Here is a 57302-nt window from a genome sequence, read left to right as displayed (position 1 = left end):
CTCCCGGTCGCCTTCACCTCCCTCAAGGAGGAAGGCGGCGTCAAGCCCGTCGCCGACTGGGTACGCGAACACCTCACCGACTGGGCCACGGGCTCCGCATGACCTCCGCACCCGCACTCGCCGTGCCGGCGGGCCGCAGCACGGCCGGCGTCGGCGTACGAGCCACGGCCCGCATCACGGCCGCAGGCAGGGGCGGCGGCACCGTCCTGCCCGTTCTCGACGGCGACGGCCCCTTCGAACTCCGGCGTCTGCGCTCACGGGGCACCGAAGCGCGGGTGTGCGTCGTCGGGGCCATGAGCGCTCCCCTCGGCGGCGACCGCCTGCGCATCGAGGCCACCGCCCAGCAGGGCGCCGCCCTCCACGTCACGTCGGCGGCCGCGACCCTCGCCCTCAGAGGCCCCACCACCGCACCCGCCACCTATGACGTGCACCTGGCCGTGGCGGACCACGCGGAACTCCGCTGGCTGCCCAAACCCCTGATCAGCGCCGCCGGCAGCAATCTGCGGCAGACCTGGACGATCGACCTGGCCCCCACCGCACGGCTCGTCCTGCGAGAAGAGCTGGTACTCGGGCGCACGGGCGAACCACCCGGCCGCGTGACCACCAGGCTCACCGTCCGTCGCGGCGGACACGTGCTCCTCGACCAGGAAGCGGACTACGGACCGGGAGCCGCCGGCTGGGACGGCCCCGCCGTCCTCGCCCATCACCGGGCGACCGGCCAGATCCTCGTCGTCGACCCCGAGTTCGACGCGGAACCACCCGCCGTCCGGGCCCTCGCCGACACCCCGCAGGACGGACTGGCGGTCCTCACCCCCCTCGCGGGCCCCGCCGCACTCGTCACCGCCATCGCCCCCGACGGCCTGCGCCTGCGCCGCCTCCTCGACGCGGCCCACACCACCCGCTCGTCCCGCCCGTCCCGCTGAATCGGCCAGCATCGCCGGCCCCGTCCACGCCCACCGGTGGCAGTCGACGGGGTCGATCGGCCCCCACCCCTGGACGGCTGCCACTCGTCGGCCTCGGACACTCAGTACAGCAGGTCCAGTTCGGCGCGGACCGTCTTGCCCGGCGGCTGGCGGTCGAGTACCGCCCAGCGGTCGGCCAGGGCGTCCACGATCAGCAGCCCGCGCCCGCTGTCGGAGCCGTCCTCCGGCGCGGTGAGTTCACCCGGGCCGGGCGGCCTGCACTCACCCCGGGTGTCGGACACCTCGATCCGCAGGAGACCGGGCGTTTCCGGGTCGCCGGGCAGGTGCGAAAGGCGCAGTTCGAAGTTGCGGCCGGGGACACGGCCGTGGGTCGCCGCGTTGGCCGTCAGCTCGCCGATGATCAGGGCCGCCGACTCCGAGGCGTCACTGAGATACGGGATGCCCCAGGTGTGCAGCTTGTGCAGCCCGACGCGGCGGGCGAGCCGGGCGCCGCGCGGATCCGCACCGAATTGACGGTTGAACACACGTACGGTTATGGCGGGTTGGGTCTTCGTTGGCGCTTCCATGCCCCCAGACTCCGGGCCCCGGACCCTCCTGTACCAGGTCAGCTACTCGTACGCTGAGTCAGCGTACGGGTGCGAAGGGTAGACGGTACGGGTCACATTCCGTGAGCATGGACGGGTCGCGAACCAGGACAGGCGCATGGGGAGGTGGCCGTACATGACGCACGGCACAGATGGCATCGACAGCACCACGTACGGGACTTTCGGCAACGGCGGCGGCCGCAGCGGCACCGAGCCCGAATCGCAGTACAGCCTCAAGGTGTTCGGAGAAGTGGTCAAGGCCTGCCGCAGGCGGGCCGGGCTGACGCAGGAACAGTTCGCCCCGCTCGTCGGGTACTCGATCGAAACCGTCGCCTCCATCGAGCAGGGACGGCGCTTCCCGCCACCGGACGTCGTGGAGCGCGCCGAAGGGGTGCTGGACGCGTTCGGGGTGATCCGGGGCGCGGCAAAGCATCTGACGCGTCGGAAGGGGCTGGCGAGCTGGTTCCGGCAGTGGGCGCAGCTGGAGCTGGGGGCGCTGAGTCTGTACACGTACGAGTGCCGGTTGATTCCGGGGCTGTTGCAGACACCCGCGTACGCGCGGACGCTGTTCACCGACCAGTTGCCGCCGCTCGGTGACGAGCAGATCGAGGCCCAGCTCGCGGCTCGGCTGGAGCGTCAGCAACTGCTGCGGAACCGGCCCAACACCTCCTTCAGTTTCATCCTCGAAGAGCATCTGTTCCTGCGGGACTTGGGCGGCGAAGAGGTCACCAGGGAGCTGCTCGACCATATCCTCGACCTGTCCGAGCTGCGCAATGTGGACATCCAGATCATGCCGCTGGTACGGCATCACCACGCGGGGCTGCACGGGCCGATGCAACTGCTGGAAACGCAGGATCACCAGTGGTTCGGCTACCTGGAAGGGCAGGAGCACGGACAGTTCGTCTCCGACCTCAAAGTGCTCAGCGCACTCCAGATGCGGTGTGCCAGTATGCGTTCACAGGCTCTCTCGTTGGACGACTCCAAGAGCCTGATGCGGCGGATGCGAGGAGCGAGATGAGCACCACACCCCTGGCCTGGTTCAAGAGCAGCTATAGCAGCGGCTCCGGCGACTCCTGCGTCGAGGTCGCCCTGGAGTGGCACAAGTCGAGCTACAGCGGCGGCTCGGGCGACGACTGCGTCGAGGTCGCCGCCTGCCCCTCCACCGTCCACGTCCGCGACTCCAAGATCGAGGAGAGCCCGCAGCTCGCCGTCGCCCCGGCCGCCTGGACCCCCTTCCTCGCGTACGCCGCCCGGGGCTGAGCGAGCACCCGGGACCCCTTCAGCCATTCTGATGCGCGCGGGCGGACCGCTCACCCATCGCGCGGGACCTCGGCGGAGCGCACATCGTGCTGGACCACCGTCCCGAGATCGACCGGGGGCGCGTCCACGAAGCCGAGGCGGTGGAAGGCGTCATGCGCTTGTCGCATGAGATGTGGGCGTCCCTGCCGGCGCTCATGGAGGCGATCGCCACGTCTCTTGAAACCTGCCGGCCGCTCAACGGCAACATGCCGGTGGTGGACGAGGAGCAGAGGCTGAACTGGGACTGAATGCCGTTGCGCAATGACCGGGCCCTGTATCGATCATGACGCACCAGGCATTGCGTCGGCCTTCCGTTCGGCGGCTGTTGTGGGCGTACCCGCCCTGCCCGGGTCCGTCCACGGCCTGACCGCCGCAGAAACCTACTGGCTCAGCAGACCCGAAGCCGCCCGGCACCGGAAAACGATGGAGCGCCCGTTGCCGAACAGAACGCTCATTCAGACGGGCGGCATCAGATCGCTCTCACTGATGGTGTACGTCAGAAGGGGGTAGGTGAAGTCCGTTTCCTTGTTCTCACGGCGCCGCAGTCGGTAGAACTCGTTCCTCTGCTCGTCGTCGGCCGCCATGAGGCGCGCACCCTGCGGAAGGTAGGCATGTCCGTCGTGAAACCGAACGCGGGTCTTTGACGTTCGGAACGTCACACCCAGCCATTGGTTGTCCGCCGCTCGGCCGGGCGCGTCCAAGACGATTCTGTGCTTGAGTCGCCGATTCGAGTCGACAGAGAACGCGACAACACTGTTGTGGGCGAGAGGGATCTCGAACTTCTCGCCATCGGCCCCCTCACCGGATCCCTTTGATGCGAAGATCAGCTTCCTCGGCGGGCCCGCTTCGGGATGCTGGTAGCAGGAGAAGACGGCGATGTACGAGTCGTCGGCCAGATCCAAGGCTTGGTCGGAATGAAAGCCCATGGTGGTGTAAGCGCTCGTGTAGCTCTCGATGAGGGCGTTGTTGAATCCGACCGAAAGCTCGGCACGTTCCTGAATCTGTTGCGCCAGCCGCTCGTGCACTGCCCGGAAACGCTGCGTCGGGCTGCCGTATCGAGTGGTGGTACGGACAAGAGGCACATCACCCGTCTCGTCGATCCTGGCCAGTGTGGCGCCTCGTCGGCCTTTTCCCACGTCTTCCAGGCGAGCCGACACCGACAGGTCCGCGAAGAGATCCTCCTCGGCCGGCAAGGCGCACGAGAGGATCGCGTCCGAGATCCTAGACCCGGGGGGCATCGTAGTCCCCCGAGTTCATGCTGAAGAGAAACCTGTCGCCGTAGTCGATGAAGGACGAGGTCCTGTTCTCCTCGGCGTACAGCCTGCGCAGATCGTCCATGCCGTCCTGTGTGGGCGGCCCCAGCTTCACCGGACCGCCGGCCGCCTTGAGGAAGGTGTGGCCGTCCTTGTGAACGGCCTCGGCGCTCGAACAGCGCACCACGTATCCCAGGCGGATCGGGAGCAACTCGGCGTCCAGCGCCGAGGGCCGGATCTCGTGCGTATACAGGCGGTTGGTGGACAGTGGCATGAAGAACACGGAGCCGGGATAGAGCGTCAGGGTGAACTGCTGAGGGAGCGCGGCCTCGTCGCGGCCTTCTGTCGGCTCCTTGAGGCGAAAGCGGAGTCTGGTCAGCCCGCTGGCACGCTTCACGCCGTAGTCGAAGGGGTCTCCGGCCAAGGGCTCCAGCTTGTCAAGCCCGTCGTAGAAGGTGCAGAAGGCCATGATCCCGTGGGCGGGCATGTCCTTGGTCTTGTCGGCATGGGCCGAGATCTTGGCCTTGGACTGCTTGCGCTCGGGCGTGGCAAGGGTGTTGCGGTAGATCTGAGCGAGGACGTGATTCAGCGGCGCCTGGTTCCGGAAGACGGTGGCGGCCTCGCGGTTCAGCGACTCGACGATGTGGGTGTCGGTCGGGCGAAAGCTCTCGGTCGGCCCGGAGAAGTTCGTGGAGCACCGGAGCAGGCGGAAATGCAGTGCGTCACCGTCCTGCGTGACGGGCGTCAGATAGATTCCGCTGCGATGGGCCGTTCCGGGCTTGGTCGACTCCGTCAGGGACTGGAACGCGTGCTCCGCGCTGATCCTTCCGAAGTGATCGGCGTCGAGCTCGAAATAGCTGCGGTAGTACACGCCGGCACCGTGCACGCGGAGGGGAAGTCGGCCGACGCCGACGACGGCCCAGCGTGCGTCGACGCCCTCGTCGTACCCGTGCGACAGCTCCCGGACCACGAACACCCGTTCAGCCGCACGCAGTTGGCGGCCGCTGATCCCGGATGTGTCGCCGCACAGGTAGACGGTCTTCTCTGCGAGGTCGGGCGAACCAGAGGCAAGCTGCTCCGGCGTGATCGTGGCCCCGAAGAAGTCCCTGACCACGTCGTCTTCGTGCAATACCGAAGGGGCGACCAGGACGTTGCTCGCGTCCTCAATGCGGGCTTCTGGTACCTCTGTTGTATACATCGGAGTCGATGTTCTCACGGGGGATCGACAGCGGACAACGGATCCTCGCACGGGAGGCGCACGGGCGGCGTACGGAGCTGCGCGCTGCCCCGGGTAGGGCTGACCCGAAGGCCGATTCGGGGGCCACCCCCACTGAACTCCGACGCGAAAGACGGTGAGATCCCCTCATCACACATTTCGCCGAGGAGGTCCTTGATGCATTCAGCGAAGCCGCGAGCGTGGAAGAGGAAGAGGACGTTACGACGGAGCATGCCCGCCGTCACCGCAGCGGTGCTCACCACGCTCGTCGTCTCGGCGGCGGCCCCGGCGCCCGGGGACACGCGGCAGAAGCCACGCGCCGCCGAAGGCCCGGTGTGGACCGGAGCATGGGGTGCGGCCGTGCAGCGGCCCGTCGAGGGCAGCGAGGACTGGGGGCCCAACTGGTCACAGCAGGGATTCGCCGGCCAGTCCGTACGCCAAGTGATCCGCGTCGCGACCGGCGGCTCCACGTTGAGGATCAGGCTGTCCAACGCGTACGGCACCACGCCGCTGCGGATCACCGCGGCGACCGTCGGCCGGTCCGCCGGCGACGCCCAGGTCTGGCCCGGCACTGCACGGAAGCTGACGTTCGGCGGAGCCCGGGGCACCACGATCGCCCCGGGACGCGACCTCGTGAGCGATGCCGAGGCCCTGCGCACCTCCCCACTGGAGAAGCTGACCGTCACGCTGTACTTCGCCGACCGCACCGGTCCGGCCACCTTCCACCGGTTCACCACCGCCACCTCGTACCGCGCCTCCGGGCGCCATCTGGCCGACGCCGGGGACGCCTACACCGCGTCCACACACGCCTGGTACTTCCTGAGCGGTGTGGAGGTGTCCGGCCCGGCCTCCCCGAGGCGCGGCACCGTGGTCACCTTCGGGGATTCGCTCATGGACGGAACAGGGGCCGCGCCCGGCACCGACACCCGCTTCACGGACAAGCTCGCCGAACGCATCGTCGCCGACCGCCGACCGCTGGACGTGGTAAACGCCGGCATCAGCGGAAACCGGATCCTCGACGACTCCCCCTGCTATGGGGACAAGGCCACCGACCGCTTCCGGCGCGATGTCATCGACCGCCCCGGCGTACGCACGGTGATCGTCCACCTGGGTGGCAACGACATCGTCGCCCCCGAGCTGGGCGACCCCTGCATGGGCTCCGCACCCCACGTGACCGCCCGCCGGATCATCAACGCCCACAAAGCGCTGATCCGCGCCGCCCACGCCCGCGGCATCAAGGCCGTCGGCGCGACCATCCTGCCCATGAAGGGCGCCCGCTTCCCCGTCTACAGCGAGCGGGGCGAGAGGACCCGGACCGCCGTCAACCACTGGATACGCACCAGCGGCGCGTACGACTCCGTCCTCGACGTCGACCGAGCCGTCGCGAACCCCGCCGATCCCGCCCTGCCGCGCCCCGGCTACGTCTTCCCGGACGGCGTGCACCCCAACGAAGCCGGGTCCCACGCCATCGCCTCCGCCATGGATCTCGACGCGCTCTGAAGCCGTCACCGACCGGGGGAAGGCCTCCCGGTCCGTGCGCCGGTGCCGGGCGGGTAACGTAAAGAGGTACTGACTGATTGACTCATGGGCCTCCTGGCGGGCTGCGTGAACCCAGGAGGAGCAACATGACGACCAACCGTGGACGCAAGGACGTCATCCGTGACCGGATGGCCGCCACCGGCGAGTCGTACAACGTCGCCGCCCGCAATCTCAAGGCCATGAAGGACATGGGCGCGACCCGCGAGGCCGTCCTCGTGCAGCGCTGGAAGCCCGCCGACTCCCTCGACGTGCCGTGTCCGTGCGGCGGGACCTGCGAGCCGGGCGAGGTCTGCGACCACTGCCACGCCCGCCACCGCCACGTGAAGCGCTACCCGGGCTCCACCACCGAGGTCGAGACCTGGGCCGACCGCTACGAGTGCACCGGCTGCTCCTCCTCGTACACCCTGACCATCCACCTGGCCGGGCGGCCCTGGGGCGTCGCGGAGACGGTCGTGCGGGGCGGGTCGGCCGAGGAGGTCGTACGGGCCCGGGTCTTCCCCGGCGTGATCCACCCGCTGCTGCGGTCCGAAGCGGCCGAGAACGGTGGCGACGGCGAGGGGTGAGCCCCCGCCGCAGGAGTGACAGCACAGTGCCCCCGCCCCCTTGCGTACGCGGAGGGGGCGGGGGCACTCGGCCGTGCGGGCTCAGCTCTCGTCCGGCGCCAGCGTCAGCGAGATCGAGTTGATGCAGTAGCGCTGGTCCGTGGGGGTCGGGTAGCCCTCGCCCTCGAATACATGGCCCAGGTGCGAGCCGCAGCGGGTGCAGCGCACCTCGGTGCGGACCATGCCGTGGGCGCGGTCCTCGACCAGCTCGACCGCGTCGGTGTCCTTCGGGTCGTAGAAGGACGGCCAGCCGCAGTGCGACTCGAACTTGGTGTCGGAGCGGAACAGCTCCGCCCCGCAGGCCCGGCAGGAGTAGACGCCCGCCGTCCTGGTGTCGGTGTACTCACCCTTGAACGCGGGTTCGGTGCCGGCCTGGCGCAGCACCGCGTATTCGGCGGGGCTCAGCTCCGCCCGCCACTGCTCGTCCGGCTTCTCGACGTCGTACGACACGTCCCGCTCCTCAGCTCGACAGGTGATCGCTGGACAGGTGGTCCAGGATGCGCGGGCCGAGGTCGGTGACATCGCCCGCTCCCATGGTGAGAACGAGATCGCCGGGCTTCGCCATTCCCGCGACGGCGGCGGGGACGTCGGCCGGGTCGTGGACGGCGGTGACCTCGGCGCCCGCCGCCTTCGCCGCGTCGACGATCAGGGCGCTGGTGATGCCGGGGATCGGGTCCTCGCGGGCCGGGTAGATGTCCAGGACCACGGAGGCGTCGGCCAGTGCGAGGGCCTGGCCCATCTCGGTGCCGAGCTCCTGGGTACGGGAGAACAGGTGCGGCTGGAAGACGACCAGGATGCGGGCGTCGGCGGCCGCGCCGCGCATGGCCTCCAGGTCGGCGGTCATCTCGGTGGGGTGGTGCGCGTACGAGTCGATGACCTGCACGCCCGCCGCCTCGCCCTTGAGCTGGAGGCGGCGCTTGACCCCGGTGTAGCTGCCGAGCGCGGAGGCCAGGTTGTGCGCCGGGATGCCGAGGGCGACCCCGGCGGCGAGGGCGGCGACCGCGTTGTGGGCGTAGTGACTGCCGGGGACCGAGACGGTGAAGGTCAGGAACCTGCCGTTGAGCAGGACCGTGACCTCGCTGGTCAGACCGCGCGGGGTGACCTTGTGGACGCGGACGTCGGCGTTCTCGGCGGAGCCGTAGGTGACGACCTTGAGGTCGGAGAGGTCGCGGACCCGGCGGGTCAGCTCGACCGCGCCGGGCTGGTCGGCGGAGACGACCAGGGTGCCACCGGGGACGACCTTGCCGACGAACGTCTCGAAGGAGTCGTAGATCTCGTCCATCGAGGCGTAGTTCGCGTGGTGGTCCAGCTCGACGTTGAGGACGATCGCGACCTCGGGGTCGTACTTCTGGAAACTGCGGTCGCTCTCGTCCGCCTCCGCGACGAAGATGGACCCCTCGCCGTGCGTGGCGTTGGTGCCGGGGCCCTCCAGGTCGCCGCCGATGGCGTACGAGGGGGCGAGGCTCAGCGAGGAGAGGGCGACGGCCAGCATCGACGTCGTGGTCGTCTTGCCGTGGGTGCCGGCGACCGCGATGGCGCGCAGGCCGTTCATCAGGGAGGCCAGCGCGTCGGAGCGGTGCACCACGGGGATGGACAGCTCGTTCGCCCGGAGCAGCTCCGGGTTGTCGGCGCGGATGGCGCTGGAGACGACCACGCAGGACGCGTCGTCGGCCAGGTGGCCCGCCGCGTGCCCGATGTGCACGGTCGCCCCCAGCGCCCGCAGGGACTCGGCGGTGGCGGACTCCTTGGCGTCGCTGCCCGCCACCTTCGCGCCGCGCTGGGCCAGGATCTTCGCGATGCCCGACATTCCGGCGCCGCCGATGCCGATGAAGTGGGGTCGTTCCATGGCGGCGGGAATGCCGGGTGCCATCTGTGCTCCTGCGTGGTCGCTGCGGTTCGGACTGCGGCCGGGGGCCGACCCGGACCGCGGGCCCAGCCTATTCGCTGTGCGCGAAGAGCTTGAGCACCGGGACGCCCACCTTGTGCCGGGCCCGGGAGGCCCAGTCGCGGTGGAAGAACTCCTCCACGTAGTGCGGGGCGGTCAGGACGATGACCTCGTCGGCGCCCGCCTCCTCGACGACGGTCGTCAGTTTGTCCAGGGGGTGGTCCTCGATCACTTGTCCGACCGCTTCGGAGCCCGCCTCGCGCAGGGCCCGCAGGGAGTATTCAAGGCCGATCTCGGCGGGTTCGCGGGCCTCGTTGCCCTCCGGCTCCTCCCCCTCCCTGACCGCTTCCTTCAGTTCCCCCATCGCCACGTCGTCGATCGCGCGCAGCAGCACATCGGCTTGGTCGCCGCGCGGCTGCAACAGAACGACGAACGAGATCCGCTCCTCGCCGTGGAGGGTGGTGACGAACTCCACGTCCTCGGGAGTGAGCGGCTTCTCGATCATCAAAACGCTTGTGAACACGACAGGCGCCCTTCCGCTTCTTCGTCTCGTCGACGGCCGGCTCGACCGTCGACGGTCGTTTGCTGAAACCATCCTTCCCCGCGCTTCCACGGGGACTGCAGGGGTAAGTGTGCCCAGCCGAAGCTAAGCGGAACGGTAAATTCCGCTAACTGTCAGTCCGACGGTACCGAGAGAAGAGGAAACCGGCCTCTTCCAGCAGCGATGCCAGGAAAAAACGTTCCGGCACGGCGCCCCCGGGCCCCCCGGCGATGCGCTGAGCGTCACCCGCTGTGAGCATCGGGGAGAGCGTCAGGCACAGCTCGTCCAGCACACCCGCCGCCACGAACTGGCCGAGCAGCCGGGGGCCGCCCTCGGTGAGCTGCCGGGTCAGCCCCCGGCCGGCCAGCTCGCGCACGGCGCGGGCCGGATCCACCCGGGTGCCCTCACCCGCGATCACCACCTCGGCGCCCGCCTTCCCGGCCGCCGCGATCCGGTCGTCGGGGGCCCCGGCGCCGGTCACCACGAGCGTCGGGACGAGCGGCTCGGTGAACAGCGGCAGCGAGAAGTCCAGGTCCATCGAGCCGGTCACCACCGCGACGGCGGGCGCGGGGCCCTGCCCGGCCGCCGCCCGCCGCCCGGCGAACGCCTCGCGGGCGCGGGCCGGACGGTACCCCTCCAGGCGTACGGTCTCGGCCCCGACGACCACCACGTCGGCCAGGCCCCGCAGGGTGCCGAAGATCCGCATGTCCGCCGCGCAGGAGATGCCCTGCGAACGGCCGTCGTGCTGGGCGGCCCCGTCGAGGGTGGAGACCATGTTGGCGCGCAGCCAGGGTGCCCCGGCCGGGAGGCCGGTGGGGTAGGCGTAGGCGTCCGCCAGCTCGTCGAGGGTCCACTCGCGGTCGGTGAGCGGCCGGGACGGGTCCTCGTCTCCCACAGCGCTCTTTGTCAGGTCCGTCACAGGGAACAGGCTTCGCATGGGGTGCAGTCTGGCACGGGCCTTAGGGTGGAGAGTTGTGTCGTCATCCACCGCGTTTCCGGGGCAGAGCCCCCTTGCCGAAACAGCCCCGCTGTCCCTGTGCGCCCGTGAGCCGCACGTCCCCGCAGACCGTCTGGTCGCCGAGATGGTGCCGCCGCCGCGCTTCGACTCGGTGCGCTTCGACACGTACGTACCGGACCCGAACCAGCCCAGCCAGAGCGAGGCGGTCACGGTCCTGGCGGGCTTCGCCGCCGGGCTCGGCGGGGCGCACGCGACGGGTTCCGGGCGGCGCAGGTGGTTCAGCAGGAAGCCGGCCGCTCCGACCGGGCCGCGCGGGGTCTATCTGGACGGCGGCTACGGCGTCGGCAAGACCCACCTGCTGGCCTCCCTCTGGCACGCCACGCCCGCCGAGCCGTCGCTCAAGGCGTTCGGCACGTTCGTGGAGCTGACGAACCTGGTCGGCGCGCTGGGTTTCCAGCAGACCGTGCAGACGCTGAGCGGGCACCGGCTGCTGTGCATCGACGAGTTCGAGCTGGACGACCCGGGCGACACCGTGCTCGTCTCCTCGCTGCTCCGTCGGCTCGTGGAGAACGGGGTGGCGCTCGCCGCGACCTCGAACACGCTGCCGGGCAAGCTCGGCGAGGGCCGGTTCGCCGCCGTCGACTTCCTGCGCGAGATCCAGGGCCTGTCCGCGCACTTCCGCCCGCTGCGCATCGACGGCGAGGACTACCGGCACCGCGGTCTGCCCGAGGCCCCGCCGCCGTACGACGACGAGCAGGTCACCCGGGCCGCGTACGCCACGCCGGGCGCGTCCCTCGACGACTTCCCCGGGCTGCTGGAGCACCTGGCCCGGGTCCACCCGAGCCGGTACGGCGCACTGACCGACGACATCGGCGCCGTCTGCCTGACCGGGGTGATGGCGGTGCCCGACCAGTCGACCGCGCTGCGCCTGGTGGTGCTGGCCGACCGGCTGTACGACCGGGAGGTCCCGGTGCTCGCCTCGGGGCTGCCCTTCGACCAGCTGTTCAGTGACGAGATGCTGAACGGCGGGTACCGGAAGAAGTACTTCCGGGCGATCTCCCGGCTGACGGCGCTGGCGCGTGACGCGAAGGGGCTGGTGGCGCAGTAGGTTCGGGGCGTGACGCAACGGGACACCGCGCGCTGCGATGTGTCCCGTGTTATCCCGTACCACCGCACACCGCGTACAACCGCACATCCCGTACAACCACGCACACCGTTCGAAGGGATCCAGCATGGCTACCACGCGTCAGGCGCACACGAACTGGGAAGGCAACCTGATCGAGGGCAAGGGGGTCGTCACCTTCGACTCCTCCGGCATCGGTGACTACCCCGTCTCCTGGCCTGCCCGCTCGGAGCAGGCGAACGGAAAGACCAGCCCCGAGGAGCTCATCGCCGCCGCGCACTCCAGCTGCTTCTCGATGGCGCTCTCCCACGCGCTCGCCGGGGCCGGCACCCCGTCGACCCGGCTGGAGACCAAGGCCGAGGTGACCTTCCAGCCCGGCACGGGCATCACCGGCATCCACCTCACCGTCGTGGGCGAGGTGCCCGGTCTCGACGAGGACGGCTTCCTCAAGGCCGCCGAGGACGCCAAGGCGAACTGCCCGGTCAGCCAGGCGCTGACGGGCACCACGATCACCCTGTCGGCCTCGCTGGCCTGACGCCGCTCGGACGGCTGCTCCCATCAGGGCCGTCCCAGCAGCAACACGGGGCGCGGGGGCACGCATGGTTCCCCCGCGCCTCTGTGCGTGCTACACACGTGCGGGTCACTTCACCTGTTCGCCAGCAGGGAGTCACCTCATGTCAACCGCACCCCGCCCCACCGCCACCCGACGCCAGGTCCTGGCAGGCAGCGGCGCAGCCGCCGCGGTCGCCTTCACGGGGTACTTCTCCGAACTCTTCGCCGGCACGGCGGCCGCACGCGGCCACGGCGGCTACGGCCCGCTCGTCCCCGATCCGGACGGACTGCTCGACCTGCCGAAAGGATTCCGCTACCGGGTGCTGTCCCGGGAGGGCGAGCCGCTGCGCTCCGGCGAGGGGCCGGTGCCGGGCAACCACGACGGGATGGCCGCCCTGCGCGGCCGCAACGGACGGATCCACCTCGTCCGCAACCACGAGAACCGGCACACCGCCGAGATCGGCGTACCGACCGTCGAGGGGCTGACCTACGACCCGGCGGCCAAGGGCGGCGTGACGTCCCTGGAGCTGGACGGTCGCAACAGGGTGCTCGGCGAGCGCGTCGCCATCGCCGGTACGGCGGTGAACTGCGCGGGCGGGCCCACCCCCTGGCGCACCTGGCTGACCTGCGAGGAGAACGAGGACAAGGCCGGGACCAACGGGTACACCAAGGACCACGGCTTCATCTTCGAGGTGGACGGCGCCGATCCGCGCCGCACCGGGGCCGTCCCGCTGACCGCGATGGGCCGCTTCCAGCACGAGGCGATCGCCGTCGACCCGAGGTCCGGGATCGTGTACGAGACCGAGGACGCGTTCGACAAGCCGTTCGGGCTCTTCTACCGCTTCCTTCCCGAGAAGCCGCTCGGCGGCACCGGTTCGCTCCGGGCGGGCGGCGAGCTGGAGGCGATGCGGGTGCCGGGGGTGTCCGACCTCTCCGCCGTCCGGGAGACCGGCACGCGCTTCGACCGGATCGAGTGGGTTCCCGTGCCCGATCCGCCGGCCGCGGAGACCCCGATCCGCTTCCAGGACTTCGGCCCGAAGGGCATCACGCACGCGCAGAAGCTGGAGGGCTGCTACTGGGGCGACTCCTCCGTCTACTTCGTCTCCAGCTTCGCCCGCAGCGACGAGGGATCGGCGGCCGACCACTACGGCCAGGTCTGGCGCTACGAGCCGAAGAAGCGGCGGCTCACCCTGGTCGTGCTCTTCGGCCCGGACACCGACATCCAGCTGCCCGGCGAGTCCCCCGACAACATCTGCCTGGCGGCCGACGGCGGGCTGATGGTCTGCGAGGACGGCGGCGGTGCGCAGCACGTGCTCGGGGTGACGCGGCGCGGCGAGGTGTACGCGATGGCGCGCGGGCGGCAGAACATCGGGACGCCCGAGGAGCCGGCGTGGGGTGAGTTCGCCGGGGTCGCCTTCTCGCCGGACGGCTCGACGATGTACGTGAACTGCTACACGCCGGGGACGACGTTCGCGGTGACGGGTCCCTGGTGCTGAGGCTGAGGCTGAGGCTGAGGCTGCTCTCCACCACTCCGCCGGGACACCGGAGCGCCCCATGAAGATATGACCGCCATGTCGGATATTTTCCGTGAGTGATCACTACTGCACGGAAGATGACGACTCTGACGGTCGCGGGGGTGCTGACCGGTGCCACCCTGGCCGGGTGCGGGGGCCCTGCCCCCGCACCCGCTCCCCCGCCCGCCCCCGCGGCCTCCGCCTCCGCCGCTCCGGAGAAGCCGCCCACGATGGCCCCCGGCCCGGCGGGCCGCACCCCGGTCTTCGAGCGGAGGCCGACGGGCGGGGGTGCGGCGGGCCGCTCGGCGGAGAAGGTCGTGGCGCTGACGTTCGACGCCGACATGACGGCCGATCAGGGCCCCCGGGCGGCCTCGGGCGAGCGTTTCGACAACCCGGAACTGGTCGCGTCGCTGCGCCGGCTGAAGGTGCCCTCCACCGTCTTCATGACCGGGCGCTGGGCCGAGGAGTACCCGGCGCAGGCAAAGGCCATCGGCACGGATCCGCTGTTCGAGATCGCCAACCACTCCTACAGCCACTACGCCTTCAGCGCCCCCTGCTACGGCCTGCCGGTGGTCGAGAAGGCCGCGATGACCCGCGATGTGGAACGTGCCTTCACGGCGATCCGGAAGGCGGGGGCGCGGAACGTGGTGCCGTACTTCCGCTTCCCCGGCGGCTGCTACGACGACACGGCACTGCGCGCGCTGGGCCCGGCGAACGTGACGGCCGTGCAGTGGGACGTGGTCAGCGGCGACGCCTTCGCCACGGACGCGGACGCCGTGGCCGAGCAGGTGCTGGACGGGGTGCGGCCGGGGTCCCTCGTGGTGATGCACTGCACCCGCAGCGCGGCCCCGGCCACCGAGGCGGCCGTACGCCGGATCGTGCCGGAACTGCGCGAGCGCGGCTACCGGTTCGTGAAGGTGTCGGAGCTGATGGAGGACAGGCCCTGAGCGTCGGCACAGCGGCGTCGGCACAGCGGCACAGCGGGGGAAAACCGGGTGCGACTGCCCTCACCAGCCCCATACGCTGAGTGAACAGGACACATTGCCCTCGGAGGAGTCGACCGCTTGCAGGCCGCAGTAACCGTCACCCCCACCCAGATCCCGGACCTCCTTCTGGGCCTCGCCACCGTCCGCCCGGTATTCCTCTGGGGCGCTCCCGGCATCGGGAAGTCCTCCCTGGTGCGGAAGTTCGCCGAATCCCTGGGCCTGGAGTGCGTAAGCCTGCTGGGCACTCAGCTCGCCCCCGAGGACCTGATCGGCGTTCCTCAGATCCGCGACGGCCGCTCCGTGTTCTGCCCGCCGGAGGCAATCGCCCGCGACGAGCCGTACTGCCTCTTCCTGGACGAGCTGAACGCCGCGACCCCGGATGTGCAGAAGGCGTTCTACTCGCTCATCCTCGACCGCCGGATCGGCAACTACGAGCTCCCGGCAGGCTCGATCGTGATCGGCGCCGGCAACCGCGCCACCGACAACGCCCTGGCACGCCCCATCGCCTCCGCACTCGTCAACCGCCTCACCCACGTCCACCTGCGTGCCTCCGCCACCGACTGGCTGGTGTGGGCGGGCGAGAACGGCATCCACCCCTGGGTGGTGGACTACCTCGCCGACCGGCCCGACCACCTGTGGTCGCAGCCGCCCAAGACCGAGGAGCCGTTCTCCACACCCCGCTCCTGGCACATGCTCTCCGACGCGCTGCACTCCTTCGGGCCGGCGCTGGACGAGGAGACACTGAAGATCGTGGTGCACGGGACGCTGACCCCCGCCCATGCCGTCTCCTTCTGCGGGTACGCCAAGATCGTGCGACACACCTACGGCATCGAGGCGATCATCAAGGGAGACGCCTCCTGGCCCCGCCGCGTCGAGGACCGCGACCTGCTCTACTACCTCGCCGAGGCGTTCCGGGGGCGGCTCGTCAAGGAGCTCCCGGCCCAGCGCGAGCATGCCTCGGCCGCCGTGCGCGAGACCTCCTACCGCGCCAAGTCGCTGCTCGTCCAGCTCGCCGAGATCTCCGTCGAGGTCGCCCAGACCGTCATCGCCGAGGACGCCGACGGCAACCCGGTGCTGCCCGCCTGGTTCCTGGTGGAGGCCGCCCGCGACATGCCGCGCCTGGTCGAGGCCCGGCGTTGAGCCGGTCCCGCAAGCAGGACACGGACCGCCCCGACCCGGCCGCCGAGGCCTTCGCCGCCGGCACCGCCCTGGTGCGCCGCAACCCCGCCCTCGCAGCCGTCGACGCCGACTTCGTCCGCGCCAGAGGCAATGCCGACGCCCCCGGCCAAGGCCTCGTCCGGGCGGACTCCAACGGACGGGTGCACGTCCACCCCACCCGCCGGGCCGAACCCGGCGAGTGGGCCTGGGCGCTCGCCCACGCCCTCCTCCACCTCGGCTTCGGCCACCTCCCCGCCGCCAAGGAGCCCCGCGAACAGCCCGACCGCTTCGCCCTCGCCGCCCGCTGCACGGTCGTCAACCGCTTCCTCGCCACCTTCCCCATCGGCACCACCCCCGACCACCTCCCCGAGAGCTACCCCGACGGCGACGAGGAGCAGCTGGCCGCCCGCTGGCGCAAGACCGGCGTCCCGGCCGCCTACGAGCGGTGCGGCACGGCGGACGGCGAACCCGACCAGCTCCTGGTCCAGTGGCCGCACCAGGACACCACCCTGCCCGACCGGCAACTCGCCTTCGCCTACGCCCTGACCCGTACGGTCTCCGCCGCGATGGACGTCGCGGGCGGCCGCCGGGACCGGCTCACCGGTGAGCGCGTCGCCCAGCGTCCCTGGGACCGCGCCCTCAACTGGTTCGTCTCCTCCTACCCGCTGCTCGGCGGCCTCGCGGCCGGACTGACCGTCGTCGCCGACGCCGAACTCGCCCGCGTGCACGCCATCTCCGTGGCCGCCGTGGACGCCACCGCCGGCGAGATCTACATCAACCCGCTCAAGCGGTTCACGGACGAGGAGTGGCGGTTCGTCCTCGCCCACGAGATGCTGCACGCCGCCCTGCGCCACGGCGGGCGCCGCGGCGCCCGCGACCCCTATCTCTTCAACGTCGCCGCCGACTACGTCATCAACGGCTGGCTGGTGGAGATGAGCATCGGCGCGATGCCCGAAGGGCTGCTGTACGACGCCGGGTTGAAGGGTCTGTCGGCCGAGGAGGTGTACGACCGGATCGCCACCGGGCTGCGGCGCGGCCGACGCCTCGCGACCCTGCGGGGCAAGGGCGCCGGCGACATCCTGGGCGAACCGCTGCCCGGCCGCACCGCCGACCCCGTCGACCTCGACGCGTTCTACCGGCGCGCCCTCGTCCAGGGCCACCAGCTGCACACCGACCGACAGCGCGGCCCGCTGCCGGCCGGACTGGTCCAGGAGATCCGCGCACTCGCCCACCCGCCCGTCCCATGGGATGCGCGACTGGCCCGCTGGTTCGACGAGTTCGTACCCCGACCCGAGCCGGTACGCAGCTACTCCCGGCCCGCCCGGCGCCAGGCCTCGACCCCCGACATCCCGCGCGCGGGCCGCTACTTCCCGCCCGAGGAGGTCGCCCGCTGCACCTTCGGCGTCGTCCTGGACACCTCGGGCTCGATGTCCGGCCCGCTGCTCGCCAAGGCACTGGGCGCGATCGCCTCCTACGCCGAGGCCCGCGACGTGCCGGCCGCCCGCGTGGTGTTCTGCGACGCCGCCGCCTACGACGCCGGATACCTGGCGCCGACGGAGATCGCCGGGCGGGTACGGGTCAGGGGGCGCGGCGGCACGGTCCTGCAACCCGGCATCGACCTGCTGCAGCGGGCCGACGACTTCCCGCCGACGGCCCCCGTCCTGGTGATCACCGACGGCTGGTGCGACGTGCTGCGGGTCCGCCGCGAGCACGCCTACCTGATCCCGGAGGGCGCGGGGCTGCCGTTCACCCCGCGCGGACCGGTCTTCCGGGTGCGCTGAGCGGCAAGGCCGCGAGCGCGCGGTAGCTCCGGGGCCCCGGCCGGACCGAGGACGTGACCGGCCAGGACGCGTCGCTCGACCTCGGCCTCAAGCAGAACGCGGGCCGGTTCGCGGCTGGTCCGCCGGGGGCCGCGCACGGGTTCCGCGCGGTCGCGAGCGGTGCCGGGCCTCCCGGCACCGATGAAGAAGCGGTACGAGGGCCGGCGTCACCGGGACCGGTCTGCGCCTAGCCGGAGCAGGCCGTGCGGCCCGCCTCCTGCCAGGCGCAGACCGGGCACAGCGTGGCGCCCTTCGTCGACTCCGGGTACTCGGTCGGCTCGCGGCACAGCACGCACTCGGCGTACGGAGGGCCTTCGGCCGCCCCGGACGACGGGGCCGGTGCGATCGGCCCCGGGGTCTGGCAGTACGTCTCGTCCGTGTCCACGTCCACGAGCGTACTCATCCGCGCCGGGCGGCGAGCCGGCAGACGAGGATCACCGCCGCCGCGGCGAGCCACGCCCCGGAGGTCCAGGTTCAGTTGGAGGTCTTCTCGGGCCTGGCCTCGCTGGGCCGCACGATGACGAAGCCCTCGCCCTGGAGCATCAGCTGGACGGCCTCGCCGGATCCGCCGCGCACCATCGAGCCGACGCTCTGCGAGCGGTTCAGGCTGGTCGTGAGCTGCTGGCTCCAGCCGACGACCGCGTCCGTGTCCACGTACACCGGCTGAGCGGCCGTCACGGGAATCACGATCGGGGTGCCCTCACACATCAGGCCGAGCTTGCCGTGGCCCGTGAAGACGCTGTTGAAGAGGCCGCCGCCGACCATTCCGGCGCCCTTCACCGTCTTGATCTCGTAGGAGAGCGTGGGGTCGAAACAGAGGACGTTGCGGCCGTTGATGGTGATGGCGTCGCCCTGGTCCAGCTCCACGATGAAACAGTTCGCCGCCTCGTGCGCGAACCACGCCTCGCCCTGGCCGCGGACGGCCATCAGTGCGAGGCCCTCGCCGGTGACCGCCCGCTTGAGCAGGCCGCCGATGCCCTGGCCCTTGCGCTCGAACTGGAGGTTGCCGCGGAAGGCGATCATCGAGCCCTGCCGGGCGTGCATCTCCCCGTTGACGGCGTACTTGATCGATTTGGAGTTCTGCAGGGTCATGCCGGGGGCGGTGGCCGGCTGGGCCATGTGCTCGCTGGAAAAGAGATCGCTCTTCATGCGGAGCATCCTCACCCGGATCACGTCGTTCCGCCAAGAAGAGTGACGCGACCGGCCTGGCAGACTGGGACGGTGACCAGCAACGACACCCCCGCCCCCGAGAGCCCGTTCCACGACGGTCCGACCGACCGCGACCAGGCGCGGCAGTTCGTGCTGCCGCTGGTGCTCCACCTGGAGAAGACGGACCCGCCCGCCCGCACCGACGCGCTGCGGACCGCCGCCCGTGCGGTGCTGACGATCCTCTCCGACGAACGGTCCCTCGGGGACGGCGAGTGGGCCGCGGCGATGCGGGAGTGGCAGGACGCCCGGATCCGCAAGGTCGTGCGCCGGGCGCGCGGTGCGGAGTGGCGCAAGGCCGCGGCGCTGGACGGCATCACGGTGACGGGCGAGGACGGCGCGGAGGTACGGGTCTTCCCGCCGATCCCGCTGGACGGCTGGCCCAAGGAGCTGGCCAAGCTCCAGGTGTCGGGCACCGACCTGGAGGACCCCGGGCCGCCCGCCGCGCCCGATCTGTCGGGGCCGGTGCTGTGGCTGAACCCCGTGGTGGACATGTCGGCGGGCAAGACGATGGCCCAGGCCGGGCACGGGGCGCAGCTCGCCTGGTGGGAGCTGTCCGACACCGAGCGCAAGGCCTGGCGCGAGGCCGGGTTCCCGCTCTCCGTCGCCACCCCCGGTGCGGAGCGCTGGCGGGAACTGACGGTGAGCGGGCTGCCGGTGGTGCGCGACGCGGGGTTCACCGAGATCGCCCCGGGGTCCTGCACGGTGGTCGCCGACCACCCGGCGCTGCACCGCTGAGCGGGAACCGGATCCCCGCGCGGAGGCACCCGAGCAGGAACCCGGTGACCGGAAGCACGGCTGAGCGTTTCTGCGTCCGGCTACGTATCTCCCGGTACTGCCGAATCGGCACTACCGCCAAGTAGCCTGCACGGCGTGCCGGTTGGCGGTTGATTGACGCCTGTTCGACGCTTTCACGCTTCGGCCCGGGAGACACCTTGTTGCGACGCATCAACGGAACGGCCCTCATCATCGCGGCGCTGGTCGCCACGCTCGGCGCGCTCGCGTTCCCCATGTGGTCCTACGCGGACCGTTCGGGCACCGGCGAGGCGAACCTCAACGCCTCCAGCGTCGCCACCCAGTGGGGGCCGCTCTCCGCGACCGACCGGGACTTCCTGGTCAAGGTGCGGCTCGCCGGCCTGTGGGAGCTGCCCGCCGGGCAGCAGGCGATCGAGCGGGCGCCCAGCGAGGCGACGAAGGCCGCCGGGGACCACCTGGTCGTCGGGCACGCGGACCTGGACCGGCGGGCCCGGGACGTGGCGGCGAAGCTCGGAGTGGAGCTGCCGAACCAGCCGACCGCCCAGCAGCAGGGGTGGCTGCGGGAACTGACGGCGGCGACCGGGGACGCGTACGAGCGGAAGTTCGCCAATATCCTGCGGGTCTCCCACGGCAAGGTCTTCGGCCTGATCGCCCAGGTCCGCCACACCACCCGGAACACGCTGATCCGGCAGCTGGCCAGCGACGCCAACCAGACCGTGCTGGACCACATCACCATGCTGGAAGGCACCGGCCTCGTCGACTTCGACGCCATGGCCCGCGAGGCGGCGGGCGGGTCGACGGCCAGTCCCTCGGGCCCGTCGATGCCCCGGAACGGGCAGGTCCCCCTGCCCCCGGTGCCGGCGACACCGACCGGCGACCAGTCCTTCACCTCGCGCCCGGTGCCGCCCACGATGATGCCGATGCCATGACGGGGACGACGGTCCCGGAACCTCAGATCCAGCTCTGAACGTCCCCCCGGTCGGGTTCATCGCCGCTCGACGGGGCCATGACCCCTGGACAGGACGAGGTGAGCAGGGGGACACCATGGAACTGGGCATCGGCATCGGCTGGCGGCCGGAGATCGCGGACGAGGTGGAGGCGCTGGCGGGGATCGACTGGGTCGAGGCGGTCGCGGAGAACCTCTGCGCCGACCACCTCCCGGACTCCCTGGTACGGCTCCGGGAGCGCGGCGTGCGGATCGTGCCGCACGGGGTGGCCCTCGGCCTGGGCGGCGCCGACCGCCCGGACCCCGTGCGCCTCGCCGCCCTCGCGGAGCGCGCCGAGCTGCTGGGGACGCCGCTGGTGACCGAGCACATCGCGTTCGTACGGGCCGGGGGGCCGCTGACCGCGTCGCCGAGGCTGGAGGCGGGGCACCTGCTGCCGGTGCCGCGTACCCGGGACGCGCTGGACGTGCTGTGCGAGAACGTGCGGATCGCGCAGGACTCGCTGCCGGTGCCGCTCGCCCTGGAGAACATCGCGGCGCTGATCTCCTGGCCGGGCGAGGAGCTGACCGAGGGGCAGTTCCTGGCGGAGCTGGTCGCGCGGACCGGGGTACGGCTGCTGATCGACGTGGCCAACCTGCACACCAATCACGTCAACCTCGGCCAGGACCCGGCGAAGGCGCTGGACGAGCTGCCGGTGGAGGCCATCGCGTACGTCCATGTGGCGGGCGGGGTCGAGAGGAACGGCGTCTGGCACGACACGCACGCCCACCCGGTCACCGCGCCGGTCCTGGAGGTGCTGGCCGAGCTGCGCTCCCGGGTCGACCCGCCGGGCGTGCTGCTGGAGCGGGACGACGCGTTCCCGCCGACCGCGGAGCTGGCGGGCGAACTGGACGCGATCCGGGCGACTCTGCGGCAGGCGGCTCCCACGGCGGGCCCGCGTCCGGCGACCTGCGGCGGGGAAGACACCGGAGTCCGTGCGGCGGCCGTCCCCGTGCCGCCCGGCACTCATGACCGTACCGACGTCCCCGTGCCGGCCGGCACCCGCGACCGTGCGCCCGCCGCCCCCGTGCCGGCCGGGACCCGCGACCGTACCGCTGTCGCGCAAGCCGCGCTGCTCTCCGCGCTGGTGGCGGGCACCCCGGTGCCCGAGGGCTTCGACCCACGGCGGCTGCGGGTGCAGAGCCGGGCGCTGGCCGCCAAGCGCGCGGACGTCGTCGCCAAGGTCGCGCCGGAGCTGCCGGAGATCCTCGGCGACGGCTACCGTGCCGCGTTCCTCGCGTACGCCAGGAGCCGGCCGATGACCGGCGGGTACCGGCGCGACGCCCTGGACTTCGCGGAGCACGTGCTCATCGCGGGCTCTCCCGCCGATCCGGCGGCGCGGCGCCGGCTGTCGTCCTGGTGGCGGCACCGGTCGGGCGCCCGGCCTCCGCACCGGGCCACCCGACTGGTCCGGGCGGCTCGTGCCGCCCTCGTGGGGAGGTGATCCGCCGTGTACGTGGTGGCTCTGCTGGTGACCGTCGTGGTCGTCGTCTGCTCGGTGGTGCTCCTCGTCAAGGCCGTGCGCGAGCGGGCCCGGCGCCCTCGCCCGGCGCCCGGTCACGCGCTCCACGACCTGTACGAGGCCGCCTTCCTGAACGGCGGCCCGGCCAGGGTCGTGGACACCGCGCTGAGTGCCCTGCACGCGGACGGCCGACTGGTCGTCGGCGGGCCCGGCATCGTCGGCGCCCGGCGTGCGCAGGCGAGCGACCCGGTGGAACGCGCGGTGTTCCAGGAGCTGGCCGCCGCGCCGAACGGCGCTCTGCACGTCCTGCGGGAGGCGGTGATGCGGCACCCCGCTGTGCAGGAGATCGGCGACGGGCTCGCCGCGCGCGGGCTGCTCGTGTCGCCCCTGGAGACCCGGCCGCTGCGGTGGTGGGCGATGATCCAGGGACTGGCGTGCGTAGCCGCCCTGCCGCTGAGCATGGTGCTGACCTTCGTCCAGTTCGCCACCCACGACCGGCCGTTCCCGTTCGTCGTGCTGATGGTGCCCCCGGTCCTGATCGGCGGATTCAGCGGGCTGATCGTCGCGGCGTCCACCGCCGCCCGCATCACGGGGGCGGGCCGCCAGGCAGCCCTGGGGTTCCGGAACGCCTACGCCCAGGTGATCACCCACGCCCATCTGGTCGCCACGCTGGGGCTCCGCGCCCTGCCGGACCCGGTGCTCCAGGCCCAACTGGTCGCGGCGGCGAGGCTGAGCGGTCCACGCGGGCGTACGTCGGCGTACACCTCGGGGAGCGGTACGGCGGGAGTCGCCGTCAGCGCGACGGCGGTCTGGTGCGCCGCCTCCGGCCCGGACGGCTCCAGTTGCGGCGGGTCCAGCGGGGGCGGCTCCGGTTCGAGCTGTGGAGGTGGGTCCGGCTGCGGGGGCGGGGGCGGATCGAGTGGTGGGGGCGGCTGCTGCGGCGGGGGCGGCGGCGGCTGAACCGGGCTCCGCACTCGGGTCGCCGACCGCCCATCAGGGTCATGTTCGCGGACATGCCGGGGCGGTGCTGGACATCACCGTCCGTCCGCCCGACCATCCCTCTCCGCATCCGCAGAGAGGCACCGCGCGTGAGAACAGCTGCGCTGTACACATCGATCGGCTCCCTGGTCCTGTCCGCCCTGGCCGTCGCTCCCGCGACCGCCTGGGAGCGCCCGGGCTCCGCCGAGGCCCGGGGCACCGCGATCGCCGCCTCCCGTGCCACGGCCGCCGGCATCGACTTCGTCTCCTGCCCGGAGGACGAGATGCTCCCGGACTCCCTGAAGTGCGGCACGGTGAAGGTGCCCCTCGACTATGCCGAGCCGGACGGGCGGCAGCTCGAACTGACCGTCAGCCGCGCCGGGGCCACCGGACCGGCCGAGGAGCGACAGGGCGCGTTCGTCTACAACCCGGGCGGCCCCGGCGCGTCCAGCGTCACCTTCCCGCTGGCCGGGGAGCTGCCGGCGTGGAAGGAGATCGCCGGGGCGTACGACCTGGTCGGCTACGCCCCGCGCGGGGTGAACGGCTCCTCCGCCCCGCTGACCTGCCAGGACCCCGCCGTGTACACGAAGGGTCCGACGGACGCGCCGACCCACCCGACGCGGGAGTACAAGGAGCGGCGCGTCGCCCGCGCCAAGGCGTACGCGGAGGGCTGCGCGAGCCACGCGGGCGAGACGCTGCGGCACTACACCTCGCTGAACAACGCCCGTGACCTGGACGTCCTGCGGGCCGCGCTCGGCGAGGAGCGGCTGACGTTCATGGGGGCCTCCTACGGGACGTACTTCGGCGCGCTGTACGCGACGCTTTTCCCCTCCCACGTACGGCGCATGGTGTTCGACTCGGTGGTCGACCCGGATCCGGAGCAGATCTGGTACCGCTCCAACATGGGCCAGTCGCTGGCCTTCGAGGCGCGCTGGGAGGACTTCCGCCGCTGGGTGGCCAAGCACGACGACGTCTACCACCTGGGGACCACGCCGGAGTCGGTGCAGCGGCACTACGACGAGGTGCGCGCCGAGCTGGCGGTGAAGCCCGCGGGCGGCACGGTGGGGCCGGGGCAGCTGCACTCGGCGTTCCTGGGGGCCAGCTACTACGACGACTACTGGGCGATGCGGGCGACGGCGCTCTCCGAGTACGTCCGGGGCGACCCGGAGCCGCTGGTCGCGCAGGCCTCCCCGCGCGCGGTGGCGGCCAAGGACAACGAGAACGCGCAGGCGGTGTACACGGCCGTCGAGTGCAACGACGCGCCCTGGCCCGAGGACTTCGAGGTGTGGGACCGCGACCACACGGAGCTGGCGCGCGTCGCGCCGTTCGAGACCTGGGACAACGCCTTCGCGAACCTGCCGTGCGCCTTCTGGCCCGCGCCCCGGCAGCGGCCGCTGGAGGTCGGGACGCGGTGGGGCGAGCTGCCGCCGGTGCTGATCCTGGCGGCGGAGCGGGACGCGGCGACCCCGTACGAGGGGGCGCTGGAGCTGCGGAGGCGGCTGCCCGGCTCGTCGCTGGTGACCGAGCGGGACGCCGGTACGCACGGCATCGGCGGGGCCGGGAACGCCTGTGTCGACGACCATCTGCGCCGGTACCTGCTGACCGGTGAGGTGCCGGGGCGGGGTGCGGACTGCGCGGCGCACCCGGAGCCGAACCCGGTGTCGCTGGACTGATCCCCCGGCGGGCGGTACTGAGCGGGGGCCGCCGCACCATCACGGTGCGACGGCCCCCGAAGCCGAACCCGGTGTCGCTGGAACGGCGGACGGCACGGTCGGTGCCCGGTGCCCGCCCTTCTGATCTTCCGGGTTGGGGTGGTGCGGGACTCGCTGGCTATGCGAGCCCGGCCACCAGGTCTGTGACGCTCTTCCTGCGGCCCGTGTAGAACGGGACCTCCTCGCGCACGTGGAGACGTGCCTCGGAGGCGCGCAGGTGACGCATCAGGTCGACGATGCGGTACAGCTCGTCCGCCTCGAAGGCGAGGACCCACTCGTAGTCGCCCAGCGAGAACGAGGCGACGGTGTTGGCGCGGACGTCCGGGTAGCCCCGGGCCATCTTGCCGTGGTCCGCGAGCATACGGCGGCGGTCCTCGTCGGGCAGCAGGTACCAGTCGTAGGACCGGACGAAGGGGTAGACGCTGATGTAGTCGCGCGGCGTCTCGTCGGCGAGGAACGCCGGGACGTGCGACTTGTTGAACTCGGCCGGCCGGTGCAGCGCCATGTTCGACCAGACCGGGTCGAGCGCGCGGCCGAGCTTGGTGCGCCTGAAGAGGTTGTACGCCTCCTGGAGCTCGTCCGAGGTCTCGGCGTGCCACCAGATCATGAGGTCGGCGTCGGCCCGCAGACCGGACACGTCGTAGGTGCCGCGGACGGTGATGTCCTTGGCCGCGAGCTGATCGAACAGCTCCTGGACCTCGTCGGCGTATCCCGCGCGGTCCAGCGGGAGGACGTCGCGCAGCTTGAAGACCGACCACAGGGTGTAGCGGATGACCTCGTTGAGGTCCTTGGCCTTCTTGCCGGCGTTCGGACCCTTGCTTGATGTCGCAGTCTCAGGAGCACTCATACGGCTATTGTCCCGCCTCGCTCCCCGTGCCCCGAACCAGGGGCGACGTGGCGATGATCTCTCCCGTGATCTCGCCCGTGATCTCGTCGGCCGCCCGCTGTGCGCTCGCGATGCAGGCGGGGATGCCGACGCCGTCGTAGACCGCGCCGCAGACGCGCAGGGCGGGGAGCTTGGCCACCTCGTCGCGGATCCGGGCAACCCGGGTGTGGTGGCCGACCGGGTACTGCGGCAGGCCGCCGATCCAGCGGGTGACCTCGGTGTCGATCGGCCGGGCGGTGAGTCCGGTGGCCCCGGCGAGGTCGCGCAGGGAGACGGCGACGAGTTCCTCGTCCTCGCGGTGCAGATGATCCTCCTCGCCGTACCGGCCGACGGAGGTGCGGAGCACGAACAGGTCGGGGGCGCTGTCCGCGACCCACTGCCATTTGTTGCTGGAGAAGGTGGAGGCCTTGATCGTGTGGCCGTCGACCGGCGGCACGAGGAAGCCGGAGCGGCCGCGCAGGGCCTCGTACGCCTCGATGTCGGCCCGCCGGAAGACCAGGGTGACCAGGGCCATCGACGCGTACTCGACGCCGGACAGTTCGGCGGACGCGGCCGGGGACTCGGCGGCCAGCAGGGTGCCGGCGGACCAGGCGGGGGTGGCCAGGACGATGCCGTCGGCGGTGATGGTCCGGGTCTCGGTGCGGACGGCCCAGCCTTCTTCCGTACGGGTCAGACCGAGGACGGGGGTCTCCGTGAGGATCTCGCCGCCGCCGGCCCGTACGGCGTCGCCCACGGCGTCCGGGAGGGTGCCGATGCCGCCCCCGATGCCCTGGAAGACGGGTCCGGTCCGCTGTCGGGCGGCGGTCCGCTCCTGGACGCGGCGTACGGCCTCCAACAGCGGGCCGCCCTCCCGCACCGCTTCGAAGAGCTGGGGTACGGCGGCGCGCATCGAGATCCGGTAGGCGTCGCCGGCGTAGACCCCGCCGAGGAGGGGCTCCACCAGCCGGTCGACGACCTCGCGGCCGAGCCGGTCGGCGACGTACGCGCCGACGGCGACGTCGTCGCCGACGGGGGTCGGGGTGAGGTCGCGCTCCTCGGCGATCCGGGCCAGCCCCTCCGGGGACAGCACCTCTCCGAGCACCGCCGGGTCGCCGGGGACACCCATGACGTGCCCCTTGGGCATGGGGCGCAGCGCGTCCCGCGTCCAGAGCGAGGCGGTGGCGGTGGCGGGCGGCTGGAGGCGGTCGGCGAGGCCCACCTCACGGGCCAGGGCGACCGCCTCGGGTCGCCGGGCGAGCATCGACTCGGCTCCCAGGTCGACCTGGACGCCCGCGACCTCGCCGGTCATGAGCTTGCCGCCGAGCCGGCCCGTCGCCTCCAGGAGGGTGACCCGCAGTCCGGAGGCGACCAGACGGTGGGCGGCCGCCAGGCCGGCGATGCCGCCGCCGATGACGACGACGTGGCCCGGGGGCGTTTCCGCACGTTGTTGAGAACGCTGCATGGGTCCACTCTCTCAAACCCGTACCGCGTCCTGCCCGTGACCACTTCGAAACCGCCCACCGGCAACCGGTCCGGGAGCGACCGCGTCGAACCTGCACCATCAACCACCTTCCTGGGGGGACCAGTTATGGAATGGGACAGCGGAACCGATCGGCCCTTCGCCCGCACGCGTGCGGCGCTCGTGGCCGGGGCGCTCGGCCTCCTGCTCGCCGTCGGCGGCTGCGGGGCGTCGGGCGACGCCTCCGACAGCGGAGCGAGGGCGGCGGACGGGAAGTCCGCCCCGCGTGAGGGGTTCGCGGACGAGGACGGGGCCGCGGCCTCCTCCGCCGAGAAGCAGACGGACGGGAAGGCGGCGGGGAAGAAGGCGGCCCCGAAGCCCGGGGCCGCGGGCACCCATGTCATCCGCACGGCGACCCTGTCCGTCGAGGTGAAGAGCGTGCCGAAGGCCGTCGCCGCCGCGCGCGGTGCCGCGGAGGGCGCGGGGGGCCTGGTGGCGACGGAGAACACCGAGCGGCTCGACGACACCTACGAGTCCTCGCACCTGGTGCTGCGGGTGCCGCAGGACCGGTTCCAGGAGGTGCTGCGGGAGCTCTCCGGTTCCGGGAAGCTGCTCTCGCGCACCTCGAACGCGAAGGACGTCACCGACCAGGTGGTCGACGTGGACAGCCGGATCGCCACGCAGCGCGCGAGCGTGGCGCGGGTGCGGGAGCTGATGGACAAGGCGGAGCGGATCAGCGATGTGGTCGCCCTGGAGGGCGAGCTGAGCAGCCGTCAGTCCGACCTGGAGTCGCTGCTGGCCCAGCAGGCGAGCCTGAAGGACCGCACCTCGCTGGCGACGATCACCCTCGACCTGACGCCGCCGGATGCCCCGGGCCGGGACGCGGAGAAGGAGGACGACCCGGGGTTCCTGGACGCGCTGGGCGGCGGCTGGGACGCGTTCGTGACGATGCTGCGGTGGATCGCGGTGGCGTTCGGGGCCACGTTCCCGTTCCTGCTCACCGGGGCCCTGGCACTGCTGGTGTGGCGGGTGCTGCGCGCCCGGCGGGCGGCCCGCAGGGTCCCGGCGGCGGCCCGGCCGGAGGGGGAGGGCACCCCGGCCCCCTGACCGCCGTAGCGTGGGGACGGTGAATCGACGGATCGCCGGCTCGGCGAACCGGCGAACCGGCGAAAGGGGACCCGACATGGCGGCGGAGCGACTGGTGGTCATCGGCGGTGACGCGGCGGGCATGTCCGCCGCGTCACAGGCGCGCAGGCTGAAGGGGCCGGACGCGCTGGAGATCGTCGCCTTCGAGCGCGGCCACTTCACCTCGTACTCCGCCTGCGGCATCCCGTACTGGGTGAGCGGCGACGTCGAAGCGCGCGACGACCTGATCGCCCGGACCCCCGAGGAGCACCGGGAGCGGGCCATCGATCTGCGGATGCGGACCGAGGTGACGGAGCTCGACGTGACCGGGCGGCGGGTGAAGGCGCTGGACCGGGAGAGCGGGCGGACGTACTGGACGGGCTTCGACAAGCTGGTGATCGCCACCGGGGCCCGTCCGGTGCGCCCGGCGCTGCCCGGCATGGACGCGGCCGGGGTGCACGGGGTGCAGACCCTGGACGACGGGCAGGCGCTCCTGGACTCGCTGGACGCCCTGGGCTCCGAGGAGACCCGCCGGGCGGTCGTGGTGGGCGCGGGATACATCGGCGTCGAGATGGCCGAGGCGATGCTCACGCGGGGCTTCGAGGTGACCGTCCTCAACCGGGGCGAGCAGCCGATGGCGACGCTCGACCCGGACATGGGGCGGCTCGTCCACGACGCGATGGACGGGCTGGGCATCACGACGGTGAACGGGGCCGCCGTCACCGGGATCCTCACCGGTCCGGACGGCCGGGTGAGCGAGGTGGCGACGGACACGGGGACGTATCCGGCGGACGTGGTGGTCCTCGGCATCGGCGTCGAGCCGGAGACGGCGCTGGCGCGCGGGGCGGGGCTGCCGGTGGGTCCGCACGGCGGGCTGCTGACGGACCTGGCGATGCGGGTCGTCGGCCACGACGACATCTGGGCGGGCGGCGACTGCGTGGAGGTCCTGGACCTGGTGGCGGGCCGCACCCGGCACATCGCGCTGGGCACGCACGCCAACAAGCACGGCCAGGTGATCGGTTCCAACGTCGGGGGCGGCTACGGCACGTTCCCGGGCGTGGTCGGTACGGCGGTGAGCAAGGTCTGCGACCTGGAGATCGCCCGGACCGGGCTGCGGGAGAAGGACGCCCGTGCGGTCGGGCTGCGCCATGTCACGGCGACCATCGGGTCGACGCAGCGGGCGGGTTACTACCCGGGGGCGAAGCCGATGACGGTGAAGATGATCGCGGAGTACCGCACGGGCCGGCTGCTCGGGGTGCAGATCGTCGGCCGCGAGGGGGCGGCGAAGCGGGTGGACGTGGCGGCGGTGGCGCTGACGGCCGGGATGACGGTGGAGCAGATGACGGCGCTCGACCTGGGCTACGCCCCGCCGTTCTCGCCGGTCTGGGACCCGGTGCTGGTCGCCGCGCGCAAGACGGTGGCGGCGGTGCGGGGCGCGGGGAGCTGACGGCGTGGGGCCGGGGCGCTCGAACGCCCCGGCCGTCCGGTCGCTCAGCGCGCGGTCTGCGTGTGCACGTACTCCACGAGCCGGGTGAGGGCGTCCGGGTCCATGGTCGGCATGACGCCGTGGCCCAGGTTGAAGATGTGGCCGTCGAGCCCTGCGGCGGCGTCCAGCACCTCGCGGGCCTTCTCCTCGACGGCCGGGGTCGGCGCGTACAGCACCGCCGGGTCGAGGTTGCCCTGGAGCGCCTTGCCGGGGCCGACGCGGCGGGCGGCCTCGTCCAGCGGGACGCGCCAGTCGACGCCGACGACGTCCGCGCCGGCCTCGCCCATCAGGCCGAGGAGTTCGCCGGTGCCGACGCCGAAGTGGATGCGGGGGACGCCGTAGGGGGCGACGGCGTCGAAGACCTTCGCGGAGGCGGGCAGCACGGCGCGGCGGTAGTCGGCGGGGGCCAGCGCGCCGACCCAGGAGTCGAAGAGCTGGACGGCGGAGGCGCCAGCCTCGATCTGCACCTTCAGGAAGGCGCCGGTGATCTCGGCGAGCCGGTCCACGAGGTCGGCCCAGAGCTGCGGGTCGCCGTACATCATGGCCTTGGTGCGCTCGTGGTTGCGCGAGGGGCCACCCTCGACGAGGTAGCTGGCGAGGGTGAAGGGGGCCCCGGCGAAGCCGATGAGCGGGGTGGCGCCCAGCTCGGCGGTGAGCATCCCGATGGCCTCGGTGACGTACGGGACGTCCTCGGGCGTGAGGTCGCGCAGCCGGGCCAGGTCGGCGCGGGTGCGGATCGGCTCGGCGATGACCGGGCCGACGCCGGGCTTGATGTCGAGGTCGATGCCGATGGCTTTCAGGGGCACGACGATGTCGCTGAAGTAGATCGCGGCGTCGACCTTGTGGCGGCGTACGGGCTGCAGGGTGATCTCGGCGACCAGCTCCGGCATCATGCAGGAGTCGAGCATCGCGATGCCCTCACGGACCTTCAGGTATTCGGGCAGCGAGCGCCCCGCCTGACGCATGAACCAGACCGGCGTGTGGGAGACGGGTTCGCGGCGGCAGGCCCGCAGGAACGCCGAGTCGTGGGTGGCGTGGCGGACTGCGTCGAGGCTGGCGGAGGTCGTCGTCTGCTGGCCCGAAGGGCTGTCGTTGGCACTCACGCACAGAATCTTCGCACGCGGGCCGAAGGAGCCCGGCGCCGCAGGGTGTCTCTCCCTGCGCGAGGCCCGCCTTCCGCCTACTCTTCCCCGCATGGCTCCGGCTCAGGGACAATTTTCCGATCATTCCGATGGCGTTGAAAGCAAGGACCGTGCGGAGGGCCCTTCCGCGCCGCCCGCGTTCCTGGCGGCGGTCGAAGCGCTGCGCTCCGCGCGCCTCCGCCCGGAGCTGGAGGTGGAGGTGACCAGGCCGCCCCAGCGCCTCGCGCCGCACGCGTACGCCCTGGAGGCGGCGGTGGTGGACGGCGAGGACGATCTCGCGGACGGCAGGCTGGTCCTGCTGCACGATCCGGCGGGGCACGACGCCTGGCAGGGCGCGTTCCGGCTGGTGACGCTGGTCCGGGCGGAGCTGGAGCCGGAGATGGCGGCGGACCCGCTGCTCCCGGAGGTGTGCTGGTCCTGGCTGACGGGTGCGCTGGACGCGCGGGGCCTGTCGTACGGAGAGGCCGGCGGAACGGTGACACGCGCCGGATCGCACTACTTCGGTGCGCTGTCCGCGCGCCGTCCGGCGACGCAGATCGAGATCCGCGCCTCGTGGACGCCGCGTGAGGGGCGGGGCGGGGTGCCGGACGCGGCGTCACACCTGATGGCCTGGGGCGATCTGCTGTGCCAGATCGCGGGACTGCCGCCGTCGGATCCGGCGGACGCGGCGGTGGTGACGCTGCCGCAGCGGCGCGGGCCGCAGGTTTCGTAACACTCCGTCACCCGTATCGCACAAGGACCGGCTCTCTTTTCGTACAATCGATCGCGCGTCCTATTTGCCCGAATTGTTACTCACCAAATCGTGATCTTCCCCTAAAGGAGGACGGGTCCGCTGCCGAAGAGGTCAATGACCCTTCAAGCACGGTTCGCCCCCGGCTTCATCCCCCGAGCCGGCCCGTCCCGCCACTCCCCCCAGGAGGCCTGGTGTCCGTTCTCCTTGAGCAGCCCGCAAGCCTGGTCGCCTACCGCCCGAACAAGCCGACGGCCATGGTCGTCGTGGCCGACCCGCGCGTCCGTTCCACCGTCACCCGCCATCTGTGGGCCCTCGGAGTACGTGACGTCATCGAAGCGTCGTCCATCGCGGAGGCACGCCCCCGCGTCGGCAACCCGCGCGACATCTGCATTGCCGACGTCCACCTGCCCGACGGTTCCGGGCTGACCCTGCTGTCCGAGACCCGCGCCGCAGGCTGGCCCAACGGTCTCGCCCTCTCCGCCGCCGACGACATCGGCGCCGTTCGCAACGCCCTCGCGGGCGGCGTGAAGGGCTACGTCGTCACCGGCACCCGAACCAACATCGGACACCCCACCCGCCCCGGCGTCGCCCCCATCGGCGCCAACGCCGCCCGTATGCACCGCAGGCCTCCCGGTTCCCCGAGCCACCCGGGCGGCTACCGCGAACTGTCCGGACGTGAGGTGGAGGTGCTCCGCCTGGTCGCCGAAGGCCAGTCCAACAAGGCCATCGGCGTCTCGATGGGCCTCTCCGCCCTGACCGTCAAGTCCCACCTCGCCCGCATCGCCCGCAAGCTCGGCACGGGTGACCGTGCCGGAATGGTCGCGGTCGCCCTGCGGACGGGCATCATCCACTGACCGCACCCCGCCGGGACGTGCACCGATGCGTCTCCGGCTGGAATACGCGCATGGCCGCCCGTCGACGGAACGTTCCGTCGACGGGCTCCGCGCATACCCAGATACCCTTGACACGTGACCGACGCCCAAGAGACCGCAGCAGACACTTCACTGCGAACCACCGGGGGCGCTCCCCCGGACGACGTCGCCCCGGCGCCGATCCCCTTGCTCGAACCGCGCGAGGGCATTCCCCCGGTGGTGACGTCCGACGACGCCCTCGCCGGGGTGATCGCCGCCTTCGCCACGGGCACCGGCCCGGTGGCCGTCGACGCCGAGCGTGCCTCGGGGTACCGCTACGGCCAGCGCGCCTACCTCGTACAGCTCCGCCGCGAGGGCGCCGGCAGCGCCCTGGTCGACCCGGTCGGCTGCCCCGACCTCTCGGGCCTCGGCTCCGCACTGAGCGGCACCGAGTGGATCCTGCACGCGGCGACCCAGGACCTGCCGTGCCTGCGGGACATAGGCATGACCCCCACCTCGCTGTTCGACACCGAGCTGGCCGGACGGCTCGCGGGCTTCCCGCGCGTCGGTCTCGGCGCGATGGTGGAGAACGTCCTCGGGTACGCCCTGGAGAAGGGCCACTCCGCGGTCGACTGGTCCACCCGCCCACTGCCCGAGCCCTGGCTGCGCTACGCCGCGCTCGACGTGGAGCTCCTGATCGACCTGCGCGACGCGCTGGAGGAGGAGCTGGAGCGGCAGGGCAAGCTGGAGTGGGCCCGGGAGGAGTTCGACGCCATCGCCGCCGCGCCGCCCGCACCGCCCCGCAAGGACCCCTGGCGCCGCACCTCGGGCATGCACAAGGTGCGCCGCCGCCGTCAGATGGCCGTCGTCCGGGAGCTGTGGACCACCCGTGACCAGGTCGCCCAGCGCCGCGACGTCTCACCGGGCAAGGTGCTCGGCGACGCCGCGATCGTCGAGGCCGCGCTCGCGCTGCCGCTCGATGTGCAGGCCCTGACCGCGCTGCCCGGATTCGGCCACCGCATGGGACGCCGTCAGCTGGAGCAGTGGCAGGCGGCCGTGGACCGGGCCAGGGCGCTGCCGGAGTCGGAGCTGCCGCAGCCCGGTCAGCAGCCGGCCGGACCGCCTCCCCCGCGTTCCTGGGCCGACAAGGACCCGGCCGCCGCCGCCCGGCTCTCGGCCGCCCGCACCGCCGTCTCCGAGCTGGCCGAACGCCTCCACATGCCCCAGGAGAACCTGATCACCCCGGACACCGTGCGCCGGGTCTGCTGGGAGCCGCCGGCGAACCCGACCCCGAGCGCCGTCGAGGACACCCTCGCCGGGTACGGGGCGCGGAACTGGCAGATCCAGCAGGTCGCCCCGCTCCTCGTCCGGGCGCTGGACGCAGGCGCCTGACCCGCACGCGCATCGAAGCACCCTCCGGCCGTCGGCCGGGGGGTGTTCGGCTTTCCGACGGGAACCACAGGATTCGGCGGGGCCACGAGCGGGGGACGGACATGGACACGACGACGTACGGCGACTGGATCCGCGCGTTCGACGAGACGCGGCCGGAGCGGCTGGCGCGGCTGGAGCGAGGCGATCCGGACTGGCCGGCCGGGGTGCCGCCGAACCCCGCGATCCGGCGCGGTGTGCGGCGCTTCCAGGTCGGCGAGGACGGCTACGGGGCCGAGCCGATCACCACAGCGGAGGCGGCCGGTGACACGGAGTACGCGTCGGCGGTGCGGATGTTCGTCGCGGAGGAGCGAAATCACGCCAGGTTGTTGGCGCTTCTGCTCGCCTCGGGCGGCACGCCGGTGATGGCCTCGCACTGGAGCGACCACTTCCCGAGGTGCCCGGGAAGGCCGGACACGACCGTCGGACCGGTGTGACCTTCGACGCTCCGGCCGTGGGGGGTGGGCAGTCTGGTTACCCGCAAGTAGCATGATGGCAGGCGGTGCGCCCCCGTGGCGTGCCCCGCAGCAGTGCCATCCCGCACCCTGGAGGAGAGCCACCGTGCCTCGTACCATCCGGGACGTCGTCTTCGTCGACGGCGTCCGCACCCCGTTCGGCAAAGCGGGCCCCAAGGGCATCTACCACGAGACCCGCGCCGACGACCTCGTCGTGAAGGCCATCCGGGAGCTGCTGCGCCGCAACCCGGACCTGGACCCCAAGAAGATCGACGAGGTCGCCATCGCCGCGACCACGCAGATCGGGGACCAGGGCCTCACGCTGGGCCGTACCGCCGGAATCCTGGCCGGTCTGCCGCAGTCCGTCCCCGGCTACTCGATCGACCGCATGTGCGCGGGCGCGCTGACCGCCGTCACCTCGACGGCCGGTTCCATCGCCTTCGGCGCGTACGACGTCGTCGTGGCCGGTGGCGTCGAGCACATGGGCCGCCACCCGATGGGCGAGGGCGTCGACCCGAACCCGCGCTTCGTGTCGGAGAAGCTGGTCGACGAGTCCGCCCTGTTCATGGGCATGACGGCGGAGAACCTCCACGACCGCTACCCCACGATCACCAAGGAGCGCGCCGACGCCTACGCGGTGCGCTCGCAGGAGAAGGCCGCCAAGGCGTACGCCAACGGCAAGATCCAGCAGGACCTCGTACCGGTCTCGGTGCGCCGCACCAACGCCGAAGCCGGTGAGACGGGCTGGGGCCTGGTCACCGCCGACGAGCCGATGCGCCCCAGCACCACCATGGAGTCCCTCGCGGGCCTCAAGACCCCCTTCCGCGCCCACGGCCGCGTGACGGCCGGTAACGCCGCGGGGCTCAACGACGGCGCCACCGCCTCGCTGCTCGCCGCCGAGGACGTCGCCAACGAGCTGGGTCTCCCGGTCAAGATGCGCCTCGTCTCCTACGCCTTCGCGGGCGTCGAGCCGGAGGTCATGGGCTACGGTCCGATCCCGGCAACCGAGAAGGCGCTGGCCCAGGCCGGTCTGAGCATCGAGGACATCGGTCTCTTCGAGGTCAACGAGGCGTTCGCCGTGCAGGTGCTCGCCTTCCTGGAGCACTACGGCATCGCCGACGACGACGCCCGTGTCAACCAGTACGGCGGCGCGATCGCGTACGGCCACCCGCTGGCCTCCTCCGGTGTCCGGCTCATGACGCAGCTGGCCCGGCAGTTCGAGGAGCAGCCCGAGGTCCGCTACGGCCTGACCACCATGTGCGTCGGCTTCGGCATGGGCGCCACGGTCGTCTGGGAGAACCCGCACTTCAACGCCGACGGAGGCAACAAGTGAGCTCCACCACTGAGCTTCTGAAGGGTGCGGCAGAGCTGTTCCCCGGCGAGATCGTCACGCAGGCGCACGTACGCCACCTGGACCTGCCGTACGGCGCCGGGCGGTTCGCGCTCATCACGCTGGACAACGGCCTGGACCACACCAAGCCGACCACCTTCGGACCGCAGTCGCTGGCGAACCTGAACGCCGCCATCGACCAGGTCGAGAAGGAGGCCGCCGAGGGCACCATCACCGGTGCCGGCATCACGGGCAAGCCGTTCATCTTCGCGGTCGGCGCCGACCTCAAGGGTGTCGAGCTGCTGAGCCGTCACGAGGACGCGCTGGCCATCGGCAAGGGCGGCCACGACGTCTTCCGCCGCCTGTCCGGTCTCGCGGTCCCCACCTTCGCGTACTACAACGGCGCGGCCATGGGCGGCGGTGTCGAGGTCGGTCTGCACTGCACCTACCGCACCGTCTCCAAGGCGCTCCCGGCGTTCTCGCTGCCCGAGGTCTTCCTCGGCCTGGTCCCCGGCTGGGGCGGCTGCGCGCTGCTCCCGAACCTGATCGGCGCGGACCGCGCGGTCTCGGTGATCATCGAGAACTCGCTGAACCAGAACCGTCAGCTCAAGGGCAAGCAGGTCTTCGAACTCGGCATCGCGGACGCGCTGTTCGAGGGTGCGGACTTCCTGGAGCAGTCGCTGCTCTGGACCGCGAACGTACTCAAGGGCTCGGTGGCCGTCGAGCGCGCCGAGGTCGACCGCGGTGAGGCCTGGGACCAGGCCGTCGCCCGCGGTCGGGCCATCGCCGACTCCAAGGTGCACGGCGCGGCCCCGGCGGCGTACCGCGCGCTGGACATCATCGCGGCGGCGAAGGACGGCGACCTGAGCGCCGGCTTCGACGCCGAGGACCAGGCGCTGGCGGACCTGATCATGGGCGGCGAGCTGCGCAGCGGCATCTACGCCTTCAACCTGGTCCAGAAGCGCGCCAAGCGCCCGGCCGGTGCCCCGGACAAGAACCTGGCCCGCCCGGTCACCAAGGTCGGCGTCGTCGGTGCGGGCCTGATGGCCTCGCAGCTGGCGCTGCTGTTCCTGCGCCGCCTGGAGGTCCCTGTCGTCCTCACGGACATCGACCAGGAGCGCGTCGACAAGGGTGTGGGCTACGTCCACGCCGAGATCGAGAAGCTGCTCGGCAAGGGCCGCATCAACCAGGACAAGGCCAACCGCCTCAAGGGCCTGGTCTCCGGTGTCCTCGACAAGGCCGAGGGCTTCGCGGACGCCGACTTCATCATCGAGGCCGTCTTCGAGGAGATCGGCGTCAAGCAGCAGGTGTTCGCGGAGGTCGAGGCGGTCGCCCCGGCGCACGCGATCCTCGCCACCAACACCTCCTCGCTGTCGGTGACCGAGATGGCGTCGAAGCTGAAGAACCCCGAGCGGGTCGTCGGCTTCCACTTCTTCAACCCGGTCGCGATCCTCCCGCTGCTGGAGATCGTCCGCGGCGAGCAGACCGACGACGCCTCGCTGGCCACGGCGTTCGGTGTGGCCCGCAAGCTGAAGAAGACCGCGGTCCTGGTGAAGGACGCCCCGGCGTTCGTCGTCAACCGCATCCTCACCCGCTTCATGGGCGAGATCCAGAACGTCATCGACGAGGGCACCCCGGTCGAGGTCGCGGAGAAGGCCGTCGAGCCGCTCGGCCTGCCGATGTCCCCGCTGGTGCTCCTGGAGCTGGTCGGCCCGGCCATCGGCCTGCACGTCTCCGAGACCCTGAACCGCGCCTTCCCGGAGCGCTTCACCGTCTCGCAGAACCTCGCGGCGGTCGTCAAGGCGGGCAAGCGCGGCTTCTACGTCTACTCCGCCGAGAATCCTGCCGCGCCGGTCCTCGACCCCGAGGTCGCAGCCCTCCTCAAGCAGGGCGACACCGTCCTCACCGAGGAGCAGACCCGCGACCGCGTGCTCGACGCGGTGGCGCAGGAGATCGGCCTGATGCTCGACGAGGGCGTCGTCGCCGAGGCCCAGGACATCGACCTGTGCCTGATCACCGGCGCGGGCTGGCCCTTCCACCTGGGCGGCATCACGCCGTACCTGGACCGTGAGGGCGTCTCCCAGCGGGTGAACGGGAAGCCGTTCCTGGAGCAGGGCGTGGCGAGCGTTCCGGCGTAACGCCCGGTTCACGACGTTCACGACAGACGGACCACGAAGGGTACGACTCGGCGACGAGTCGTACCCTTCGTGCCTGCCCGGACCGGTCCCGGTGCAGTGATGACAGAATGCCCTGATCACACCCCTGAGCAGCCCGGGAAGCAGACGGTCACCGTCCACGGGCGGAACGGCGTCCACACCGGTATGACGGACACCAGGAATCACCTCGGTCGCAGAGCGGTCCTCCTCGCGGGCGGCGGCGCGGCCGTCGCCGCGACGGTTGGCGTGCTGTCCTGGGCGACCGGGCGCCACGACCGTGCGGCAGCTCCCCCGGCGACGGTCGGTCTGTTCGCCGTGGACGAGGCGGTGGCGCTGCTGCCGCCGAGCCCGTTGCGCACCGTCAGCGGGCCCCAGTCGATCGCCTTCGCCCCTGTGGGCGACCGGGTGTACGCGCTGCAGGTGATGGCGGGAGGGCTTCGGCTACCCGGCGAGGACAAGCCCGTCACCGGGCGCGACCGGAAGTCGGCGGGCGATATGTGCGTCTCGGTCCTGCCACTCGCGGGGGGCGCCGCCGGGCACATGTACCTCCGAGGGTTCGGCCACGGAGTCTCGATGGGCGTGGAGGCCTCGGGCGAGGACGTGCTGCTCTGGGTGGAGTCCGATGTGGACGAGCGGACCGGTTACGGACGCGCCGTCGCACGGGTACCTTTCCGTGACGGGGCCGTCCTGGACAGTTCGTCGCCCGCCGTACGGCACCACCGGCCGCTGCCGGGCAGCCGTCAGCTGCATCCGGCCTTCGACCCGGTGGACGGCCGGGTCCTGGTGAGTCACTGGGTCGGCGAGGCGCACCATTACGCGGTCTATCGGACGGACGACTTCCTCGCCGGGCGGTACGAGCCCCTGCACACCGTCGTCGACGGCGCCCTGCGTGACGGGGAGTGGGTCCAGGGGTGCGCGCTGCACGGGAACCACATCTACCAGCTGACCGGCAAAGGCTACACGGACGAAGCCGGGGCCAACCCTCCGTCGGGCGGGGGCGACACCTTCGTGTCGGCGCTCGACGTGCGCACCGGCGAGGTCGCGGGCCGCCGCAAGGTGACCGTGGCGCCGGAGCTGGAGTACCGCGAACCCGAGGGGATTGCCGTGCGGGCTGCGCCCGAGCCCCAGCTCTGTGTTGGTTTCTCGGTCAAGACCCCCGAGCGCCGCCGTCTCGCCGTCTACGCGTGCCCGGCCCCGGGCGCCACGACGTGAGCCGACCACGACCGTCAGATGTGGCGTAGATCTCGCAATTCGATCACGTGACCGCCAACCGTTCATAACTGTTCGATATACAGACGACAATTGTTCTACTTTTAACCCTTGAAAGTTCTCTGTTGAGCGCGGTCAGTGTCTAAAGTCTGATCGGATGCTTCACAAGTTCCTTACGCACCGTCCGCATCGGAGTACCACCGCGGCACGGCCCCACTGTGACGTGCGGCAGTCCTGTTACTGGCCGGCAACGTAGCCAGCGCCGCACAAGATCATTCGAGGGAGGGGTCGGCAGCCCATGGGCGAGCAAAAACGTCAGGCCGTGCTGGGGGTCCTGATCACAGCTGCTCTGGTGCTCAGCTTCGTGGCGATGATGGCAGCGGTCGTGATGGTGTCGCTGCCCGTCTTCGCCTTCGCGGCGGCCGTCAGCTACCTGGCCGACCTGCTCCTGCACTCCGCCGAGTCCTCCACCCTGGAACGGCTGAGGGACTCACGCTTCGGGCTCACCATCCGCTTCCTGATCCGTCAGTTCCTGCTGCTCGCACTCTGCGGCACCATCATCGACCTCGACTCGTTCGTCATCCAGATGACGGCGGTGGGGCTACTGCTGCTCTTCACGCTGCAGCTCGTCTACGGGGCGATGATCAAGCGGGTCAAGTCCGAACGCGCGGCGCTGCCCTTCACCACGCGCGGGCTGGACCTCGAAGCGCTGGGCATCCGCCGCCTGCCGCACCCGTTCCTGACGACCAAGCACGTCCGCAAGATGCTGCACCTGGACGTCCCGCTGGTGGCCGGTGCGATCGGCACCGTCGCCACGGACGACTGGAAGTACGTGACCTTCGGCGGGATCGCCACGGTCTGGCTCGCCTTCCTGGCCGTGCTCGTCCTGCTGCCCGGAGCCCGGAACGCGCTGATCCTGCCCACGCCCGACGAGGCCATCGACGAGCTGAACTGGCAGCTCGGGCAGTACCGGCCGCAGGTCGCCCTGTACTTCACGTTCGCCGCCGTCTCCCGCGACTTCATGTACCAGGTGAACATGTGGCTGGAGTCGCTGGAGGAGCTGGACCTGCGCCCCATCATCGTGCTGCGCGAGCGGGCCACCCTGCGCTTCCTGGACGCCACCTCCGTACCGGTCATCTGCGTGCCCAAGGCCGAGTACCTGGCCCGCGTCGAGATGCCCGAGCTCCGCGTCACGCTCTACCCCGGCAACGCCGGAAAGAACGTGCACATGCTCCAGCGGCACGAGGTCAAGCACGTCTTCATCGGTCACGGCGACAGCGACAAGCTGGCCAGCAGCAACCGCGTCAGCAAGGTCTTCGACGAGATCTGGGTGGCCGGACGCGCCGGACGCGACCGCTACGAGCGCATCAAGCACGCGGTGACCGCCCACCAGATCGTGGAGGTCGGGCGCCCGCAGCTGATGCCCCTGCGCCGCTGGACGGGTTCGGTCGACAACGAGATACCTACCGTCATCTACGCCCCCACCTGGGAGGGCTGGACGGACGACGCCTGCTACACCTCCGTCATCCCGGCCGGCGAGCACCTCGTACGCACCCTGCTCTCGTACAAGGAGCAGCTGCGGATCATCTACAAGCCGCATCCGCTGACCGGCACCCGCTCGCCCGCGGCCGCAGCCGCACACCGGCGCATCATCACGCTCCTCCAGGAGGACAACGCCCGCCGGTTCGGACGCAAGGTCCTCGACTCGAAGACCGCGGCCCGCCGGCTGGCCCGGATCGACAAGCGCCTCGCCGCGCTCCAGGAGCGTGGCATCCGCTCCAAGTACCCGGACCTGACCGAGGCGGAGCGGACCACCCGTATCCGCAAGTTCCGCGACCAGGCGGGCACGCTCTACTGGGACTCGCTACCCGTCGACGCGCACCATGTCGTGACCGACAAGGTGCCCACGCTGTACGACTGCTTCAACCACTCCGACCTGCTCATCGGGGACATGTCGAGCGTGGTCTCGGACTTCGTGGCGACCCGCAAGCCGTACGCCATCTTCAACCTCGAAGGGCTCCCCGACGCCGAGTTCCGGAACGAGCAGCGCACCGCGTACGCCTCGTACCTCCTCGACGCCGAGTGCAACGGTCTGGAGACGGCGCTCACCGCCATGCTCTCCGTCGACCAGGACGTGATGGCCCCCTACCGGGAACAGCTCAAGGAATACCTGCTGGGACCGGACAACCCGCCGTCGACCGTCCGCTTCGCCGAGGCCGCGAACACTCTCTACCGGTCCGGGATCCGGGACTTCCCCGTCGAGCACCCGGACGACCCCGGCATCCCCGGTCAGCAACCGCGTCAGCTGGCCTGACCGCACTCGGATTCCGCACACTCCCAGTCGCCCGGACGCTCCGTGTCCGGGCCACTCGTACGCCCCTCATCCTCGACAGGAAGCAGGAACGTCTTGACCACGCGCGCCACCCGTCGCCGTACAGTCGCCGTTGTCCTCGCCGGTGGCACCGGGCAGCGCATCGGGCTCGCCATCCCGAAGCAGCTTCTGAAGATCGCGGGGAGGCCCATCCTGGAGCACACCCTGCGGGTCTTCGAGAACGCTCCGGACATCGACGACGTCATCGTTCTGATGACGCCGAGCCATGTGCCGGAGGCCGAGAAGATCGTCGCCGGGGCGGGGCTGCGCAAGGTGTCGGCGGTGCTGGCCGGGGGCGGCACCCGCAGTGAGACGACGAACATCGCGATCGCGGCGGTGTCCGGGCGGCTCGGCGCCGACCAGGACTGCAACCTGCTGTTCCACGACGCCGTGCGCCCGATGCTGTCCCAGCGTGTGGTCAAGGAATGCGTGGAGGCGCTGGAGCGCTACCGGGCCGTCGACGTGGCCATCCCGTCGTCCGACACCGTGATCGTCACCCGGACGCACGGGAACGACGGGGAGTTCATCACCGAGGTGCCCGACCGCGCCCGGCTCCGGCGGGGACAGACCCCGCAGGGTTTCTGGCTCTCCACCATCCGCGCCGCCTACGAACACGCGGCCGCGGACCCGTTCTTCCAGGCGACCGACGACTGCTCGGTCGTCGTGAAGTACCTGCCCGACGTCCCCGTCCATGTGGTGACGGGCGACGAGTACAACATGAAGGTGACCCAGCCCGTCGACGTCTTCATCGCCGACAAGCTGTTCCAGCTGGCCTCCACTGCGGCCCCTGCGCACAGCGGCGAGGAGTTCTACCGGGACCGGCTGGCGGGCCGCACCATGCTCGTCTTCGGCGGCTCGTACGGGATCGGCGGCGACATCGCCCGAACAGCGCGGGAGTACGGGGCGAACGTCTACGCGCTGGGACGCTCCACGACCGGGACCCACGTCGAGAACCCCGACCACGTGGACGAGGCCTTCGCCACCGCTTACGCCGAGACCGGCCGGATCGACTACGTGGTCAACACCGCGGGCGTGCTGCGCATCGGCAGGCTCGACCAGGCCGACAACGCCACCGTCCGCGAGGCGATGGAGGTCAACTACCTCGCGCCCGTGAACATCGCCCGTACCTCGCACAAGTACCTGGCCGAGACCTCCGGACAGCTGCTGCTCTTCACCTCCAGCAGCTACACCCGCGGCCGCGCCGAGTACAGCCTGTACTCCTCCACCAAGGCCGCCATGGTCAACCTCACCCAGGCGCTGTCGGACGAATGGGCCGAGGACGGCATCCGGGTCAACTGCGTGAACCCGGAGCGCACCGCGACCCCGATGCGCACCAAGGCGTTCGGGCAGGAGCCGGAGGGGTCCCTGCTCTCGTCGGAGGAGGTCGCGCGCAGCTCGCTCGACGTGCTTCTCTCCACGATGACGGGGCATGTGATCGACGTGCGGCGGCAGGACCCGACGTCGGCGCCCGACTCCGCCTTCGAATCCGCTCTCTCGCAGGTCCTGAACCACTCCGAGAGTCATTCCGACTGAGCCGGGCCTCATGGCCACCGATCCCGGGGGGACCTGTGAAGATCGCATTCCTGATGTACAGCGCGTACGGGCAGTCCGGTACGTCCGTCGCCACGCAGACGCTCGCCAACTCCCTCGCCGCCCGGCAGCACGAGGTCGAGCTGGTGAGCACCTTCCAGTACCACGACGTCCCGCCGCTGCGGTTCGACCCGTCCATCACCCTGCGCACCCTCGTCGACACCCGTGACGGCTCGCCGGACCTCACCCATCCGCTGCACCGGGCCGCCACCGAGCACTGCCCCGGCGCCGGGTGGAAGCCCGACGACAAGAACCGCTACAGCAGGCTCGTGGACGAGCGTGCCGCCGAGTACCTGAAGAGCGCCGATGCCGACGTCGTGATCGCGACGTCGCCGAGCACCATCGCACTCGTGGCCGCTCTGGGCACTGACGGATACGTCACGCTGGGTCAGGCGCACACGCACTACCACCACCAGAGCCGCGCCTCGCGGCAGATGCTGGACCTCGCCATCCCGCAGCTGGACGGCTTCGTCACGGTGACGTCGAGGGACGCCCAGACGCACCGGGACGCCTACGGGGCGGTCGGCACCGACTTCCACGCCGTTCCCAACGCGGTAACCAGCACGTTCATGCGGTCCGACGTACGTGAGTCGCGCATCGTCACCGCGTCGGGGCGCATGGTCGACTGGAAGCGGTTCGACCTCCTCGTCGACGCCTTCGGGCGACTGGGCACGAAGTACCCCGACTGGACCCTGCGCATCTACGGAAGCGGTGCGGAGAAGCCGAAGCTCCGCAAGCTCATCGACGACATGGGCGCGAGCGAGCGCATCCTCCTCATGGGGCACACGAAGCACCTCCGTGAGGAGCTGGCCAAGTCGGCGCTGCACACCTCGACCTCGACGGACGAGACCTTCGGACTGACGATCGTGGAGGCCATGACCTGTGGCGTCCCGGTACTCAGCACCGCCGGCCCGCACGGTCCGTCGGAGATCATCTCCGACGGTGTGGACGGGGCGCTGTCCCCCGTGGGCGACACGGAGACGTTCGCCAAGAACCTCGACTGGCTCATGGGCGACGCCGAGACCCGGGCGCAGATGGGCGCCAACGCGGTCGAGAAGGCACGCGACTACAGCAACGAGTCACAGGCCATCACCTACGAGACGTACCTCGCCAGGCTGCTCACGGCCCGCGACTACCGCCCCGAGGCACTGTGCCGGGCCACCTCCTCGGGGGACCTCGAACTCGTCGTCGACCCGACCCGGGCCGCCGGCCACCGCTTCACCGTCCTGTGCGTGAACGCGGCGGACGGCCGGCAGGCCCTGATGACGGGCCCCGCGGAGCAGACGGCCAACGGGCACTACGCGGCGATCCCCGGGCAGCTCCGGCTGGCCACCGGGACCTGGAACGTCCTCCTCCGCCGCGAGGACGACGGGGTGATGCGCCGCATCAAGATCAAGGAACTCCAGCAGTCCGCGAACTCGCTCATCTCCGGCGCGAGCTCCTCCCCGGTGCGCTTCCGGTCGTTCACGCGCTCGCCCGACGGCGGATATCTCCAGATCGTCTCCCGCGAGGTTCCCGCGCACGCGGAGGTACTCGGGATCGAGACGGCGGATTCGCATCTCAACGTGCAGATGTTCGCGCTGGGAGTCGCCGCCGCGCAGGGCGGCCCCCAGGTCGACGCCGACGGGCACGGCGCGCACGTCATCGCGCAGAGCCGGAAGAACAAGGAGTCGTTCTTCACGATCCCCTGCGCGTTCTCCAACGGCGGCGCCAGCTTCACCATCGATATCCTGCAGTACGGCGACCGGATGATCGAGCTGGACAGCATCTGGGACCTCTCCCTGAGCATCCCGGCGAATCTGACGGTCTCGGGCACCGCGCACCGGCTGCGGATCGGCCGCTTCGCCGACGACATCGTGCAGCGAAAGCCCGTGAACGTCTTCCCGCAGCGGGTGGTCGCCACACCGCAGGGCCGTTCGGTGCGTTTCCACCCGTACTACACGGACAGCAACTACCTGTCGATCGGGCTGAAGCTCCTCACCTGAGCCCTCGGTCAGGACGCTCCCGCGGGCGGGGAACACCCCGCGCGGGCGGGAGCAGAAACGTGAACGGCGGGAGCGCCCCCGAGGGGACGGTGCTCCCGCCGTCGCCGTCACACCCGTACGGACGGCTCCAGGGCGAGACCGGGCTCGCGCCTCTGACGGGCGACGTGCAGGGCGCCGTCCTCGCCGATCAGGGCCAGCACCACCCGCCCGTACACGTCGTGGGCGAGCGCCGGACCGCCCGCGCAGTTCTCGCCGGTGGGCGACCACCACACGCCGCCGCCCTCGTTCTCCGTACCGCAGGCCGCCAGCATGACCTGGCCGTCGTGGCCCCGGTGGGCGAGCACCGTGCAGTCGTAGCCGTCGAGCACGGCGCGCAGGGCTGCGACCGGGACGTTCGAGGCCGCACCGCCCAGGGAGATGGCCCAGGTGCCCGGGCGGTACGCCACTACGCCGCCCGTGCCCTCGTCCGCCCAGTAGAACGTCATCCGTTCCGGCGCGGTCTCCAGTGCGACGGCGCTTCCTGCGGCATGGCCGAACGGAATGTCCTGGTCGCGTTGGAAGGCGCCCTCGGGCTCGCTCTGGGTCCAGCGCACCGTCAGACCGTCCCCGGGGGCGACCACCTCCACGCGACCGGTCGAGGTGGCGGCCACGGCAGCTCCGTCCCGGATCCGTCCGGTCTTCAGGTCCTGCCATCCCTGCCAGCTGCCGCCCGCGGTCTCGCGCCGCATGACGAGACTTCCGTTCGCGTTCCGCACGAAGACGTGGAGCGCGCCGGACCGGCCCACCGCGGCCGACGGTATGCCGATGCGCGCCGCCTTCTCGGGTTCCTTGTGCTGGTTCCCGAGCGACCGCCATCCGGTGAGGGGGCGGCCGGACTGGAACTGGGTGGCGCTCACCAGGTCGACGGCCTGGCCGTGGTCCCCCTCGACGGCTCGGCGGCCGACGAAGCGCACGAAACCGTCGGCGCCCTGGGCCACGGACAGGTGCGTCAGATGCGGAGCCGGAATGAGCACCGGGCCGGTCCACCGGGGGCCGCCGGGTGACTCCTCCGTCCAGCGCAGCAGTCCCTGTGCGGCCACCGCGTAAGCAGTGAGCCTGCCGTCCTTGCCCAGGACCAGCCACCGGCCACCTGCGGTGGAACGAACGCGGAGAGGCGCGGGGGCGTCGCTCCGCACAAGGGCGTCGTGGTCCTCGGCACCCGGGTGCGGGACCCCTCTCCGGGCAGCGCGCTTGGATCTGACCGGCATGGCGTGAGGTCGTCCTTCCCAGAAGTTCCTCGGCCCCGCCCCGGGCAACGCGTCGGCGTTCTGGACGGGCGGCAGACCGATAGCACCCATCATAGAATCCCTGTCCGGGCCGTCGTGCAGCGCTCCCCGGCACGACGAGGTGGCGGAGGAATTCACCGCCACATCGCGCCACGGGCGGCCCTCATGTACGAGAGCCGAAGAGCGCGTGAAGAATTACACAACATTCGAAAATCTGTCTATAGTGCACGCTCAGCTCCCCCACGCGCGTGGACCGGCCCCACCCGAGTCCCCCACTCCACACCGCCCGACCGGGCCAAGAGAACAAGGGACTCCTGCAGGATGAGCAACGACGTCATGCCTTCGGGCCCGCGCACATCCCGACGCGCCGCCAAACCCCGCAAGCGCCGCCGCGGCCTCAAGATCACGCTCGGTGTCCTGCTCGTCCTGCTGCTCGCCGGCGGCGGCACCGTCTACTGGCTCTACAGCCAGCTCGACGGGAACATCAAGGCCGTCGACATCAACAAGGCGCTCGGTGAGGACCGCCCGGAGAAGCTTCCCACCAGCGGGCAGAACCTGCTGGTCCTCGGCTCGGACTCGCGTGCCGGGGCGGAGAACAAGGAGCTGGGCGGCGGCGGGGCCGTCGGCGGCGCCCGCTCCGACACCGCGATGGTGGTGCACATACCGGAGGGCCGGTCGAAGGCCGTCGCCGTCTCCATCCCGCGCGACACCCTGGTGACCCGGCCCGAGTGCGTCAGGGACGACGGATCCACCGTGTCGGCCAAGGAACGCGTCATGTTCAACTCCGTCTACTCGCAGGTCGGTCAGACCTGTGTGGTGAAGACGGTGGAGAAGATGTCCGGCGTCCGCATCGACCACTACCTCGAGATCGACTTCGCGGGGTTCAAGGACCTGGTCGACGCCATCGGCGGGGTCACCGTCGACGTACCGCAGGACATCGACGACAAGGCCTCCGGGCTGAGTCTCACCGCGGGCCCGCAGAAGCTGAACGGCACCGAGTCCCTGGCGTACGTCCGGACCCGGCACGGTATCGGCGACGGCAGCGACCTCGGCCGCATCGGGCTCCAGCAGCAGTTCCTGATGGCCCTGCTGAGCGAGGTCAAGTCGCAGGACCTGCTGGGCAGTCCGGCGAACTCGTACAAGATCGCCAAATCGGCCACCAAGTCGCTCACCACGGACTCGGGACTCGCCTCGCTCACCTCGCTGGCGGAGTTCGCCCGCTCGATGAACGGCGTCGACCCGGCCTCGATGGAGACGATCATGCTGCCGGTGGAGTACGACAAGATCGACGACAACCGGGTGATCGCGGCCCAGCCGCAGGCGGATCAGCTGTGGAAGGCGATCCGCGAGGACACCACGATCCCCGAGGAAGCGAAGAAGTCCCCCGCCACCGCGGGCTGACGCCCCGTAGTGCCCCGCTCCCCGTGACACCCTGCCGGAATGAGCGACGACGATACGACGCTGGTGATCGTGGACGCCGCCAATGTGGTCGGTTCCGTGCCCGACGGGTGGTGGCGGGACCGGCGCGGGGCGGCGACCCGGCTGCGGGACTCGTTGGTCCCGTACGCGGCGGCCGGGCTGCCGGGGCTGCCCGGCCCCGTCGAGCTGGTGCTCGTCGTCGAAGGGGCCGCCCGGGGCGTCGCGTCCGTGGCCGGAGTCCGGGTCGACCCGGCCCCCGGCAGTGGCGACGACCTGATCGCCGAACTGGCGGCCGGGGCCTCCGCGGACCGGGACTGCGTCGTCGTCACCGCCGACCGCGGACTGCGGCAGCGGGTCGAGGCGCACGGGGCCCGGTGCGTCGGACCCCGTACGGTACGGCCGCTGCCGGCCCCCGGGGACGAGGATCGCCAGGGAGTGTCCGACAATTCCCGTCGTCGCCCGTAGGACGGCCGTGCGGCGTCGGGTGCGTGCTCACGGCGTGCCGGCCCCAGGCCCTCGTACTGGACGTACTTGGCTCCGGGGTCGGTGCGGCGAGAGCGCGTGCATGGCGTCGTGAGGCGGACGGGAATGGTCAGACACCCCTTAGCGCCCCAGCCCGGCCATGCGGCTGTGGGAGCGCCCGTACACGAAGTAGATGATCACACCGAGGGTCATCCAGGCGCCGAACCGCACCCAGGTCTCCACGGGCAGGTTGAGCATCAGCCAGACCGAGGCGGCCACCGAGACGATCGGGAGCACCGGCACCCACGGGGTACGGAACGCTCGGGGCAGGTCCGGCCGGGTGCGGCGCAGACCCAGGACGCCGAGGGCGACGATGACGAACGCGAAGAGCGTGCCGATGTTCACCAGGGTGGCCAGCTCCTCGATGCTCGTGAACCCGGCGATGACCGCGATCAGCACGCCGAGCAGGATCGTCGGGCGGTAGGGGGTGCGGAAGCGCGGGTGCGTCCTGGAGAAGAAGCGCGGGAGCAGGCCGTCGCGGCTCATCGCGAAGAAGACCCGGGTCTGGCCGAGCAGCAGGATCATGCAGACCGTGGTGAGGCCGACCGCCGCGCCGAAGCTGATGAGACCGGCGTAGAAGGGGTGCCCGGTGGCCTTGAAGGCATCGGCGAGCGGGGCGCTGACGGAGAGTTCGCTGTAGTGCTGCATGCCGGTGACCACGATCGAGACCGCCACGTAGAGCACCGTGCAAATGATGAGCGAGCCGAGGATACCGCGCGGCATGTCGCGCTGGGGCAGCTTGGTCTCCTCGGCGGCGGTGGCCACCACGTCGAAGCCGAGGAACGCGAAGAAGACGATGGAAGCGGCCGTGAAGATGCCCATGATGCCGAAATTGGTGGGTTCGTAGCCGAAGATCAGCTGCACGAGCGGGGCGTCCCAGCCCGAACCGGCGGGCTGCTGCTCGGCCGGGGGGATGAAGGGCTCGTAGTTCTCGGCCTTGATGAAGAACAGGCCCGCGATGATCACCATGAGGACCACGCCGACCTTGATCGCCACCACGACCGAGGTGACCCGGGCGGACAGCTTCATGCCGACGACCAGGACGACGGTCAGCACCAGCACCAGGGCGAAGGCCAGGAGGTCGAAGCCGAACCCTTCCGCCACGTCCGGTCCCGAGAGCGCGTCGGGCATCGTCCAGTCGACGTTCTCCATCAGTGAGCGGACGTAGCCGGACCAGCCGACCGCGACCACCGCGGTGCCCAGCGCGAACTCCAGCACCAGGTCCCAGCCGATGATCCAGGCGACCAGTTCGCCCAGTGACGTGTACGCGAAGGTGTACGCGGAGCCCGCCACCGGGACGGTGGAGGCGAACTCGGCGTAGCAGAGTGCGGCCAGCGCGCACACGACGCCCGCCGCGACGAACGCGAGGGCGGTCGCGGGTCCCGCCGTCTCCTTGGCGACCTTGCCCGTGAGGACGAAGATGCCGGTACCGATGATGACGCCCACGCCGAAGACCGTGAGGTCCACGGCGGAGAGGGACTTCTTGAGCGCGTGCTCGGGTTCCTCGGTGTCAAGGATCGACTGCTCGACGGACTTGGTGCGGAACATGCCCTTTCCGTGGGGTGGTGTGACCTGCGCGCTCCCTGCGTTACCTCCACGCATTCGTTGTGAACGCCATGGTCGGGACCGGGTAGGGCGCGGGAACGCGCCATCCGGCCCGTTTCACGCGAACGGGCCGGGAGAACCACCCGCAGGGGCGGTTCTCCCGGCCCGTCGGCCGTACGGAGAGATGTTCGCGGGTCAGTCGCGGGCGGCCTCGACCGCACGGCTCTCGAAGCGGCCGTCGAGCTTGGCGACCAGGCCGGTGACCTGCCGGGCGATGTCCGGCGCGGTCAGTCCGATCTCGGCCATGACCTCGCCGCGTGAGGCGTGGTCGAGGAAGACCGGCGGGATGCCGAAGTCGCGCAGCGGCACGTCGACCCCGGCGTCGCGCAGGGCCTGGGCGACGGCCGAGCCGACACCTCCGGCGCGGCTGTTGTCCTCGACCGTGACGACGACGCGGTGGCGCTCGGCGAGCGGGGCGAGCGCCTCGTCGACGGGCTTGACCCAGCGGGGGTCGACGACCGTGCTGGAGATGCCCTGGGCGTCCAGCAGGTCGGCGATCTCCAGGCACATCGGGGCGAGCGCGCCGACGGAGACGACCAGGACGTCCGGGCGGACGGCCTTCGGCTCGCGCAGGATGTCCATACCGCCGGCCTTGCCGACCGCCTTGACGGCGGGTCCGACCGCACCCTTGGAGAAGCGGACCACGGTGGGCGCGTCGTCGACGGCGACGGCCTCGCGCAGCTGGGCGCGGACCTGGTCGGCGTCGCGTGGGGCGGCGATCCGGAGCGTGGGCACGCACTGGAGGATCGACATGTCCCACATGCCGTTGTGCGAGGCGCCGTCCGTGCCGGTGATGCCAGCCCGGTCCAGGACGAAGGTGACGCCGCACTTGTGCAGGGCGACGTCCATCAGGACCTGGTCGAAGGCGCGGTTGAGGAAGGTGGCGTAGACCGCGAAGACCGGGTGGAGGCCGCCGGTGGCCAGGCCGGCCGCGGAGACCGCGCCGTGCTGCTCGGCGATGCCGACGTCGTAGATCCGGTCCGGGAAGGCGGCCTCGAACTTGCCGAGGCCGACGGGCTGGAGCATGGCCGCGGTGATCGCGACGATGTCCTCGCGCTCCTGGCCGAGCTTGAGCATCTCCTCGCCGAAGACCGAGGTCCAGTCGAGGCCGGACGTGGAGATCGGCAGGCCGGTGTCCGGGTGGATCTTGCCCACCGCGTGGAAGCGGTCGGCCTCGTCCTGGAGGGCGGGGGTGTAGCCGCGGCCCTTCTCGGTGAGGCAGTGCACGATGACCGGGCCGCCGAAGCGCTTGGCGCGCTGGAGCGCGGATTCCAGGGCCTCGATGTCGTGGCCGTCGATCGGGCCGACGTACTTCAGGCCGAGGTCCTCGAACATGCCCTGCGGGGCGATGAAGTCCTTGAGGCCCTTCTTCGCGCCGTGCAGGGTCTCGTACAGCGGACGGCCGACGACGGGCGTGCGCTCCAGGATGTCCTTGCCGCGGGCCAGGAACCGCTCGTAACCGTCGGTCGTACGGAGCGTGGCGAGGTGGTTGGCCAGGCCGCCGATCGTCGGGGCGTAGGAGCGCTCGTTGTCGTTGACGACGATGACGAGCGGGCGGTCCTTGGCGGCGGCGATGTTGTTCAGCGCCTCCCAGGCCATACCGCCGGTGAGCGCGCCGTCGCCGATGACCGCGACGACGTGGTCGTCCTTCTTCAGGACCTCGTTCGCCTTGGCGAGGCCGTCGGCCCAGCCGAGCACCCCGGAGGCGTGGCTGTTCTCGATGATGTCGTGCTCGGACTCGGCCCGGGAGGGGTAGCCGGAGAGGCCGCCCTTGCTCTTGAGCCGGGAGAAGTCCTGGCGGCCGGTGAGCAGCTTGTGGACGTAAGCCTGGTGGCCGGTGTCCCACAGCACCTTGTCGCTGGGCGACTCGAAGACCCGGTGCAGGGCGATGGTGAGCTCGACGACGCCCAGGTTGGGGCCGAGGTGTCCACCGGTCTTGGACACCGCGTCCACGAGGAAGGTGCGGATCTCCTCCGCGAGCTGCTCCAGCTCACCGAGGCTGAGCCGGTCCAGGTCGCGCGGTCCCTTGATGCGGGTCAGCAGATCCACCCGTGCCTCCTTGCGTTTGAGCTGATCGAGCGTGCCGATCCGATGAGTCTAATGTTCCGCTCGCGGCGGCGGGCAGCGGGCGGTCTTGTTCGCACAGGGAACGCCGGACACGCGCAGGTGCCCGGCACCCCTGGGGGCACCGGGCACCTGCGCGGTTCCGCGGTCAGGCGCGGCCTGCGGTCTTCTGGGTCTTACGGGTGACGGAGTCGATGACGACCGTGGCGAGGAGCACGGCGCCCGTGACCATGTACTGGATGGGCGTGGCGATGCCTTCCAGCGACAGTCCGTACTGGATGGAGACGATCACCATGACGCCGAGCAGGGCGTTCCAGGTGCGGCCGCGGCCGCCGAAGAGGCTGGTGCCGCCGATGACGGCCGCCGCGATGACGTTCATCAGAAGGTCGCCGGTGCCGGAGCCCTGGTTGGCCGCCGCGATCTTGGAGGCCCAGAACAGGCCGCCGATCGCCGCGAAGGTCCCCGCGATGGAGAAGACGGAGACGCGGATCGCGGTGACGTTGATACCGGCACGCCGGGAGGCCTCGACGCTGCCGCCGAGCGCGAAGATCTTCCGCCCGTAGGCCGTGCGACGGAGCAGGAAGTCCGTGCCGACCAGGACGATCAGGAAGAGGACCAGGGCGAGCGGCAGGCCGCGGTACTGGTTGAACATGTACGCGGCGGCGAAGCCGAACACGGCGATGACCGCGGTGCGCACGACGATGTCGGCGAGCGGGCGGGCCGGGATGCCGGCCGCCTCGCGGCGGCGGGAGTCCAGGAAGGCCGCGGCGAAGTAGCCGACGACCGCGATGGCGGCGAGCCCGTAGGCGGCGGCCACGTCGGTGAAGTAGTACGTGGTCAGCTTGCCGACCACCCCGTCGCCGTCCAGGTTGATCGTGCCGGAGTCGCCGAGCAGCTGGAGCATGAAGCCGAGCCAGAACAGCAGGCCGGCCAGGGTGACGGCGAAGGCGGGCGCCCCGATCCGGGCGAAGAAGAAGCCGTGGATCGCGCCCATCACCGCGCCGCTGACGATGGCGACGAGGATCGCCAGCCATTCGTTCATGCCCTGGGTGACGCTGAGCACCGCGACGAGGGCGCCGGAGACACCGGAGACGGAGCCGACCGAGAGGTCGATCTCGCCGAGCATCAGGACGAAGATGATGCCCACGGCCATCATGCCGGTGGCGACCATCGTGGTGGCGATGTCGCTGATGTTCTTCGCGGAGAGGAACTCGGAGTTCATGCTCTGGAAGACGATGGCGATGATCGCGAGTCCGACGATCACCGGTATCGAGCCCAGGTCGCCGCCGCTGATCTTGCGCTTGAACTCGGTGACGTAGCCGGCGAGTCCCTGCTCGCGGATGAGCAGGCGCGGGTCGACGACCGTGTCGGCGCCCTCGGCCGCGTCCGGATTGCCGGCCGGCGGCGCGTCCGTCGGGGCATCGGCCTTGTCCAGCGAGGTGCCGGTCTTGTCCACCGGGTCGGTGGTCTCGTCGGTGGTCACTTGGAAACCTCCGCGTTGCGCGCCGCTCGTCGGGTCACGGCGTTGTCCGTGGCGCCCGTGATGGCGGAGATGATCTCTTCCTGGGAGGTGGTCTTCACATCGAAGACACCGTTGTTCCGGCCCAGCCGGAGCACGGCGACCTTGTCGGCGACGGCCTTCACATCGGCCATGTTGTGGCTGATGAGGACGACCGCGTGGCCGCGCTCGCGCAGCCGCTCGACGAGGTCGAGGACCTGGGCGGTCTGCTCGACGCCGAGGGCGGCGGTCGGCTCGTCGAGGATGACGAGGCGGGGCTCACCGAGCATCGACCGGGCGATGGCCACGGTCTGACGCTGGCCACCGGAGAGCGAGGCGATCGGGATGCGGACGCTCGGGATCCGGATGGAGAGCGTGGACAGCAGCTCGCGGGAGCGGCGCTCCATCTCGACCTCGTCCAGGATGCCGAACCTGCGCAGCTCCCGGCCGAGATAGAGGTTGCCGACGACATCGATGTTGTCGCACAGCGCGAGGTCCTGATAGACGGTCGCGACGCCGAGGTTCTGGGCGTCGTGCGGCTTGTCGATCCGCACGGCCCTGCCCTCCCACTCGATGACACCGTCATCGATGGGGTGCACTCCGGCGATCGTCTTGACCAGCGTTGATTTACCGGCGCCGTTGTCGCCCACCAGGGCGACCACCTCGCCGGCGTGGACCTCAAGCTCTACATCGGTGAGTACCTGGACGGCACCGAAGCGCTTGGAGACCCCTCGCAACGCCAACACGGGCGTAGCGGACACATGAACCATCTCCTTCGCCGCCTGACCGGCGGGGATGCCGCACCCGGGGGAAGGCGCGGCGGTGTCGAGCAAAGAGAACAGATGAGGTGTGAGCGTTCCGTCCGGCGCCCCGCCCGGTAGCGGGACGGTTGGTGTGCGGGGCGCCGGACAGGCTTCGTGGCGCGTGCGGGCCGGTGTACGGCGGTCGCGTGCGCGGTCGGTGGGGCCGTTTCGGCCTTCGCGGGGGCGCGGTGGGCGTTACGGCGGGCGGGACCCGGCGGCTCGGGGGCGGGCCGGGTCCCAAGGGCCTACTTCAGACCGATCTTGTCGCAGTCGGCCTTGTACTTGTCCGTGCAGATCTCGTCCAGCGTCCAGATGCCGTCCTTGATGACGGTGTCCTTGATGTTGTCCTTGGTCAGCGAGATGACCGGGACGAGCACCGTCGGGATGTCCTTCTGGCTGGCGTTGTCGACCTTGGAGGTGGCGATGGAGTCGAGCTTCTCGCCCTTGGCGAGGGCGACGGCCATCTCGGCGGCGACGACGCCTTCCGCGGGGTAGGACTTGTAGACGCTCATGAACTGCTCACCGGTGACGATGCGCTGCACGCCCGCCAGTTCGGCGTCCTGGCCGGTGACCGGGGGGAGCTTCGGCAGACCGGCGGCCTTGAGAGCGGTGATGATGCCGCCGGCCATGCCGTCGTTGGCGGAGTAGACGCCGTCGATCTTGTCCTTGCCGAGTGCGGTGATCGCCGCTTCCATGTTGGCGTTGGCGTTCTCCGGCTTCCACTCCTTGGTGTCGTACTCCTTGCCGTACTTCACCTTGCCGTCGAGGACCGACTTGGCGCCCTTCTTGAAGAGCTTGGCGTTCGGGTCGGTGATCGCGCCGTTCATCATCACGATCGTGCCGCCGTCGGCCTTGTCGCCCAGGGCCTCCAGCAGGGCGGTGCCCTGGGCCCGGCCGACCTCTTCGTTGTCGAAGGAGGTGTAGGCGTCGATGGGACCCTCGGCGAGGCGGTCGAACGCGACGACCGGAATGCCCTCGTCCTTGGCCTTCTTGACGCTGTTCGCGATCGCCTTGGCGTCCACCGCGCCGACGATGAGCGCGTCGACCTTGTTGGTGATCATGGTGTCGACCTGCTGCGACTGGGTGGTCGCGTCCTGCTTGGCGTTGGCGTAGACGACCTCCGCCTTGCCGCCGGTGAGCTCGCTGATCTTCTTCTCGATGATCGGCCGGTCGAACTTCTCGTAACGGGCCGTCTGGTTCTCGGGGAGGAGCAGACCTATCTTCAGGTCGTCGCCCTTCTTCTCCGAGCCCTGTTCGGCCTTGTCGCCGGACTCCTTGGCGCTCCCGCAAGCGGCCAGCGAGATCGCCATCGTGGTGGCGGCAACGGCAACGGCGGCACGACGCATACGCGTGTTCATTCTCGAACCTCCCTGACGAGGCCGCGACGTTGCGGCCGAGGTGGCTGGAAGTCAACTCGGCCCCAGCGTCAGCGTCAAGGAGTAAATCCTTAACGAGATGACAACGGTGCCATTCGTTATCTAAGTGAAGGCAGGAGTCGCCGCGGGGAGGGTGCTCTCCAAAAGGGTTGAATCCCCCATCTCGCTGAGCACCAGGGCGAGTGCGCCCAGTACCTCGGCGCGCCCGCCGAGCGCGCCGGGCAGCACCGAGAGCTGCCGGGCGGCGCTGGGGATCGCGTAACGCGACACGGAGTCCCGTATGGGTCCCAGGACCAGCTCCCCGGCCTCCGCCAGCGAGCCGCCGAGCACGACGCGGCTGGGGTTGAGCAGGTTGCACAGGTTGGCCACGCCGCTGCCTATGTGGCGGCCCACGTCACCGATCACCCGGCGGCAGCCCGGATCGCCCTCCCGGGCCAGCTGGACCACCCGCTCCATGGTGAGCCCGGGGCCGTGGCTGGGCTGGAGCAGGGGCAGGACGTAGCGGGCGGCGGTGAAGGTCTCCAGGCAGCCGCGGTTGCCGCAGCGGCAGACCGGGCCCGACTCGTCGAGCGTGATGTGCCCGATCTCGCCGGCCGTACCGCCCGGACCGCGGTAGATGGTCCCGTCGATCACCAGACCGGCGCCGACGCCGCTGGCCACCTTGATGTACGCGAGGTCCTTGACACCCCTCCCGCTCCCCCAGACCAGCTCGCCGAGCGCCCCGAGATTGGCGTCGTTGTCGACGTACACGGGCACGCCGAGGCGGCCGGAGAGCTCCTCGCTGGGGTTGATGCCCGTCCAGCCCGGCAGGATCGAGGTGGAGCCCAGCGTGCCGGACTCGACATCGATGGGGCCCGGCACGCCCAGCCCGATGCCGATCACCTTGTCCGGGCCGATCCCGGTGGCCTCGATCAGCCGCTTGACCAGCACTTCCGCCCGGTCGAAGCCCTCGGCCGACGAGGCGTCGACGTCCAGCGGCTCGGCCTCCTCGGCGAGCACCTGGTGGGCGAGGTTGCCGACGGCGACACGCAGATGCGTATGGCCGAAGTCGACGCCGATGACGATCCCCGCGTCACCGCTGAGCGAGACGCTGCGGGCCCGCCGGCCGCCCGCCGAGGTGGGGGTGACCTCGACCGTCCCGCCGTCCTTCAGCTCCCGAACGATATTGGAGACCGTGGCCGCGGAGAGCCCGGTGCTCCGGGCGATCTCCGCCTGGGTGAGCGATCCCGCCATCCGTACGGCGCGTACGACCCGCTCCAGATTGGCCCTGTGCAGCGATGTCTGCGACCCGGGAGTCTCCATCGACTCATCCACTCCTGCCCTTGGCGGGCGGTCCTGAAGACCGCCCCGGCCGGGGCCGCAGCGATGAGACCCCGGCTTCCTCCAACATGTGAACTCTAAGCTGACCGTTTGGGGGTGCCTCCCGTCAAGACCTGAGCAGGCAGGGGCTCATCCGCGCGGAAACGGCCCGGCTTGGCCATCGGCAGCATGACCTGGAAGAACGTACGGGTGTGC

51 protein-coding genes (1 of these 51 running past the window's edge) are annotated in these 57302 nt (G+C 71.0%); 32 read left to right on the top strand and 19 right to left on the bottom strand.

The genetic code is table 11. From position 1 onward, the window contains the following. On the top strand, positions 1 to 102 hold the 3' portion of the coding sequence (gene ureG / locus B9S58_RS36830; RefSeq protein ID WP_103536181.1) for an urease accessory protein UreG. Its footprint begins 600 nt before the window's first position; 102 of the gene's 702 nt are visible here — the last part of the coding sequence; its start codon lies off the left edge, out of view; it ends in the stop codon at positions 100 to 102. Beyond that, entirely contained in the window at positions 99 to 923 is an 825-nt protein-coding gene (locus B9S58_RS36825) for an urease accessory protein UreD (protein ID WP_181009580.1), read from the top strand. The genes ureG and B9S58_RS36825 overlap by 4 nt, the downstream gene beginning before the upstream one ends. A 101-nt stretch (positions 924 to 1024) precedes the next feature. Here the strand turns inward: B9S58_RS36825 and B9S58_RS36820 are convergent, their stop codons facing one another. Next, positions 1025 to 1489, bottom strand: coding sequence for an ATP-binding protein (locus B9S58_RS36820; protein ID WP_181009579.1), 465 nt, complete (start codon positions 1487 to 1489; stop codon positions 1025 to 1027). 154 nt (positions 1490 to 1643) lie between these two features. On the opposite strand from B9S58_RS36820, the gene B9S58_RS36815 reads away from it, so the two are divergent. The 3 genes from B9S58_RS36815 (at position 1644) to B9S58_RS36805 (ending at position 3054) form a co-directional block, all read left to right on the top strand. Next, a complete protein-coding gene (locus B9S58_RS36815) occupies positions 1644 to 2525 on the top strand; it encodes a helix-turn-helix transcriptional regulator (RefSeq protein WP_103536190.1) in 882 nt (293 codons plus the stop codon). Continuing rightward, positions 2522 to 2767, top strand: coding sequence for a DUF397 domain-containing protein (locus B9S58_RS36810; RefSeq protein ID WP_103536179.1), 246 nt, complete (start codon positions 2522 to 2524; stop codon positions 2765 to 2767). Before B9S58_RS36815 ends, B9S58_RS36810 begins: the two co-directional genes overlap by 4 nt. Positions 2768 to 2853: 86 nt before the next feature. Next, positions 2854 to 3054: a hypothetical protein gene (locus B9S58_RS36805; RefSeq protein ID WP_258045254.1), complete on the top strand. Its 201-nt coding sequence runs from the start codon at positions 2854 to 2856 to the stop codon at positions 3052 to 3054. A gap of 207 nt (positions 3055 to 3261) precedes the next feature. On the opposite strand, the gene B9S58_RS36800 is transcribed toward B9S58_RS36805, so the two are convergent. Next, positions 3262 to 4044, bottom strand: a complete 783-nt coding sequence (locus tag B9S58_RS36800) for a hypothetical protein (protein ID WP_103536178.1) — start codon at positions 4042 to 4044, stop codon at positions 3262 to 3264. Beyond that, positions 4028 to 5257 (bottom strand): hypothetical protein, encoded by a 1230-nt coding sequence (locus tag B9S58_RS36795; RefSeq protein WP_103536177.1) that lies wholly within the window; start codon positions 5255 to 5257, stop codon positions 4028 to 4030. Before B9S58_RS36795 ends, B9S58_RS36800 begins: the two co-directional genes overlap by 17 nt. 249 nt (positions 5258 to 5506) lie before the next feature. Here B9S58_RS36795 and B9S58_RS36790 point away from each other — a divergent pair, with 249 nt between their 5' ends. After that, positions 5507 to 6775 (top strand): SGNH/GDSL hydrolase family protein, encoded by a 1269-nt coding sequence (locus B9S58_RS36790; RefSeq protein ID WP_258045253.1) that lies wholly within the window; start codon positions 5507 to 5509, stop codon positions 6773 to 6775. A 125-nt stretch (positions 6776 to 6900) separates the two neighbouring features. Further along, positions 6901 to 7377, top strand: coding sequence for a hypothetical protein (locus B9S58_RS36785; RefSeq protein WP_103536175.1), 477 nt, complete (start codon positions 6901 to 6903; stop codon positions 7375 to 7377). A gap of 81 nt (positions 7378 to 7458) precedes the next feature. Here B9S58_RS36785 and msrB read toward each other — a convergent pair whose 3' ends face one another. The 4 genes from msrB to B9S58_RS36765 all read right to left on the bottom strand — a co-directional run bounded on the left by msrB (position 7459) and on the right by B9S58_RS36765 (position 10779). Then, a complete protein-coding gene (msrB, locus tag B9S58_RS36780; RefSeq protein WP_103536174.1) occupies positions 7459 to 7866 on the bottom strand; it encodes a peptide-methionine (R)-S-oxide reductase MsrB in 408 nt (135 codons plus the stop codon). Between the two features lie 10 nt (positions 7867 to 7876). Next, complete coding sequence (gene murC, locus B9S58_RS36775; RefSeq protein ID WP_103536173.1) at positions 7877 to 9286, bottom strand: UDP-N-acetylmuramate--L-alanine ligase; 1410 nt, start codon at positions 9284 to 9286, stop codon at positions 7877 to 7879. Between the two features lie 67 nt (positions 9287 to 9353). Continuing rightward, positions 9354 to 9806 (bottom strand): indole-3-glycerol phosphate synthase, encoded by a 453-nt coding sequence (locus B9S58_RS36770; protein WP_181009578.1) that lies wholly within the window; start codon positions 9804 to 9806, stop codon positions 9354 to 9356. 163 nt (positions 9807 to 9969) lie between these two features. Continuing rightward, on the bottom strand, positions 9970 to 10779 hold the full coding sequence (locus B9S58_RS36765; protein WP_103536171.1) for a pyrimidine reductase family protein: 810 nt from the start codon (positions 10777 to 10779) through the stop codon (positions 9970 to 9972). A gap of 37 nt (positions 10780 to 10816) precedes the next feature. Here B9S58_RS36765 and zapE point away from each other — a divergent pair, with 37 nt between their 5' ends. From zapE to B9S58_RS36735, 6 genes are all read left to right on the top strand, one after another. Further along, positions 10817 to 11908, top strand: coding sequence for a cell division protein ZapE (gene zapE, locus B9S58_RS36760; RefSeq protein ID WP_103536170.1), 1092 nt, complete (start codon positions 10817 to 10819; stop codon positions 11906 to 11908). Between the two features lie 124 nt (positions 11909 to 12032). After that, positions 12033 to 12458, top strand: a complete 426-nt coding sequence (locus tag B9S58_RS36755; protein ID WP_103536169.1) for an OsmC family protein — start codon at positions 12033 to 12035, stop codon at positions 12456 to 12458. Positions 12459 to 12597: 139 nt separating this feature from the next. Continuing rightward, on the top strand, positions 12598 to 13971 hold the full coding sequence (locus B9S58_RS36750; protein WP_103536168.1) for an alkaline phosphatase PhoX: 1374 nt from the start codon (positions 12598 to 12600) through the stop codon (positions 13969 to 13971). Between the two features lie 116 nt (positions 13972 to 14087). After that, positions 14088 to 14936: a polysaccharide deacetylase family protein gene (locus B9S58_RS36745; protein ID WP_103536167.1), complete on the top strand. Its 849-nt coding sequence runs from the start codon at positions 14088 to 14090 to the stop codon at positions 14934 to 14936. Positions 14937 to 15053: 117 nt separating this feature from the next. Then, positions 15054 to 16115 (top strand): ATP-binding protein, encoded by a 1062-nt coding sequence (locus tag B9S58_RS36740; protein WP_103536166.1) that lies wholly within the window; start codon positions 15054 to 15056, stop codon positions 16113 to 16115. Further along, on the top strand, positions 16112 to 17914 hold the full coding sequence (locus B9S58_RS36735) for a VWA-like domain-containing protein (RefSeq protein ID WP_103536165.1): 1803 nt from the start codon (positions 16112 to 16114) through the stop codon (positions 17912 to 17914). The genes B9S58_RS36740 and B9S58_RS36735 overlap by 4 nt, the downstream gene beginning before the upstream one ends. Before the next feature lie 226 nt (positions 17915 to 18140). Here B9S58_RS36735 and B9S58_RS36725 read toward each other — a convergent pair whose 3' ends face one another. Further along, complete coding sequence (locus B9S58_RS36725; protein ID WP_103536163.1) at positions 18141 to 18356, bottom strand: hypothetical protein; 216 nt, start codon at positions 18354 to 18356, stop codon at positions 18141 to 18143. Between the two features lie 71 nt (positions 18357 to 18427). Further along, positions 18428 to 19102, bottom strand: coding sequence for an AIM24 family protein (locus tag B9S58_RS36720; RefSeq protein ID WP_103536162.1), 675 nt, complete (start codon positions 19100 to 19102; stop codon positions 18428 to 18430). A 72-nt stretch (positions 19103 to 19174) separates the two neighbouring features. On the opposite strand from B9S58_RS36720, the gene B9S58_RS36715 reads away from it, so the two are divergent. From B9S58_RS36715 to B9S58_RS36695, 5 genes are all read left to right on the top strand, one after another. After that, positions 19175 to 19897 (top strand): peptidyl-tRNA hydrolase, encoded by a 723-nt coding sequence (locus B9S58_RS36715; RefSeq protein WP_103536161.1) that lies wholly within the window; start codon positions 19175 to 19177, stop codon positions 19895 to 19897. A gap of 200 nt (positions 19898 to 20097) precedes the next feature. Next, on the top strand, positions 20098 to 20844 hold the full coding sequence (locus B9S58_RS36710; protein ID WP_181009582.1) for a DUF4142 domain-containing protein: 747 nt from the start codon (positions 20098 to 20100) through the stop codon (positions 20842 to 20844). Between the two features lie 115 nt (positions 20845 to 20959). After that, positions 20960 to 22342: a DUF692 domain-containing protein gene (locus B9S58_RS36705; RefSeq protein ID WP_103536159.1), complete on the top strand. Its 1383-nt coding sequence runs from the start codon at positions 20960 to 20962 to the stop codon at positions 22340 to 22342. A 6-nt stretch (positions 22343 to 22348) separates the two neighbouring features. Next, positions 22349 to 23320, top strand: a complete 972-nt coding sequence (locus B9S58_RS36700; protein ID WP_103536158.1) for a TIGR04222 domain-containing membrane protein — start codon at positions 22349 to 22351, stop codon at positions 23318 to 23320. Positions 23321 to 23448: 128 nt separating this feature from the next. Continuing rightward, positions 23449 to 25011, top strand: coding sequence for an alpha/beta hydrolase (locus B9S58_RS36695; RefSeq protein WP_103536189.1), 1563 nt, complete (start codon positions 23449 to 23451; stop codon positions 25009 to 25011). Between the two features lie 157 nt (positions 25012 to 25168). Here the strand turns inward: B9S58_RS36695 and hemQ are convergent, their stop codons facing one another. Both hemQ and hemG read right to left on the bottom strand, forming a co-directional pair. Beyond that, entirely contained in the window at positions 25169 to 25897 is a 729-nt protein-coding gene (gene hemQ, locus B9S58_RS36690; RefSeq protein ID WP_103536157.1) for a hydrogen peroxide-dependent heme synthase, read from the bottom strand. A gap of 4 nt (positions 25898 to 25901) precedes the next feature. Next, entirely contained in the window at positions 25902 to 27377 is a 1476-nt protein-coding gene (gene hemG, locus B9S58_RS36685; RefSeq protein WP_103536156.1) for a protoporphyrinogen oxidase, read from the bottom strand. A 126-nt stretch (positions 27378 to 27503) separates the two neighbouring features. On the opposite strand from hemG, the gene B9S58_RS36680 reads away from it, so the two are divergent. Next, positions 27504 to 28481 (top strand): DUF4349 domain-containing protein, encoded by a 978-nt coding sequence (locus B9S58_RS36680; RefSeq protein ID WP_103536155.1) that lies wholly within the window; start codon positions 27504 to 27506, stop codon positions 28479 to 28481. Between the two features lie 76 nt (positions 28482 to 28557). Further along, positions 28558 to 29946: an FAD-dependent oxidoreductase gene (locus tag B9S58_RS36675; protein ID WP_103536154.1), complete on the top strand. Its 1389-nt coding sequence runs from the start codon at positions 28558 to 28560 to the stop codon at positions 29944 to 29946. 44 nt (positions 29947 to 29990) lie between these two features. Here the strand turns inward: B9S58_RS36675 and hemE are convergent, their stop codons facing one another. Next, on the bottom strand, positions 29991 to 31088 hold the full coding sequence (gene hemE, locus B9S58_RS36670) for a uroporphyrinogen decarboxylase (protein ID WP_103536153.1): 1098 nt from the start codon (positions 31086 to 31088) through the stop codon (positions 29991 to 29993). 91 nt (positions 31089 to 31179) lie between these two features. Between hemE and B9S58_RS36665 the strand changes: the two genes are divergently transcribed. From B9S58_RS36665 to B9S58_RS36620, 10 genes are all read left to right on the top strand, one after another. Continuing rightward, positions 31180 to 31839, top strand: coding sequence for a DUF3000 domain-containing protein (locus B9S58_RS36665; RefSeq protein WP_103536152.1), 660 nt, complete (start codon positions 31180 to 31182; stop codon positions 31837 to 31839). Positions 31840 to 32051: 212 nt separating this feature from the next. Further along, the gene (locus tag B9S58_RS36660) at positions 32052 to 32714 is read left to right on the top strand and encodes a response regulator transcription factor (RefSeq protein ID WP_003965521.1); all 663 of its coding nucleotides are present in this window, start codon (positions 32052 to 32054) and stop codon (positions 32712 to 32714) included. A 114-nt stretch (positions 32715 to 32828) separates the two neighbouring features. Beyond that, positions 32829 to 34103, top strand: coding sequence for a ribonuclease D (locus B9S58_RS36655; protein WP_103536151.1), 1275 nt, complete (start codon positions 32829 to 32831; stop codon positions 34101 to 34103). Positions 34104 to 34204: 101 nt separating this feature from the next. Further along, positions 34205 to 34576, top strand: coding sequence for a hypothetical protein (locus tag B9S58_RS36650; protein WP_258045252.1), 372 nt, complete (start codon positions 34205 to 34207; stop codon positions 34574 to 34576). A 124-nt stretch (positions 34577 to 34700) separates the two neighbouring features. Continuing rightward, positions 34701 to 35927, top strand: a complete 1227-nt coding sequence (locus tag B9S58_RS36645; RefSeq protein ID WP_103536150.1) for an acetyl-CoA C-acyltransferase — start codon at positions 34701 to 34703, stop codon at positions 35925 to 35927. After that, positions 35924 to 38062 carry a 3-hydroxyacyl-CoA dehydrogenase NAD-binding domain-containing protein gene (locus B9S58_RS36640; RefSeq protein ID WP_103536149.1) on the top strand — a complete coding sequence of 713 codons (2139 nt, stop codon included), beginning with the start codon at positions 35924 to 35926 and terminating at the stop codon, positions 38060 to 38062. The genes B9S58_RS36645 and B9S58_RS36640 overlap by 4 nt, the downstream gene beginning before the upstream one ends. A gap of 99 nt (positions 38063 to 38161) precedes the next feature. After that, the gene (locus tag B9S58_RS36635; protein WP_258045251.1) at positions 38162 to 39292 is read left to right on the top strand and encodes a signaling protein; all 1131 of its coding nucleotides are present in this window, start codon (positions 38162 to 38164) and stop codon (positions 39290 to 39292) included. A gap of 295 nt (positions 39293 to 39587) precedes the next feature. Next, positions 39588 to 41603: a hypothetical protein gene (locus B9S58_RS36630; RefSeq protein WP_103536147.1), complete on the top strand. Its 2016-nt coding sequence runs from the start codon at positions 39588 to 39590 to the stop codon at positions 41601 to 41603. 93 nt (positions 41604 to 41696) lie between these two features. After that, positions 41697 to 43193 (top strand): bifunctional cytidylyltransferase/SDR family oxidoreductase, encoded by a 1497-nt coding sequence (locus B9S58_RS36625; protein ID WP_103536146.1) that lies wholly within the window; start codon positions 41697 to 41699, stop codon positions 43191 to 43193. A 35-nt stretch (positions 43194 to 43228) separates the two neighbouring features. Beyond that, the gene (locus tag B9S58_RS36620) at positions 43229 to 45235 is read left to right on the top strand and encodes a glycosyltransferase (protein ID WP_103536145.1); all 2007 of its coding nucleotides are present in this window, start codon (positions 43229 to 43231) and stop codon (positions 45233 to 45235) included. 107 nt (positions 45236 to 45342) lie between these two features. Here the strand turns inward: B9S58_RS36620 and B9S58_RS36615 are convergent, their stop codons facing one another. Then, positions 45343 to 46482, bottom strand: coding sequence for a hypothetical protein (locus tag B9S58_RS36615; RefSeq protein ID WP_374935743.1), 1140 nt, complete (start codon positions 46480 to 46482; stop codon positions 45343 to 45345). A 339-nt stretch (positions 46483 to 46821) separates the two neighbouring features. Here B9S58_RS36615 and B9S58_RS36610 point away from each other — a divergent pair, with 339 nt between their 5' ends. After that, positions 46822 to 47901 carry an LCP family protein gene (locus B9S58_RS36610; RefSeq protein WP_103536144.1) on the top strand — a complete coding sequence of 360 codons (1080 nt, stop codon included), beginning with the start codon at positions 46822 to 46824 and terminating at the stop codon, positions 47899 to 47901. Positions 47902 to 47940: 39 nt separating this feature from the next. Next, a complete protein-coding gene (locus B9S58_RS36605) occupies positions 47941 to 48384 on the top strand; it encodes an NTP pyrophosphohydrolase (RefSeq protein ID WP_103536143.1) in 444 nt (147 codons plus the stop codon). Between the two features lie 138 nt (positions 48385 to 48522). Here B9S58_RS36605 and B9S58_RS36595 read toward each other — a convergent pair whose 3' ends face one another. The 6 genes from B9S58_RS36595 to B9S58_RS36570 all read right to left on the bottom strand — a co-directional run bounded on the left by B9S58_RS36595 (position 48523) and on the right by B9S58_RS36570 (position 57089). Next, on the bottom strand, positions 48523 to 49989 hold the full coding sequence (locus tag B9S58_RS36595) for an amino acid permease (protein ID WP_103536142.1): 1467 nt from the start codon (positions 49987 to 49989) through the stop codon (positions 48523 to 48525). Positions 49990 to 50181: 192 nt separating this feature from the next. Beyond that, complete coding sequence (dxs, locus tag B9S58_RS36590) at positions 50182 to 52095, bottom strand: 1-deoxy-D-xylulose-5-phosphate synthase (protein ID WP_103536141.1); 1914 nt, start codon at positions 52093 to 52095, stop codon at positions 50182 to 50184. Between the two features lie 163 nt (positions 52096 to 52258). Further along, positions 52259 to 53593 (bottom strand): sugar ABC transporter permease, encoded by a 1335-nt coding sequence (locus tag B9S58_RS36585; RefSeq protein WP_258045249.1) that lies wholly within the window; start codon positions 53591 to 53593, stop codon positions 52259 to 52261. Then, a complete protein-coding gene (locus B9S58_RS36580; protein ID WP_103536186.1) occupies positions 53590 to 54378 on the bottom strand; it encodes an ATP-binding cassette domain-containing protein in 789 nt (262 codons plus the stop codon). The genes B9S58_RS36585 and B9S58_RS36580 overlap by 4 nt, the downstream gene beginning before the upstream one ends. 278 nt (positions 54379 to 54656) lie before the next feature. Then, positions 54657 to 55769, bottom strand: coding sequence for a sugar ABC transporter substrate-binding protein (locus B9S58_RS36575; protein WP_103536140.1), 1113 nt, complete (start codon positions 55767 to 55769; stop codon positions 54657 to 54659). Positions 55770 to 55889: 120 nt separating this feature from the next. After that, the gene (locus tag B9S58_RS36570) at positions 55890 to 57089 is read right to left on the bottom strand and encodes an ROK family transcriptional regulator (RefSeq protein WP_103536139.1); all 1200 of its coding nucleotides are present in this window, start codon (positions 57087 to 57089) and stop codon (positions 55890 to 55892) included. Positions 57090 to 57302 lie beyond the last annotated feature (213 nt).

The organism is Streptomyces sp. SM11 (assembly GCF_002910905.1).
Lineage (GTDB): Bacteria > Actinomycetota > Actinomycetes > Streptomycetales > Streptomycetaceae > Streptomyces.
The sequence above is the reverse complement of the archived record's forward strand: the minus strand, read 5'-3'. Positions and strand labels throughout refer to the sequence as shown.

Excerpts from the sequence above, each read along its gene's own strand:
- B9S58_RS36705 (WP_103536159.1), top strand. The coding sequence starts at position 20,960 with ATGGAACTGGGCATCGGCATCGGCTGGCGGCCGGAGATCGCGGACGAG.
- B9S58_RS36755 (WP_103536169.1), top strand. The coding sequence starts at position 12,033 with ATGGCTACCACGCGTCAGGCGCACACGAACTGGGAAGGCAACCTGATC.
- B9S58_RS36610 (WP_103536144.1), top strand. The coding sequence starts at position 46,822 with ATGAGCAACGACGTCATGCCTTCGGGCCCGCGCACATCCCGACGCGCC.
- B9S58_RS36765 (WP_103536171.1), bottom strand. The coding sequence starts at position 10,779 with ATGCGAAGCCTGTTCCCTGTGACGGACCTGACAAAGAGCGCTGTGGGA.
- B9S58_RS36580 (WP_103536186.1), bottom strand. The coding sequence starts at position 54,378 with ATGGTTCATGTGTCCGCTACGCCCGTGTTGGCGTTGCGAGGGGTCTCC.
- B9S58_RS36680 (WP_103536155.1), top strand. The coding sequence starts at position 27,504 with ATGGAATGGGACAGCGGAACCGATCGGCCCTTCGCCCGCACGCGTGCG.
- B9S58_RS36795 (WP_103536177.1), bottom strand. The coding sequence starts at position 5,257 with ATGTATACAACAGAGGTACCAGAAGCCCGCATTGAGGACGCGAGCAAC.
- B9S58_RS36745 (WP_103536167.1), top strand. The coding sequence starts at position 14,088 with ATGACGACTCTGACGGTCGCGGGGGTGCTGACCGGTGCCACCCTGGCC.
- B9S58_RS36820 (WP_181009579.1), bottom strand. The coding sequence starts at position 1,489 with ATGGAAGCGCCAACGAAGACCCAACCCGCCATAACCGTACGTGTGTTC.
- B9S58_RS36615 (WP_374935743.1), bottom strand. The coding sequence starts at position 46,482 with ATGCCGGTCAGATCCAAGCGCGCTGCCCGGAGAGGGGTCCCGCACCCG.
- B9S58_RS36785 (WP_103536175.1), top strand. The coding sequence starts at position 6,901 with ATGACGACCAACCGTGGACGCAAGGACGTCATCCGTGACCGGATGGCC.
- hemQ (WP_103536157.1), bottom strand. The coding sequence starts at position 25,897 with ATGAGTGCTCCTGAGACTGCGACATCAAGCAAGGGTCCGAACGCCGGC.
- hemG (WP_103536156.1), bottom strand. The coding sequence starts at position 27,377 with ATGCAGCGTTCTCAACAACGTGCGGAAACGCCCCCGGGCCACGTCGTC.
- B9S58_RS36790 (WP_258045253.1), top strand. The coding sequence starts at position 5,507 with ATGCCCGCCGTCACCGCAGCGGTGCTCACCACGCTCGTCGTCTCGGCG.
- B9S58_RS36635 (WP_258045251.1), top strand. The coding sequence starts at position 38,162 with ATGACAGAATGCCCTGATCACACCCCTGAGCAGCCCGGGAAGCAGACG.
- murC (WP_103536173.1), bottom strand. The coding sequence starts at position 9,286 with ATGGCACCCGGCATTCCCGCCGCCATGGAACGACCCCACTTCATCGGC.
- B9S58_RS36825 (WP_181009580.1), top strand. The coding sequence starts at position 99 with ATGACCTCCGCACCCGCACTCGCCGTGCCGGCGGGCCGCAGCACGGCC.
- B9S58_RS36725 (WP_103536163.1), bottom strand. The coding sequence starts at position 18,356 with ATGAGTACGCTCGTGGACGTGGACACGGACGAGACGTACTGCCAGACC.
- B9S58_RS36630 (WP_103536147.1), top strand. The coding sequence starts at position 39,588 with ATGGGCGAGCAAAAACGTCAGGCCGTGCTGGGGGTCCTGATCACAGCT.
- B9S58_RS36750 (WP_103536168.1), top strand. The coding sequence starts at position 12,598 with ATGTCAACCGCACCCCGCCCCACCGCCACCCGACGCCAGGTCCTGGCA.
- B9S58_RS36595 (WP_103536142.1), bottom strand. The coding sequence starts at position 49,989 with ATGTTCCGCACCAAGTCCGTCGAGCAGTCGATCCTTGACACCGAGGAA.
- B9S58_RS36575 (WP_103536140.1), bottom strand. The coding sequence starts at position 55,769 with ATGAACACGCGTATGCGTCGTGCCGCCGTTGCCGTTGCCGCCACCACG.
- B9S58_RS36770 (WP_181009578.1), bottom strand. The coding sequence starts at position 9,806 with ATGATCGAGAAGCCGCTCACTCCCGAGGACGTGGAGTTCGTCACCACC.
- B9S58_RS36570 (WP_103536139.1), bottom strand. The coding sequence starts at position 57,089 with ATGGAGACTCCCGGGTCGCAGACATCGCTGCACAGGGCCAATCTGGAG.
- B9S58_RS36815 (WP_103536190.1), top strand. The coding sequence starts at position 1,644 with ATGACGCACGGCACAGATGGCATCGACAGCACCACGTACGGGACTTTC.
- B9S58_RS36605 (WP_103536143.1), top strand. The coding sequence starts at position 47,941 with ATGAGCGACGACGATACGACGCTGGTGATCGTGGACGCCGCCAATGTG.
- B9S58_RS36800 (WP_103536178.1), bottom strand. The coding sequence starts at position 4,044 with ATGCCCCCCGGGTCTAGGATCTCGGACGCGATCCTCTCGTGCGCCTTG.
- B9S58_RS36720 (WP_103536162.1), bottom strand. The coding sequence starts at position 19,102 with ATGAAGAGCGATCTCTTTTCCAGCGAGCACATGGCCCAGCCGGCCACC.
- B9S58_RS36650 (WP_258045252.1), top strand. The coding sequence starts at position 34,205 with ATGGACACGACGACGTACGGCGACTGGATCCGCGCGTTCGACGAGACG.
- B9S58_RS36675 (WP_103536154.1), top strand. The coding sequence starts at position 28,558 with ATGGCGGCGGAGCGACTGGTGGTCATCGGCGGTGACGCGGCGGGCATG.
- B9S58_RS36810 (WP_103536179.1), top strand. The coding sequence starts at position 2,522 with ATGAGCACCACACCCCTGGCCTGGTTCAAGAGCAGCTATAGCAGCGGC.
- B9S58_RS36665 (WP_103536152.1), top strand. The coding sequence starts at position 31,180 with ATGGCTCCGGCTCAGGGACAATTTTCCGATCATTCCGATGGCGTTGAA.